Consider the following 53143-nt stretch of genomic DNA (forward strand, 5'->3'; position numbering starts at 1 on the left):
TCGATCGGCCGGTATTACCACGACGAGTTCGGGCTGTCGGTCGCCTGTGTTCGTATCGGGAACCTTACGGAGGGGCATCCGCCGATCGATTACGAGCGCGGGCAGGCGATGTGGTTGTCCTACCGCGATTGTGCGCACCTGTTCGACCGCTGTATCCGCGCCGACTACGAGTTCGAAATCGTCTACGGCATTTCGGATAACGACCGCAAGTACTACTCGATCGAGCGGGCGAAGGAGGCCCTGGGGTACGAGCCCCAGGATAATTCTGCACGACACGACTGACGGGCTTGCGGGCCAACGGGCTGACTGACGCGCCGCCGACGGCCGGTCGCGGTTCTACGCACACAAGTATCGTTGCGGCCGGGTTTCGACAGCAATCTCAGAAGAGCCCTTCCACGTCCGACTCGCGTGTTTCTCGTCGCTCGACGTGGCTCGTCAGTCGCTGGTAGACGATACCGCGAGCGTCGTCTTCGCGAACGAAGTCGAACAGCAACGCGATGAATCGGCTGTCGTCTGCACCCGCCTCGAGATCGCTCTCCGCGTACTCGCGGGCTTGCTCGATCGGTGCCGTCTCGTAGCCCATTGCCTCGGCGAGGACGGGCGCTGCGATCAGCGTCGAATCGAGATCGAGCGTCGCAAGCGATGGGACTGTCCCGTCGTGCTCGATTCGAACCGGCGATCGTCGTTCGACGAGTTCGGGATCGGCGGCGAGCGACGTGAGAAACGACCGTACCGGCTGAAGCTCGATGGTGCGATACGTCGGCGGCAGCTCGCGGAGATAGCCGTGTGCACGCTCGGCCAGCCCGACGGCTCCCTCCCAGTTGCGGCTGTGGGCGTGGTGAACTGCCGCGCTCGTCTGGATCAGGCCGTGAAGCAACTGCTCGTCGTCGGTTCCGGTTTCGAGGTCGAGCCACGTGGGCTCCCAGGCATCGTGGGCGGCGTGATAGAACCCGGCGTTGTAGATGGCGATGCCGGCCCGAAGCTGATCGCGCATGGTCGGGGTTGGCGGTCGAGCGTCGAGGGTTTGTCGGTCGGCCGTCGATGGCTGGCCGGACAACGACCGGTTTATTGATAGCTGACTGACGACGAACTGCGATGGGAGCTACAGAAATAGGGGAAGTGGGGAACGGAAATGGGGAATGCCGGATACGTGCCGCCTCCGGCGGGGCGGGCAGACAACTGTCGAACGGAGAGTGCGAACCATGACGGAAACTGGACGCCGGGCGCACTCTCAACCGGTTACTCGCCGCCACCGGCGGGGCGGTACTCGATCCGAGTACGCGGGTCCGTATTAGTATGCAGTGGGTTCCGTTGCGCTGTGAGGCCAGTCTCGCTCTCCCGACCGTACTACGGCTAGCTTACGTCCAGTACGCCGGCCCTGTCCCGAATTTGGCCGCGCTTACTCCGCGTCCGAATCACCCTCCCAGCGGAATCGGCCGTTTTGCTGGACGACCTCGCCGTCGATTTCGAGCCGAGAGTTCTCGCTCACGTCGGTGATCATGTCGACGTGGACGGCGGAGTCGTTGCCCGACTCGCCCGCCGGCAGGCACGCGTCGTAGGCCCGTCCGAGCGCGAGGTGGACGGTATCGCCCATCTTCTCGTCGAACAGGATATTGTCCGTATAGCGGTCGATACCGCGATTCATCCCGATACCGAGTTCACCTAGGCGACGAGCGCCGTCGTCGGCGTCGAGAATGTCGCCGATCACGGACGCACCCTGGTCGGCATCGTAGTCGACGACGTCGCCGTCCGCGAACTCGAGGCGGACGTTTCGGACGGTCTCGCCGCGGAGCGTCATCGGGACGTCGAACGTGACCTCGCCCTCGGTTCCGGCGGGAGCGGTGAACACCTCGCCGCTTGGAAGGTTGTGCGAGTCGTAGGCGACCGAGGCGGCGCTGTTGACCGCGGTCCGCCCGTCGATCCGCATCGTCAGGTCGGTTCCCTCCGAGACGAGTCGGACCGCCGAGCCGTCGTCGAGCAACTCCTTCATGCGCGCCATTTCGTCCGCCAGCGACTCCCAGTCCCGAAGTATCGCGTCGTAGGCGAAGTCCTGATATTCCGCGTAGGCCATGTCGGCCTGCTGGGCGAGCGCGCGCGTCGGGTGCGCTGTCGACACCCAGCGCGTGTCATAGCGCGCCTCGCGGATCTCGCTTCGGGCGCGGCGATAGCCGCTCCGAACGTCGCCCGGCACGTCCGCCGTCGCACTCGTATTCCGATCGCCACCCAGCGAGAGATAGACGTCCGTCTCCTCGAGCAAGGCGCGTTCGTGACTCGGATCCTCGCTGAACTCGCGGTCCTGGGCGTCGTGTGCATGGAGATAGGCGCGCGTAATCTCGCCGGAGCCGTAGGTGGCGAGGAGGTTGGCCCCGCGCTCACCGAGGCGCTCGGCGACGGCGACGGCGAGTTCGTGCGCGTCGGGCCCGACGGAGAGGACGACGTTGTCGCCGGCCTCGACGCGGGCGCTCCAGTCGACCAGTACGGTTGCGTGTTCGCGAATGCGGTCGTCCATACGGGGACGTGTGGACGGGTCTATAAAATCGTCATCGTCTGTGGCGCTGGCTCGCAATTCGCAACTCGTGAGCCGTGAGCCATGAGTCGGCGATAGCAACTACGACGGCGTCTCGGCCGTCCCAACCCCATCCCGCGAGCGGACGATCGACACGACGGCGTAGACGACGGGCGTGTCGAGCACGGCGATCAGGAGTTTCAGCAAGTACTGGCCAACGATCAGCGTGAGTAGTGCACTCCCGCCGCTGACGGTGCCGATGCCGAGGATAGCGGGCGCGATCGCGAAGGCCACGGAGACGAAGATGACCGTGTCGATCGCCTGGCTACTCGCCGTGGAGGCGATATTGCGCAGCCAGAGTTTCTCTCGGCCGGTGTGGGCTCGAATGCGGTGGAACACGATCACGTCCCAGTTCTGGCTGACGACGTACGCGAGTAAGCTTCCGAGGACGACGTTCGTTGACGCCCCGAGCACCGTTGCGAACTCCGCTGCGACGGTCGGGTCGGCGGCCGGTGCCGCGATGGTTGACCAGACGAGCGCGAGCACGACGAAATTGAGCGCGAATCCGACGTTGACGACGATCTGCGTGGCTTTCCGACCGTACAACTCCGCGTAACAGTCGCTGGCGAGAAAGGTCACCGCGTACGCGAGCGCCGCCCCGGGGAGGGCGAGTTCCGCGCCGATGATCGGGAGTGAAAACGGGAGCGAGAACGCGAGGATCTTCGAAGCCGTCACCTGCGCCGTGACGAGCGCCGTGACGAACAGGCCGATCAGTGCGACCTGGGCGACCGTTGGCGTGGCACGCTGGTGGTTCATATCCGCCGCCTCTCGGCCCGACGTACCTAAACGATACTATCCGGAGCCGCTATGCGATGGATTACGCGGTCACAAGGCCGCGCTAATCTTGCCATTCGATAGCAAGGGATCCCGTATACTCGAGTCAAATTCGCGGATGCCATCCGGATGCCGCCCTCGGGACGCCTCGCTCGCATCACGTTCGTGCGCTCGAGTTCCGTGTGGCCGTTGCTTCGAGTAGTACCTCCAAACGCGCAGTAGTCCGTCAGAAACCGCGTTCTCGGGCCAGATACGCGATAGATAACAAATAGTCAGTGTCGTGGTGTAATCATATGGGTGAAACATGGACGATCTGACCGGGTTCCAGCGGGACCTCCTGTACGTCATCGCAGGAGCGGACCAGCCATCCGGCCAAGACGTAAAGGACGAGATCGAGACCTACTACAGCGCCGAGATCAACCACGGACGGTTGTACCCCAACCTCGACACCCTTGTCAATAAGGAACTCGTCGAGAAAGGTGAACTCGATCGACGAACGAACTACTATGCGATCAGCGACGATGGTCGACGAGCGATCGAAGACCGCCGGCAGTGGGAGCGCCAGTACGTCGAACCCTGACCGCGTCTCCTATGGCAACATCCTGCCGACTCGTTCGCTGAGCTGCCTCGTCCTCGCTACCGAGTACACCTCCGTCCTGCTCTCCGCTCGGTACTATTAAGACGTTGACACGACACTGGCAAGTCACTCGCGAACAGTCACTTTCTCGTTCGTCCCCGCTGCTCCCGCTGGTGTCTCCAGCGGTCGGTCGAGGTCACCGCTGTCACCGTCCAGAGCCGGAGCTTGTCGAGTCGAGAACGGCATCGAGACCGTGTGCCCGGGTGGTCGGTAGGTGGTTGTGGTGGTAGGTGGTTGCCAACCCGGACACGATCCGTTTCGTCCTCAGGAGTCATTAAACCAGCCATCTCCAGTTGATAATGACACAAATCAATCCGATGGTGTGACTGACCGGTGTTAACCCTCGTCGTGACCCGCGTTGTGTGATTCTGTGGCACAACCTTATTGATGGGTGCGAACGTACCCCAGTCCATGCGGTTCGTGATTATCGGTGCTGGCCGTGTTGGCCTTCGGACGGCGCGTGTCCTGCGCGAGGAAGACCACAACGTGACGATCATCGAGCGCGATGAGGCGATGATCAGGCGCGCCCGGACGCAGGAGTTCACCGTCGTCGAGGGTGACGGGTCGCGCGAGGACGTTCTCGACGAGGCCGGCATCGCGCAAGCGGATGTCCTCGGTGCCCTGACCGGCGATCTGAACGTCAACTTCACGGCCTGTATGATCGCCAAGTACCACGGCTGTCGGACGGTCATGCGCATCGACGAAGCCTATCGAGAGGGTATCTACCGCAAGTACGCGGATGCGGTCGACGAGGTGATCTACCCCGAGCGACTGGGTGCGATCGGCGCGAAGAACGCCCTTCTCGGCGGGACGATTCGCGCGATCGCGGATATCGCCCCGCACCTGCAGATCGTCGAGTTAACGATCACCGAGGCGGCACCAGTCAACGGGTATACGATCAGCGAACTGGAACTCCCGGCCGACGCGACGGTTCTCGCCTTCGGCAAGCACGAGCAGCCGCTCGGAATTCCGTCCGAAGACGAGTCGCTCGCGGTCGGGGATCGGCTTATCGTCCTGGCTGATTTCGCGGTGTTGAGCGAGGTTCGCCAGTTGCTGGTCGGCGAAGATCCGAAGCAAGCGACCGCTAACGCAGACGCCGATTCCGGCATCGACGCTGATACTGGAGGGATCCACTGATGGTTACAGCATTCGTTATGGTCAAAGCGAACACGGGTGAGGCGGATCGACTGCGAAACGAAATGACGGCGATCGACGGCGTCCAGTCGGCACACATCGTCGCCGGCGATGTCGATATTATCGCCAAGGCGCGCGTCGAGACGCCCGCCGCGGTCAAGGAAATCGCAGCGACACAGATACAAGGCATCGACGGCGTCGAAGACACGCAAACGTACATCGCGATGGACTAACGCGGCACCGACCGGTCACATCGGCGTATCACTGTTTTGCGGTTGCTGGCCGCGGTCCTGTGCACTCTCGAGGAGCGTCGCCGCCGGGCCACCGTACTCGTAGCCGGGTACGATCCCCTGTGCAAACGTCCCCTCGATGAACTCGATGAGTGCCTTGGCATCCTCGACGCCGTCCCGCGCATCCCAGGCGGTGAACTCGAGGACGACGGTCACAGTATCGGCGTCGCGGTCGATCTGCGGTTCGTCGTGGGTATCCGTCTGGGCGACGGTAAACGCGTCCTCGAGTCGCCGCTCCAGGGTTTCGAACCAGCCGTCCTCGACGACTGGCGCGACGGTTTCCCCCGCGACGGCGGCGTCGAGCATCGGCAGGGTTACCGTGATCGTCACCCGCCCGTCGCGTTTTCCTGTTGCATCCGCTGCTGTGACGATCGCGTCGAACACCGTCGTCGTGAGCGCGTAGCGATCGTCGTCGACCGCCTCGAAATCCTCGTGTGCCGCGAGTTCACGATCGATAGAATCGGGGAGTGTCGTCATGAGAGTGGATAAGAAAACGCGTCTCGTCGGAAAGGATGTTACGTTCGCCGCGCGCTCGGTTCTCGTTTCGGAGGCAGCGTTCTTCGACTTCCGCGCCTGTTCCCGACGTAGCCGTCTCCGGTGTGATTGTCACTGGTCCACTCCCGGGGAGGTCATAAAACCGGTCTTACATCTACTATGTGGGCACTCAGATTCGATAAGTACAGGCGAAGGAGCTACCGAAGCAGCTATCGGTCTATCCGAGATCTGCCAAAAATCACCTGCTGAATATTGAGGATGAGTTCAGCGCGGCGGCTTCGTTTATTCACTTGGTAGCCAATGACCCAGCTACTCGGTATGATTTGCGGACATACCGCTGAGTTACCTTGGCAAAAACACCCACATCCGAGTGTTTATACTGTGTTAAACGCGCATAGAACACATGACCGGGAGTGGCACTGTCGAACGGATTTTTATCGCACCTGAAGCCAAAGCGGAGATGGAAGAACAGACCGACGTTGAAGCAGTTGCCGGAAAGGGACTCCGAGGTGATCGCTACTTTAGCGAGATTGAGACGGGAACCTTCGTCAAGTGGGAGCCAGATGAGGAACGCCACGATGGGTACGACCTCACGTTGATCGAGCAAGAGGCTGTAACAGCAATCGAACGTGAAGCGGGAATCGAACTCGCACCGGGAGAACACCGACGAAACATCGAAACCCGTGATGTCGCACTCAATCATCTCGTTGGACAACGATTCCGAGTCGGTGACGCCATCTGTCGAGGTGATCGGCTGTGTGAACCCTGCAACCATCTTCAGCGCATCACTCAGGACGGCGTCTTGCAGGCACTCACCCACCGAGGTGGGCTCCGAGTGGATATTCTCGAGGATGGGATGATTCGCCCCGGAGACATAATCGAACCACTCGAATAATCTGCACTCTCTTGTTTTGAGACAGTTCAGCTTCCCGCTTGTGGCTGTCACATCCGGTGGACAAGTGACCCACTTGCGGATCGGGACGGTCGGGAGGAACGGGGAACGTGCGCTACGGGAGCGCCGTCCGGAGGTCCTCGCAGAGGTCATCGGCGTCTTCAAGGCCAACGGATACCCGGACCAACGTCTCGGGAATCTCCGCTGACTCCTCACTCCGACTGAACTCATCAGGGATCATTAGTGACGGGACCTCAACAAGGCTCTCGACCCCACCGAGACTGGCTCCCGGCGTGAATACCTCAAGTCCCTCGACGAACGCCTCAAGTTCGATGAGCGTACCATCGAACTCGAAGGACAGCATCCCGCTGTACCCCGACATCTGCTCGCTCGCAAGATCGTGTTGCGGGTGGCTCTCAAGACCCGGATAGTGGACACGAGCGACCCGATCGTGGCTTTCGAGGAACCGGGCAACTGCCATCGCATTCTGCTCGTGATGTTCCATCCGAGCGGGCAGCGTCTTGATGCCTCGCGCAACGAGGTAGCAGTCGAACGGCGAAAGCATATTCCCAAGCCCAACTCGCTGCGCGAACGCCAATTGCTCGTAAACTCCCTCATCGTCGGTGATAACGGCACCACCGATCGAGTCGGAGTGCCCGTTGAGATACTTGGTAGTGCTGTGGACAGCGATGTCGGCACCCAGTTCGAGTGGGGCTTGGCAGTACGGACTCGCAAAGGTACTGTCCACGCCGAACAGGGCATCGTGGTCATCGGCGATGTCGGCTATCGTTTGGATATCGCACAACCTCATCAAGGGGTTCGACGGTGTTTCTGCCCAGATCAAGTCAGTGTCGGCATTGACTGCATCGGCGACGTTGTCGGGGTCACGGGCGTCAACAAAGTCGATGTCAACGCCGAGATGTTCGGCCATGTGTTCCGTGAGCAGTTTTTCGGTTCCGCTATAGATGGTGTCCGAGGAGACGACGTGGCCTCCTGGGGGGACCAGCGACAGCATCGTCGTCGATGTGGCGGCCATTCCGGAGGCGAACGCCAATCCATGCTCGCCGCCTTCGAGGCGGACTAACTGCTCTTCAAGGGCCGCCCGCGTCGGATTGCTCTCGCGCGAATAGTCGTGTTCATTGGCGTCCTCCCCGCTAGCCCACTCGAACGTAGTCGAAAGATGGATCGGCGGGACGATGTCGTTCGTTCCATCTCTATGAGGGTGCGTCTCGGTTTCAGCTGCGCCGACTGCGATGGTTGCGAATCGATTCCTGTCGGATTGGCTATTGTGTCGTGTCATCAGATACTCTCCACGGCACCCACTTAGACCCGATTTAGAGGGGTGTTCACAGGAATGTTCTCAGTTGCGAAGGATAGGTGTGAAGTTCCCGGCGAGGGTGGCCAGAACCCCAAACCCGATTTGGACGTGGGTCAGCGAGTCGTTGGTTGCTACCCGTTGTATGCTCCGAGGGAAAGCGTCTTGTTCGCATGGACAAGTGAATCGTCCTGATGTATTTGGTAACGTTCCGCCTCGCTCCGGGTGAGTACGATACGGAGTTTCATGAGTTGAATGACGCGATACAAGCGGCTGCTGAGGACACAGAAGGATATCTGGGCAAGCAGACGTGGCATGCACCGGATAGTGAGGAGGTTCTTGTCATCTACTATTGGAAGTCGTTGGACGCACTCGAGTTGTTTGGAGCGGATGCGGACCACAAACGCGCGAAACAGCGGTGGACAGAGTGGTACGATGCGTATGAGGTCACCGTTACGGAAGTCGTTGAGAGATATGGGAATGGGTTCGGTGACGATTCGAGCCCACTCGTGTAGGGAGATTACCAACTGGTTTGATTAGTGAAGTCCGTAAGTGGATAACGAGTATCTCCCTGTATCGGCCAATTCAATAGCCCGATCGAAATTTCCTGTTCTGGAAGATACGCGCCCTGTATTCAGTTCGACCTACAAACCTCATTCATGCCTGATAGAACGCTTACTGGTCAATACGCACATGTAGTAAGCGGATATTTCACGATAAAAAACTCTGAAAATAGTCCGTCAACAGAGACAACCGGAACTGACCGATATCAGATGAGATTGAGCAGCGGCACGATGGCGAACCAGACCAGAAAGCTCAGCGACGCAACCATCAGCCCGTCGATGCGTGCGGGGGTCGTCCGGTTCCCCAATCGAGTTCGAAGGAGCCAGACAAGTGCGAGCGCGTGGGGCACGCTGAGGGCGACCAGCGGCCCATAGAGGCCGCCGCCGATCCCGACTGCCGCCCAGACGACCCCCGTCAGGCTGGCAAGCAGCGCAGTCGCCGCCGCGACGGTCGCAGCACCGTCGATCCCGAAGCGGACGGCGATCGTCTCTTTGTCGGCGCTCCGGTCGGCGGCGCGGTCTGGAACGCCCGCCAGCGTGATCGACGGGAGCACGGCCAGCAGAAACGGGATCGAAAGCAGCCACGGCAGCGGATCGGCCGCTGCACCGCCCTGGACGACGTACCCGCACAGCAAGACGCCGGTGCTGTGGGTGATGGCCACGTCGAGTTCACCGAGCGTTCGGTAGGAGAACTCGAGGGGCGGAAGCGTGTAGCCGAGCGCCAGCGCGCCGAGGGCGATCATGACGGCCGCTGTGAGGAGGGTCGAGCCGGAGCTGACGGCGAGGGCGGCCCCGCCGGCACCGACGGCGAACAGGAGCGCGACTCCGATTCCGCGGCGCAGCGCCGCGAAGTCGAGTTCACCGTCGACGAGCACCCCCGAACCGCCGGTGAAGGGGCCGGCGAACGTATTTTCGCGGTCGGATGGATAGTCGATGAACTCGTTGGAAAGCACCGTCGCCGCCTCGAGAAAGAACAGGAAGGTGAAGCCGAGCCAGTACGGGAGCGACGAGACGGCGTCGCTCGAACCCGCTGCCGCCAGTGCGCCGATCGTGTACGCCGCCCACGCCATCGGGTAGAACTGCAGTCGAAGGGCTTTCAGCCACGCCGTTGTCCGGCGGCGAACGCGCGTCGAGCGGGAGTCGGGGCCGTCGGCGAGGGTCCGTCCCAGTCGGGTTGCTTTTTCGAGCCACGCCTCGCGTTCGTCTAGTGTGGACGCTTCGACCGGACCCAGGTTCGTGATTCGAGTGGTGCGGATGCCGGCGTAGCCGAGCGTCGCGCGTTTGACGGCGTTGGTTCCCGGCTGGCGGTAGATCCAGCGGTAGACCCACGGGGGCATGTCCATCGTGACGAGCAATTCGGCGGTCGTGTCGTCCAGTAGCCCTTCGTGGCCCGCGCCCTCCCCCTCGTCGTATTCGACGAACGCGAAGCCGGGCGTGAAGACGCGGTCGAAGAAGCCCTTGAGCCGCGCCGGCATCGTCCCCCACCAGTTCGGGTAGACGAAGACGAGGTGGTCCGCCCAGCGGATCGACTCCTGGGCCTCGCGGAGGTCGGGTTCCAGTCGCTGGTCGCTGGGAGAGACCTCGTGGACGTCCGGATCGAACGCGAGTTCAGCGACGGCGAGTTCGCGAACGTCGACGCCGGCCTCGAGCGCCCCGTCGCGGTATGCGGCGGCCAGCGACCCGCACAGGCTGTCGGTCCGGGGGTGACCGAGGACGAGCAGGACGTTCATCGTCGCTGTGATCGTCCCACCGTGGGACGCGGCCATCCTAAAAGACGGTGCTTGATGGTCTCAGTACGAAGTGCTCCCGAGTGCACAATAGATATCATATCAACGTTTAATACTATTTCGGGTCCGGGTGGGGGTAGAGAGACCGTCATGGCAACGTCCGATACTGCACCCGAGACCGAGGCCGTCGTCGAGGAGTACGTGCTTGGCGTTCGGATCGTCACGACCGATGCCGGCGAGCGCTATCGCTTCGAGGCCCCCGAACATACCGAAATCGTTTTCGACAGTCCGGAAGACGCGCGCCGCTACGCCGACGTCTACTTCGATGTGAACGGTTTCGTCGAGGAGGGAACCGGCGAGCGCGGCGTCCCGCCGGAGGTCGTGCAGGCCGGAAAGGATACTCTCGCGACCTACCTCGTGACGCTCCCCTGGGCCGACGTTAACTGGGTCGCCTCCTTCTACGGCGCGACGCCGACCGAAATCGAGCGGTATCTCTCGTGGGTCCGCGACCGGGCGACGGAGATCCGCACGCAGGTCGCAGACCGAGACGTTGAGTAGGCCGGCTGTGAGTTCCGTTCGCTTTGGAACTCGAACGCGGTCGTTTTTACTGGCGAATCAGCGATTCAGTTTCCATCCGGGACAGTGCGTAGCCCGGGTGCAGGCGCTGTGCGCGTCTGGATCGACGCGTATCGGTGACCGAAACCGTGACAGTGTGTGCTCGTTCGAGGAGACCGAGTGTAGCTACACAAATCGGCCAGAAGCTATATATGGTGCAATAGGAGACAGAGCCCTCGGTGCCGGTCCGGATCAGGATATAATGCACTAGTCACCTATTATAAAATTTCACGTCATTCTCGCTTCCTGAACCGAGTGCATGGTCGAATACACCAGGCGGACGCTGATGGCATCGTCGACGGCGGCGGCGCTCGGGGCGGGATTACTCGGGACGGCCCACGCGGCCGAGGGGGAGGACGAACACGACACGAAGACGGCACCGTACGTCAACGGGAACATCAAGCGATTCTCGACGACAGCACAGGGAGCGGAGGTTACGGGTCCGTTCGTCTTCGAGACGGGCGAGTTGCTCTACAGTCTCCAGCATCCGAGCGAGGACAACCCTGCGCCGTTCGACCGCGGCGGCGTCGGCGTCGTCGACGATTTCCAGTTCACGTTCGACGGGACGAGCGACGAGTTCGACGAGCTGGACGCGCCGCGGACCAACGCGGAACAGGCCGAAGTGCAGTCCGCCGCCGGCCAGTATCGGCTCCTCGTTCAGGCGGGAGACGAGATCAACGGCGGGACCGAGCGCTTCGGCCACCCGCAGACGCCGGCCGGCGAGGACCTCGGCGACATCGTCGAGGAGAATTACGAGGGCATCGGCGAGCAGGCCGACATGAACTTCTTCGTCGCGGCGAACGACGACGGGACGGAGGGCTACCTCTTTACCAACAACGAGACGCGACCGGGGGCGATTTCGCGGACGCCGCTGTACCGCGACGCGGACGGCTACTGGCAAGCCGACCTCGAGAACGCGATGGAACTCGAAAACACCGACGCGTTCCGCGCGATCGGCGGCACGAAGATCAACTGCTACGGCGATCTCAGCCCGTGGGAGACGCCACTGTCGGCCGAGGAGGAGTACGGTCACGCGCGGATTAACGGTCTCGCGACGGTCGGCGACATCGTCGAGCAGGGAAGCGGCGTCGGCCTGCGCGGGGGAAGCGAGTTCTGGAACCGACCGAACATCCTGGACGTCGAGAACTCGCTCGAGGAGATCTTCGGCGCGGACAGCTGGTACCCGATGGGGCTGAGCAACAACAGGGGGACCGAGAAGATCGCCTACCACCTCGGCGCCGAGCCGGTCGACATCGCCGACGGCGAGAACACGCCCCAGCCCATCGAGGACGAGGTGTTCCCCAACCGCTACCGCTACGGGAAGATCGTCGAGATTACCGAGCCGACCGCCGACGAACCGACGCCCGTCAAACACCACGTCTTCGGTCGGTCCGCCTGGGAGTGCCCCGAAGTACTGCCCGACGAGCGCACCGTCTACCTCGCTTCCGACGGCGGCGCGAAGGGGATCTACAAGTTCGTGGCCGACGAGCCGATTCCGGCGTACGACGACCCGATGGACGTCCGCGGCACGCTGTACGCGATCAAGGCGAGCGAGATCGGCGAGGGCACGGTCGGCGAAACCGACCTCGCCGTCGAGTGGCTCGAACTCGGCACCGCCAGCAACGCCGAGGTCGAGTCCTGGATCGCCGAGTACGACGGCGTGACGCAGGTCGACTACCTCGAAACCCACGCCGAGACCGACTGGGAGGAAGACCTCGAGACGGCGCTCGCCGAGGCCGACGAGGAAGTCGCCATCAACGGCAACCAGGATTACATCACTGACGAGGAAATCGTCGAGTGGGCCGCCCAGTACGAAGCGGACGGTCCCGACGGCGTCGACGAAGACCTCCGTCGCGTCCCCTTCCTCGAAACCCGCGCGGCCGCCAAGGAGATCGGTGCCAGCATCGAGTTCAACAAGGCCGAGGGGATCGACTCGCACGACGAGGCCGCACCCGGCGATTTCATCTACTTCGGCATCTCCTCACTCGGCGGCTCCATGACCGACGACGAGGGAGAGCTGCGGTTTGACGAGGTCGACACCGGCGTCGTCTACCGCGCCGAACTCGAGTCGGAGTACAACGTCTCGCGGCTCGAACCGGTCGTCGTCGGCCCGAACGCGAGCGATTCGGAGTCGCTGCAGGACGCCTCGCTCATCAACGTCGACAACGTCATGGTGATGGACGACGGGCGGGTGCTGCTCTGTGAAGACAAGGGAAGCTTCGGTCGTTCTTACCCCAACGACGCCATGTGGGTGTACGAACCCCCGGCGGTGATCCGCGTCGACTCGCTGGCGGTCAGCCAGGAGGCGACCGGCGAGATCGACCTGACGCTGTCGTCGCTGCCGAACGGCATCGCAGGCGGTCGCGTCACCGTGACACTCGATCACACCGGTGTCGCGTCGATTACGGACGCCACCTACGGCGACGGGTTCGAACTCACCGCAGCGCCGGAGATCAGCGAGGACGGCTCCGCGGTCGAGTTCAGGTTCGCGGACATCGAGAACGAGATCGAGCCGGGGACGACGGAGACGACGCTGGCGACGATCGAACTCGAGGGCGTCGGCGCGGGAGCGACGGACGCAACGGTCGAAGTCCACGATCTGGACGACGATTCGGGGATGCCGGTCGAACCGCAGCGCCGACCGGGCGTCGTCGTCACCGGCCCGCCGCCGATCGGTGGTGTCCCGGGCGGCGGTTCGCCGACCGACCCTGACGGCGACGGCAAGTTCGAGGACGTCAACGGCAACGGCCGGGTCGACTACGACGACGTGGTCGTGCTGTTCGAGAACATCGACGACGACGCGGTCCAGTTGAACGAGGACGCGTTCGACTTCAACGAGAACGGCCAGATCGACTACGACGACACCGTCGCCCTCTACGACGAGCTGTAAGTCGATGTATCGCCACGATAGCGAGCCGATTTCCGAGACGCGAGATCAGTCGCGGACTCAAAGTCGGAGCCGAATCGCGGACGCAGACTGGTCGCGCCGACTCTCCCGCGCGGTCGTCGCCGCCCTCGCGATCGGGATCGTCCTCGGACTCGGCGTCGTCGCCCCGGTCAGCGGTGCCGGCTCGACCGCTGGCGTCGCCTCGTCCGGAATCGCCACCGCGGAAGCATCGACTTCAGCCTCCGTCGCCGCAGACGAACCCGAACTCGTCGTCTCCAACGGGACGATCGCTCCCGGCGACACCGGCACGCACCGCATCGCGCTGACCGACGCGCCGGATGGACTCGCGGGCTACAAACTCGAACTCGAGTTCAGTTCGGAGGGTGCAGCGAGGGTCGCAAACGCCAGCTATCCCGAGCGGTTCGGGCTGACGACCGATCCTATCGTCAGCGCGGACGGCCAGTCGCTCGCCGTGGAAGCCGCGGATCTGGACGACGAGATCGCGGCCGGTGCGACGAACGTCACGCTGGCGCGGATCGAGGTCGACGGCGTTGAGGCGGGAACGACCGACCTGCAGGTCGCGGCGATGCAGGTCGACGCCGACGGTGGGAGCCCTGTCGAACCCGCGGTCGAGGCGGGAACCGTGACCGTCGGTGATGGTGGGACCGAGGCAGGACACAACCGATCCGCTGACGGCGACGCGGAATCCGACGGGAGTGGAACCGACAGCGGCCTCCTCACCGACACCCCCGCCGAGTCGCTGCCCGGCTTTACGGGGACACTCGCGCTCGTCGCAGTTGTGGCGGCGATCGCAGTCGGGACGGCCGCTCGCCGGGATTGACGCCATCTAGTGGCTTTACGCGCTTCGGCCCTGAACCGTGGTGGCATGGGAGACGACCCCACTGACCACCGGTTCGCCACGAACAGCATCCACGCCGGACAAACGGCCGATCCGACGACGGGGGCGCGCGCACCGCCGCTGTACCAGACGACCTCCTACGAGTTCGACAACACGGATCACGCCGCCGCCCTGTTCGGCTTGGAGGAGTTCGGCAACATCTACTCGCGGATCATGAACCCGACGAACGCGATGTTAGAGGAGCGCATCGCCGAACTCGAGGGCGGCGTCGGCGCGCTCGCCACCGCGTCGGGAATGGCCGCGTTCGATCTCGCGACGTTCATTCTCGCGGATGTGGGCGACAACATCGTGTCGGCATCCTCGCTGTACGGCGGCACGTACACGTACCTTACCCACACCGTCGCAAAGCGCGGTATCGAAACGAAATTCGTCGACACGCTCGACTACGAGGCCTACGCGGACGCAATCGACGACGACACCGCCTTCGTCCACCTGGAAACGATCGGCAACCCCGCGCTCGTCACGCCCGACATCGAGCGCGTCGCCGACATTGCCCACGAGCGCGACGTGCCGCTGTTCGTCGACAACACCTTCGCGACGCCGTACCTGTGTCGACCCCTCGATCACGGTGCCGATCTCGTCTGGAACTCGACGACCAAGTGGCTCCACGGGGCCGGCTCGACCGTCGGCGGCGTGCTCGTCGACGGCGGCTCGTTCCCCTGGGAGGAGGGCGACTATCCCGAGCTAACGGAGCCGAACCCGGCCTATCACGGGATCAATTTCTACGAGACCTTCGGCGAGCAAGCCTTCGCCCTCGCCGCCCGCACGCGCGGCCTGCGCGACCTGGGCAATCAACAGTCGCCGTTCGACGCCTGGGTAACGCTGCAGAAACTCGAATCGCTGCCGCTACGGATGGAAAAACACAGCGAGAACGCGATGGCCGTCGCCGAGTACCTCGCGGACCACCCGGCAATCTCGTGGGTCAACTATCCCGGCTTGGAGAGCCACGAAACCCACGAGAACGCCCGGAAGTACCTCGATGGCGGTGAGACGAGCGAAGCGAGCCGATCCTCGGCGGACGGGACGTCCACCGTCGGCTACGGCGGCATGATCACCTTCGGTCTCGAGGGCGGGTACGACGCCGCCGAAACCGTCTGCAACGAGGTTGAACTCGCCAGCCTGCTCGCGAACGTCGGCGACGCGAAGACGCTCATCATCCACCCCGCGAGCACGACCCACCAGCAACTCACCGAGGATGAGAAACTGGCGAGCGGCACCACGGACGACCTCGTCCGGCTCTCGGTCGGAATCGAGGACGTCGACGACATCATCGCCGATCTCGACCGGGCGATCGAACAGATCTGAACCATCAGGGGCTGAGAGACGAGCAACGAGATAGGGACCGAGGTACAAGAGACGAGAGATTAAGGGCTCCGCGTCCAACGACCCACTATGGCCACAAGCCTTCTGACCCCGGGAGCCACGGACAAAATCATTACAACCTGTCGAACCGCCATCGGCGATAGTCTCCGCTCTGTCACCTACTTCACCCGCGACGACTACGAACAGCTCTACCTCCGCGACGACCTCGAACGCGACGCCGACCTCTCGACGTTCATCGGTCACGAGTGGCGCGGCTTCAAAACCGTCCAAACCGCCTACGAACGCTCCGAACTCGGCGAGTACAACTATACCATCCGCGTCTTCGACAACGGATTCTTGCTCCGCGTGACGACCGACAGCGACGGCGTCATCATCACCACCGACGGGCTCACGCTCAAGGACTTCGAAGAAGTCGCGACCGCGTTGAACTCGGTGCTTCCCGAACTCGGGGCGTAGACTTACACGCCATACCCCACACTCCGAGTTCAGTTTGTGATCGAACGCGCGAGGTGGTAGAGAGCAGTGGACGATCGGATGGGAGTCGAAAAGCAGTTAGCGTGGCGAATACCCGCGGTGAACGGCTGTTAGTCCTCTTGTTTCGTTCCGGATGTCGGCGCTTCCCGTGCTGGGGTCGAAGCCGCGTGATGGGTGGTTGCATCCGGATCCAAATCCGAATTCGACTTGGGATCGGACCCCAGACTGGAGGGAGACTCGGACGTGCGCCCAGGATGCCGACGCGAACCAGCGCCGATCGGCAGCCCGGAACCGGGATCACCATCAGTGCCGAGCAATCGCGCGAACCGGCGGCGTTCAGCGGCGTGTCTATCGAGATCCATGCCAACGGAACACGTCGATATCGGTTGTAGTTATGCACGCCATTTACCCCGGAAACCAGGGACTTCGATCGTGAAACGATCCCGCCTTCCGCTGGCGATTACGTGCTGTAACAGTTCCCAACAGACGACACTCACCGCGAGGAATCGCTCCGGAAACACGCGAGGGTAGAAGGGCGTCATAGATGCCTTCTCCCGGAGTTTATTCTATCCACTTCTGCGGTGAACCATCCGATAAGTGGGTATGCGGATTGATCAAATCGGTGTTTGAGCTTCCCGAAGACATATAGAGACTCACATCAAATATTTGACTATGGAGCGACGGAAATTCCTTGCTGTCGGTGGTCTCGGTCTTGGAATGGGGTATGCATGGAACAGGTCTCGATCTCCGTTAATCTCCAGTGGTATGACTGTAGATACGCTATACTACGAAGGGAATATTTTCGATGCGCGTGATGTATTTGGGCCAAGAGAAAAGTCACACACGCTCATAACAGACGAAGAAACCACTGCCAGCGAATTTAGAAATATTGAACAATTGTCTCATTTTACCGAAGGAACTGATTTTGATGAATAATATCTTCTTGTTGTTCAAAATGGAATGCGATCAGAAGACGATCTCGAATTGGATTCGATTGAACGCATTGGCGATGGCCTTCGGGTTGCTATTTCTATAGATAAGCCACTAATCCCCGATCATGACGACCTTATTACACATACTCTCCTTATCAGGATTACTGATGAGAAAAGCGTCTCCGATTCAGTAGATGTCAATATTGAAGGCTATTGATGATGGGATTATTTTGACAAAATTCGATACCCTGTGTTGTGTGGATCACCTGTATTGAGCGCAGAGCGTACTGAATCTATCTCCACCCGAGTTCAACAGGGCCGCATCGCTCGAGATGGCGAGTCGGCTACTCCAGCAGCGACTCGCCGGTCATCTCCGGCGGCTGGTCGATGCCGAGCAGTTCGAGCATCGTCGGCGCGATGTCGGCGAGCGTGCCGCCCTCGCGGACCGTTCGCCCGCCGTCGGTGCCGTCGGGTGCCAGGTAGACCAGCGGCACGTCGTTGTACGTGTGTGCCGTGTGCGGATTCTCCGGGGTTCCCATGTCATCCGCGTTGCCGTGGTCCGCGGTGATGAGGACGTTCGACCCGGCCGCCTCGAGTTCGGCGACGAGTCGCCCGAGTTGTGCGTCGACGGTTTCGACGGCCTCGATCGCGGCCTCGTAGTCGCCGGTATGACCGACCATGTCCGGGTTGGCGTAGTTGAGCACGAGCACGTTCGGATCGTCGCTCTCTATCACGTCGATCGCGGTGTCCGTCACCGCGGGCGCGCTCATCTCCGGTTGCAGGTCGTAGGTCGGCACGTCCGGGCTCTCGATAATCTCGCGTATCTCGCCGTCGAACTCGACCTCGCGGCCGCCGTTCAAGAAGTAGGTGACGTGGGCGTACTTCTCCGATTCGGCGATCCGAAGCTGCGTCCGCCCCTCGTCGGCGAGCACCTCTCCCAGCACGTTCTCGGGCTGGTTCGGCGGGTACGCCACCGGCAGGTCGAACGTCTTGTCGTACTGGGTCATCATCACGACCTCGGCGTCCGGCGGACTGATGCTGAACTCGTCGGACCAGTCTTCCGGACGGATGTCGGCCAGCATGCGCGTCAACTGACGAGCGCGGTCCGAGCGGAAGTTAAACCAGACGACCGCATCGCCGTCCTCGAGCGCCGGCCCGCCCTGCTCGCGGCGTCGCCGTTCGCTCTCCGAGGCGCGTAGCGCCTCGCTCTCGATCAGCGTCGGCTCGACGAACTCGTCGGTGTCGCCGCGGTCGTAGGATTCCTCGACCGCTGCGACCGCCGAGGCAGCCTCGTGGTCGGCCTCGCGCTCGACGATCGCGTCGTACGCTCGTTTCGTCCGCTCCCAGTTCTGGTCGCGGTCCATCGCGTAGTACCGACCCGAGACCGTCGCGACATGGCCCGTGCCGTGCTCCTCGACGACGTCCTCGAGCGTTTCCAGGTACTCTCGGCCGCCGGTCGGCGAGGTGTCTCGTCCGTCGGTGATCGCGTGCGTGACGGCCTCGACCTCGCGATCCGCGGCGAGTTCGATGAGCGCGTGCAGGTGATCCTGGTCAGAGTGGACGCCACCGTCGCTGACGAGGCCGACGAAGTGAACGCGACCGTCGTTGCCCCGCGCGTTCTCGAATGCGGTGTTGATCGCGTCGTTCTCCCGGAAGGAACCGTCCGCGATGGAGTCGGCGATTCGGGTGTACTCCTGGTAGACGACGCGGCCGGCACCGATGTTCAGGTGACCGACCTCGCTGTTTCCCATCTGGCCGTCCGGCAGGCCGACCCGCCGGCCCGAGACCTCGAGTTCACCGGTGGCACCGTGCTCTGCGAACCGATCGAAGTTGGGGGTGTCGGCCGCGGCGACAGCGTCTCGTCCGTCGTCAGTGCCGAGTCCCCAGCCGTCGAGTACGATCAACGCGGCGTCCATGTCAGGGCGATATCCGGCCTGGCGTAACTAGCTGTCGCTGTCGGCGACATGCCACTACTGCCGAAAATATAAGAATCTGAGAATATATGGGGTTATGCCTCTGACTCGTGATCGAACGCCGTCCCGCAATCGCCACAGATCGTCCCATTGCCAGGCGTGCATCGCTGTGCGAGGGTCGCGCCGCACTCGGGACAGACCATATAGAGTCGATGTTCCGGGGCGACGCCGGCTTCGAATGTTGCCCGAATCCAGGCGTCAGGATTGTCGGGTTCGTAGAGCGTCACCTCGCCGTTTGTCTGTCGCCAGTTGACCGTGTGTTCATCGCGCTCGTCGGTCTCCATACCTCGGTTGGACATCGGGACACTGACAGCCATGCGACCCTCTCATATAATTTTTCTGATGATAATTTACCCACTCACGAGTTAACCCCCTGATCGTCATTTGTTTTGACCTTCCACGCGCATCGGTCCCTGCCCACCGCCATCGACCACTGGCTTTTTGCGAGTTCGGCGGGAGCCAACTGGCATGACACTCGATCCGGTCCACTTCGACGGCATCGCGCAACTCGCGAGGCGGATCGATCACGGTGCCGACGAACGCGACCGCCGCGAGTTCGCCGAGACCGTCTGGGAGTCGTTCCTCGACCCTCTGCGCGACGACGGGCGGACGATCCTCGAGCCGGTCGACGAGCGGTCCCGGCGGCTGGTCGACTGCGAGGCTGTCGCCCTGCGAGAGCGGGAGTTTCCGACCCGGTACGGCCTCGACGCGGGGACGATCAACCCGACGACGTTCAAGAACGGGCTCGTCATCGACATCGCCCAGGCGGCCATGAGCACGACGCCGAGTGAACTCGATCTCCACCGTTCGCGGACGACGGTGATGACAGTCCACTCGAACGACGAGACGATGACCGTCGACGAGGAGTGGGGCAAGTTCGACGCAGGCTACAGCCGCAGTCGGGCCGTGAAGATCCCCCCGCTGCCCCGCTTTGCGGAGGGCGTCGTCCACGCGCTCGCGCTCTACCTCGCCGAGAGCAAGCACGCGCTGGCACACGCCGAGGACGTGTCTGACCTGCTCGTCTTAGACGGCCCGCTCTATCCGCGCGGGCTGCTCCGCTGGGCCGACCAGCACCCCGATCTGGCCGACTTCCTGCTCGAGGACCCGCGGCCGACCACGGTCCTCGAGAACTACGTGCGACTGGTCGAGTCGTTCGTCGACCGTGGCGTTCCCCTCGTCGGATTCGTCAAGAACCCCGCCACACGGGTCGTCACACGGACGCTGAAAGGTAAACGCGATGTCGACGTGAGCGTCCCCTGGGCCGACGACACCGCGCTGTTCACCCAACTGCTCGAGCGCGGCGAGTTCGTCGAGGATGTCGAGGGCACGCGCTGGGAGCGAGATACCGACGCGCTCACCTACACGAACTGGTTTCGCTCGCGGGGCGGCGTCGACCGGCCCCTCTCGGCCGAGGGCGACGCGCTCGGCGTCGAGCGCCGTCTCGACCGCGAGCAGTACGAGGTCACGTTCTTCGTCGTCTACGACCCGCGCGAGGATCTCCTCTTTCGGATCGAAGCCCCCTACGCCTTCACGCGCGATCCGGACACCCGCGAGCAGTTGACGATGCAACTCCTGCAGGACGTGGCGATCGCCCGCGGTCCCCCGACCATCGTCGAGAAGGCGGACGAACTCGCGCGGATCAGCGCGCCGGAGAAGCAATCGCTTCGAGAGACGCTCGAGACGCAGTTCGACACGTCCCGCAAGCGGACGTACGACGATCACCGCTGGGACGAAGAATACTGAGCGGCTACTGACACTGCCTCAATTGTTATGTGTCCTATGATCGGCTGCGTTTCGCCCGCCGCCGTGGGCTTTGCCCCCCGAACGCCTGAACCTACGATCCCGTCGGCGGAAGCCGTGCTACAGGTCCGTATCCAACTCTACTTTCTCGATGTTGAATTCGACCGTCGACGGATCGACACCGATCCTGGCGAACTGCGTTCGGACGTGCTCGCGGGCGTTCTCGACCGCCTGATCCCGCGTATCGAAGCCACGCGGCATCGGCGACTCGAACGCAAGGTGGACCTCTCTGCCGTCGACCTGTTGGCTGGTTCCGCCGCTATCAACCTCGTAGAACTCGTCGCAGACCCAAACGTATGCAGCGTCCTCGTTCGGCGCGCCCTCGAAGGACGGAGCGCGCTCGCCGCGTTCGTACAGCGTCCCGGTAAGTTCGGTGTCTCCTGCACACCCGCATACCATGAGCATACGTCCAACTATGTTCCGTAGCCGCAAAAATATCGTGCACGATCCGAGAACCAAAAAACTTGATTCGCAACTGGACCGGGACCGGCTATCCACACCCCATAACACGATACTACGGCGCTACCGGTAATCTCAGTACGCTATTAATACGTTCTTCCCAAATCCACAATCAACCATTCTTGAAAGTCACTCCTCTCTATTCAGCCGTTCTTTGTCCGACTCTCAACTATCTGGTCGGAGAACGAGCCCATCTGCCGAATACCATCAGATATCGAGACCAAATCGTTTTGGAAACGGCCTTATCCCCGCTCTGGCAGTTGTGTTCGGTAATGGGTTCGGATGTTCATCTCGGAGATATAGGGGATCGGAATCCGGTAGTGACCGTTCCTATCGAACGCTACGACGTACTTCGACACCCTCGTCGTCTCCGTGTTCTCTCTGTTCTCATGGACGAACACTTCCTCTCGCTGTCCGAGCTGACGACGGAACTCTTACAACGGGAAGACACATCTGTCTCGGACGGCCAGGCCCGCCACGAGGTTCGTCTCAGCCTCGTTCACGCTCACCTGCCGCGACTCGCTGATCACGGACTGGTCGAACTCGACAGGGAGCCCGCCACTACCGCTACAAGCGACACTGACGCTGATACCGACACCGACACCGATACCGAGCCGACAGCACTCACCGTCTCACTCATCGACGAACCGCCCCTTTCCCCCGCAATCCTCTCCCTGCTCCTCGAGACCGACGCCGACGCCGGTGCCACCTTACTCGACCGGCTCGTCCACCCCGTCCGACTCCGCCTACTCGAGTTCATCGAGACGCAGGACGAACCGGTTTCGGTCGATGAACTCGCGACGGTGCTTGCGACGCAGATGGAGGTCGGTCCCACGGAGCGGTGCGAGGCGACGATCGAACTGCACCACAACCATCTGCCCGCGCTCGCCGACATCGACGCGATCGCGTACGATCGACGAGCAAGCCAAGTTTCGCAGTCGACGGAGATGGAGTCGTTTCTATAGACTGGTTTCCGATTACCGCGTTCGCTTCCCCTGATTCGACCGCTCCCGAGAATCATATACGAATGGCCCACGAACGGTGCCGACGAGACGCATGTCCGTGACCCCTCCAGGCCGACACGCACGACGACTGGGAACCGCCATATTCGTCGTTGTGCTGGTCGGCGCACTGACGCTCGGCGGGATTGGATCCGTCGCTGCCGGCGACCGCGTCGCGATCATCTCGTCTGACCCCGCGACGATTACGGCCCAACCCGGCGACGAGTTCACCGTCGACGTCGTCCTCTACGGCGAGGGGAGCCACGACGGCAGCGGCGCTTCCAGCGTTACCCTCGCCGCGCAGTACCATCCCGAGTATCTCGAGATCACCGACGTCGAACGCGGGCCGTGGCTCGAACAGGACGAGGAGACCGACGTGTATGCGACCCAGACGCTCGCTCATGAGCAGGGGACGGCACTTTCGACGCAGTGGCGCGACCCGGTTGCCGGCGGCGCGACGGGAATGGCGCGGATCGCGACGCTGACCGTCTCGGTCGCGCCGGACGCCCCGCCCGGCGAAACCGCGATCGCGTTCGGCGAGAGCGAGGTCGAACTCGCGACCGACTGGCCCATGCCGGTCGTCGGCGAGTCGGCGACCGTCGTGATCGACGGCGGCGAGACTGAACTCGAGTCGTTCGATCATCCGGACGTGGATTCGCTGTCGGCGGATGCCAACGCGACGACTGTGGACGAGAATTCGGATGCGGACACGACCACCGGTCCGCTCGATGCGCTCTCGAATTCCGTCCCTGAACTCGGCGTCGGCTTCGTCATCGCATTTGGACTCGTCGTTCTCGCTGTTCGAACCGTGCGGTCGGACTGACAGTCACCCGAGGAGGGAAACGCGTTTTAGGAACCGGTCAGATGGGATGAGTATGACCGATCTGGGAGATTTCGGCGAGTTCAGCGCCGATGGCGACGGCGATTCCGGGGTGTCGGACGGCGGTACGGCCGACATAGCGGGGGCAGACCGAGCGCGTGCGAGCGAGTCTGCGGGCGACGCGGAGGCCGGAACCGAGACTGCTGAGGACTCCTTCGAGTCGACTGCCGTCGAACCGCGCGGCGAGGATGTCGGCATCGGAGCGATCTGTGTCTCCCAGGGACTGCGAATCGCCGAGGATAGCGACGATACGACGCTCCGGGCCTATATCACTCGCGGCAACCGATCGTCGATCCGCATCGGGAGCTACCTGCTCGCCCCGTATCCGGACGGCGGCCGCGGAGCGTCGACCGGCGAGACGCTGTTCTGTCGCATTACGGGCCTGGAGTACGCCCAGCAGTACCACGCCGACGACGCGACGGAGATCCACGCGCGGCGGGCGATGCGCACGGACGACATCGAGGAGGCCGATTACAAGTTCGTCGCGAACCTCGAACCGGTGGCCATCCTCTACGATGATGATGGCGAACTCAAGCGCCGGATGACCGACCGCGTCCCCAAACCCCAGACGGTGATCCGGGAGGCAGACGACACCGAGGCGATCAAGACCGGACTCAAGATGCCCGACGACGGCGTCTTCCTCGGCCACCTCTCGGTCGGCGGCGAGAAGGTTCGAACCGCCGCCTCGCCGCCGACGATCGATTACCGGCTGAAAGACGATTACGAGGCCGGCGACCCACTCGTCTTCCGACACACGCTCGTCGCCGGCGGCACCGGGTCGGGGAAGACCCACGGCGCGAAGAACGTCCTCCGGCAGTACCTCGCCGACGAGCGGCGGTATCCGATGGCAGACGGCCGCAAGGTCGGTCCCGCCGTCGTCCAGTTCGACCCGCAGGACGAGTACGCGCAGATGCACGACGACAACCCCGACTTGGACGACGAGTTCGCCCGCCGACTCGAGCGGGAGGGGGTCGCCTACGGCGGGGGAGATGATACGACGGCGTTCATCCCCAAGGTGGGCTCGTCATCGTACGCGGCGGGCCACCACCGCGCGGAGCAAGTCGAGTTCACGATCCCGTTTTCGATGGTTCACGAGAACCCGTGGCTGGTCGCGGGCAGCGGGTTGAACGACAACCAGTACGGAGCGCTGGTCAGCGTGCTCTTGCAGCGTTTTCGGGAGCAGTACGGGGCCGACGCGACCTACGACGAGTTCACGCGCTTTCTCGACGATCCTGCGCTGCGCGAGGAGCTAGACGAGTCGGGGCGAGTCCACGAGGCGACCTTCGACGCGGTTCGGCGGCGCGTGCTCGGCTTCGGGCATATCTTCGACCAGGACGCGCGGCCGATCACCGAACTGGTGCACGAGTTCGTCCGCCCCGGCGGGTTGACCGTGGTGCCGACCTACCACATCAACGATACGCGGGCGACGGAGACGATCGTGCTGGCGCTCTCGTCGCTGCTGATCGACCAGAAGCTCTCGAACGACCCGACCTACGACCGGATCAAGGAGACGCCGCTCGTGCTCGGGATGGACGAGGCGCACAACTTCCTCACCGACGCGGATTCGGTGCAGGCGGGGAAGGTCATCAAAAAGTTCACCGAGGCCGCCAAACAGGGGCGTAAGGAGCGACTCGGACTCTTTCTCATCACGCAGGACCCCCAGGACATCCACGACGCGGTCTTCAAGCAGATCAACACGACCATCGTCCTGAACCTGGGCGACGAGGACGCGATCAAGAGCGTGAACATTCCGAGCAACCTCGAATCCAAGGTGCCCTACATGGAGAAGGGACAGATGGTCGTCTACTCGCCCGATAACTCGGAGCCGGTCGAACTGATCGGCCTGCCGAAGTGTCTGACCCGGCACGGCCGCGACTGAGTCTATACGGACTCTTGTAGTCCGCCGATGGTTGTTTTTCACTTCCGCATCGTGTGACTCCATCAAAATAGCCATTTAGAACGGATTCTTTAAGACGAATTTTTATATTTATTAATTACATATAATTCATCTTCTTTCCGAATATTTTCTAACCGCTGAACGAAAGACAAGAACAAATGCCCATAATAAAATAATTATTGAAATTATAACAAAACTAAACATGGAGTCTTGTTTAATTGGCGAGTTAACAAGAAGGACTGCTATTATAATACAAGATGAAATAAAGAATAAGCCTATCCCAAGCCATAAATCAGAGACAGTCAAGCCAGAGACTGGTTTGGCATACAACCACCAGATAACCAGAAGATAGACCATGCTAATGCCGACGATTTGTCCTACTCCACGCACACTAATTGGATTATTAATGGCTTGAACAGCTAGCGCGATGATTATTATACTACATAGAATTAATCCAAGTGCTTCGGTTTTGTCAGGTAGGGATCGTCTGGTATCTTTCCCCATATTGATTATGATTACTGAGGAAATAGAAAAAACTGCAGATATCGTATATAATGGAGTGCCTATCGCAATTGGATATTTCTGTCTCCGCGGTTTACTCCCCCGACTGGGGCTGATAGTACTGCTTCAACTACGTCGCCAGCCCCTCGAGGTCGGGGAACAGAGTTCGGTGGTTGACGTTCATCTGATCCAGTTTGTCGCGAAACTCGAGTTTGCGCTCGCCCGGGATGACGATCTTCCGGTAGCAATCGGGGTGGTCTTCGAGCCACCGATCGAGGAGCAGTTGCGGATCGGACTGGAACGAGAAGACGGCCGACTGGTTGGCGATCCGGTCGTCGATCGCCGGCGGCCGGAAGAAGACGACGTACTCGTCTTCGGAGCCCTCGTCGGGTGCCCACAACTCCTGCCAGAGTTCGTCGATGCGGGTGACGTCGAGGGTTCGAGTCAGGCCGGACCCGGCGTCGTCGGGGCCGGACTCGCGCGGTTCGTCGTCCAGCGTCACGTTCGAGAGGAGATGCGTGTCGAGCATGTGGGTCTCCGTCATCTCGAGGACCGACTGGTAGGAGTCGGGCAGGTCGGCGTGTAGCTGTCGGTAGTCGACGGCCCAGATCGCTCCGTCGTGGTCGGTGTCACCGATTCGCGTCGCGAAGTAGGCCGCGACGAGTGGCGAGAACGACCAGTCGAGCAGCCGCGTCGGCAGCCCGTAGTGTTGGGCGATCGAGAGCAGGTGCTAGATCGACTGCGACTCGTCGATCTCGTCGGCCGCGTACTGGGCGAAATTCCGGAGCAAGAGCGGCTCGAGGTTCCACTTTCCGGACTCGACGACGAAGCGGTTGATCGATGTCTCGAGGGTGTGATCGACGTGAGGGACTCCCCGGAAGACGTACGGCGAGCGGTGCCGGGAGATGTCGGGCATCCACATCTCCGCGGTGACCAGGTCCTGTAGCTCCGTCCACGATTCGGCGCGGACGATCGACTGGGCATCCGTGTCGTCGGTCATCGGTCGCTGTGAGCGGTCCGATGGGACTCCTCGAGAGACCGGTTCAGCATACTCGACCCTAGCGCCGCCGCGGAAATAACGGCGCTGCAAGAATATCGAACGCCCGGCGCGCAGCGCGCCCCCATTGTCGATCGGTTCGCAGCGACCCTCCGTTCCGCTTCGAGCTGTTCGGCCGTCTCGAGCTACTGTGACCCCGACTCGAGCAGTTCGCCCTCGAAGAACCCCGCGGCCGCCTCGGCGATGGCCTCGCGTTTCCCGAGGAAGAAGTGGTCTGCCGGCAGCGCGGTGACCTCGTCGCCGCGCTCGCGAGCGCGTTCGACCACCGGCTCCCAGTCGACGGTCGTGTCCCGTTCCCCGTAGAGAATGCGGACGGGCGTCTCACTCGGGAGAGACCTGAGCGCCGCAGCCGCGTCGAGGTCGTCCGCGAGCCGCGCTGCGGGGGCAAGAACGGCGACGGCGTCGGGAGCGGGATCGACATCGGCAGCCGTGAGCAGGCTCAGACTCGCGCCGAAACTGTAGCCGAAGAGGCCGACGCGGTCGTAGCGCTCCGTAGCCCACCGAATCGCGTTTCGCACGTCCTCGCGCTCGCCGTATCCCTCGTCCCATTCCCCGTAGTCAAAGCGCAGGCAGGCGACCCCGTTTTCGCGGAGTCGATCCGCGACGGCGACGAGTCGGCTATCGCTTCGCGAGCCACCCTGCTGGGGGTGGGGCGGGCAAGCAACGACAATGGCGTCCGTCTCAGCATCCGGTTCCGTAAGCGTGGCGCGTACGTCGCGACCGCCCGGAACGAGTACGTCGGTCATACCCATCCGTTTGGACTGGGACGTAATCAAAACGGCGAGCAACACCGATCGTCCGTCGATTCTCACGTCGTCTGTCGTTGATGTGATGTTTTTAAGGGTGACGAGCGTTAGGTACGAGTATGGGCATCCTCTCTCGGACCTCCTACGTCATCCGGTCGAAGATCAACTCTCTGCTCAACCGTACAGAGGACCCGACTGAAACCCTCGATTACTCCTACGAGCAGATGCGCGACCAGCTGCAGGAGGTCAAACGCGGTATCGCCGATCTTACCACCCAGAAAAAGCGCCTCGAGATGCAAAAGCGCCGACTCGAGGAAAACGTCGAGAAACACAACGACCAGGCTCGCACGGCGGTCCGACAGGACCGAGAGGACCTGGCTCGACGCGCACTCGAGAAGAAGAAGACGAAGATGAACCAGATCGAGGATCTGGAACGGCAAGTCTCGGAGCTCCAGAGCCAACAGGACAGCCTGATCGACCAGAAGAACGAACTCCAGACCCGTATCGAGGAGTTCCGCACCAAGAAGGAGACCATGAAGGCCCGATACGAGGCCGCCGAGGCGAGTTCGACCGTCTCCGAGGCGATGACCGCAACCGGCGAGGAGTTCGAGGATGTCGGCCGCGCCATCGAGCGCGCCGAGGAGCAGACCGAAGACATGGAGGCCCGTTCAGCCGCCCTCGACGAACTCCACGAAACGGGTGCGTTTGACGACGTGCTATCCGATAAGGACCAGATCGACCGCGAACTCGAGGACCTCTCGACAGGCAGCGGTGTCGAGGCTGAACTCGATACGCTCAAGTCCGAGATGGGCGAGAGCGAGGGTGCGAGTGCAACCGAGACGGAGGCTGCAACTGAATCCGAATCCGAGACTGACGCCGCGGCCGGTAGCGAACCCGAACCCGAACCCGAGCCCGAGCCCGCGAACGACGCTGATGTCGACTCGGATATCGACGACGCCGAAATCGACTCCGAACTCGCGGAGCTACAGGACGAGGAAAACGCCTGATTCCAACGGTTTACACCACTACGCAACTACACTACCACATACCGCACCGAACCGCCGCCCGCACAGCGCCACCTACGACGGCGTTCCGAGCACCGTAATATCGTATTCGTCGAGGACGGACGGCGACTTGAGGATGACCACCGTAAACGCCCACACGTCACCGCTGTCGAGATCACCGTTCGTCGACAGATAGCGCCCCAGTTGCTCTCCCATCTCGTTGTACACCCGAACGCGCACCTCCGCACGCCGAACCCGCTCCGACCCCGTATTCTCGATCGTTCCCTGAATCGTCGACCCCTTGAATCCGCTTTCGAACGTGAACTCGTGGGTCGTTATCTCGAGGCGGTTGAGCGGTGTGACACCCTCCTGTGTTTCCTGTTCTGCGAGGGCTGCTGCGGCGGTCAGCTGTTCAGCCGACCGGTTTCCGGCGTCGCTAGGCGGGTCGATCTGTCCCCGTTCGTAGCTCGGCCCGGTTTCGACGCCGACGTCGGTTCCGATGCTGGTGCAACCGGCGAGTGCTGCGGTGGCTCCGAGGCCCAGTGACGCAAGAAAGCGTCGACGGTACCGTCCGTCTCGACGAGTTCCGTCCGGCCGCGCGGAGCGGGACGACCCGTGAGACGAGTTCGGTGGTCGGGTCATCGAGTTGTGGTCCTCCGTGTGTTCCTCCGTCGAAACCGGTGGTTTGCCAGCTGTTCGTCGTGACCGTGCCCGGGCATGTATGGTTCCGATATCACCGCCGATATATTTCAGTGTGGGCCCTGAACCGTCGCTGCTGCTGGTTCGTGATGGGTGTGAACTCGTTTCTGTGTTCCTGTGATCTTGTCTTTTGCTCGGAATCTCTCGGTGTCTTGTAGTGTCTAGCTACCCTGTACCCGTTCCGTACCCGTTCGGCGTCTCGAACGAAGCACGCGCCCGTCAGTAGTGGGACAGCAACGGGATATGCAACGTGAGCGCTTATTGTCATATCCGTCGAGCGATGTGGTATGGCAGCTCCGGAGGCGAACGAGACGGTCGAGTCGTACCGGTCCGATACGGATCAGCAGCCGAACTCGCTGATGCGAGTGCTGGAGTGGCTGGTAGTTGAGGGGGATCGGCTGGCGGTGGCTGCGCTCATCTCCGGCGGTGTCTTCGTGCTGTTCGTAGGGTTGTACGAGGTGGGGCTGATTTCGTTTACGAACGCCAATTCGGTGACGCGGGTCGCAAGCGGAATGATCGCGGGGACGTTTTCGCTCGTTACGCTCGTCGTCTCGATCAACCAGTTGATCCTGTCACAGGAGTTCGTCTCGGCGGCGAGCGCGCACGATCAACTCGAGGGCGTCCTCTCGTTTCGCGACGAGATTGCGGAGACCGCTGCCGTCCCGGCTGCTCCGGCGTCGCCGACGCGGTTGCTCGAGTTGCTCGCGGAGTCGATTCACGGGAGCGCAGTTGCGCTTGCCGAGGCCGTTGATCCGGAGTCGGGCGTTGACGGGGGGCAAGCCGGCGGTCAGGGAGACGTGGAGACGCGTTTGATCACCCAGTTTGCAACCGACACCTCCGAGAGCAGCCAACGGATGGACGAGACGCTGGAACGATCCCAGCTCGATACCTTCGGGGCGCTCTCGGCGGCGATTGAGTACGATGCTCCCTGGCAACTATACGTCGCGCGCCAGATACGCGGGCGCTACGGCGACTCGTTGCCGGCGGAAGGCAGCGATGCGCTCGATTCGCTGATCGATGATCTGGTGTTGTTTTCGACCGTCCGGGAGCATTTCAAGACGACATACCTGCAGCGTGAGTTGACGCGATTTTCACAGTTGACGATCCTTACCGGCGTTCCGGCGATTCTATCGTCGCTGCTGATCGGGTTTCTCTATGCGGATATCACCGGCGCGAACGTGACGATCGCTGTCTTGCCGTACATCGTCTGTGTGCTCGTAACGATCGCCCTCTCGCCGCTCGCGCTGTTGGCATCGTATATCCTCCGGACGGCGGCCGTCACGCGCCGGACCGCATCGGTCGGTCCGATGATGCCACAGAAGGATCCTGATGAGGGTCCATTTACGAGTTCAGGAAACGATACGCTGGAGTAGGGACCATTGGAGCCGTCCAGTTGATCAATCCGGCCCGGAGTTTATGTGACCGATTGTGATTACCCACAACCGATGGGGTTCTGGAGCAAGCTTCGTGTTACCACCAGTGAATCGATCAACGTCCGCGACGACCTGAGTGCCGGCACCAACGTCACGCTTCACTTTCTCTTTCTCGGCGCGATCGCATGGGTCTCCGGCCAGCCGTTTCTCTTTCCGAGTCTCGGCCCCTCGGCGTACCTTCTCGCAACTGGCGAGAAAGACCGCGCAGAAGGGGCGTATCACGTTATCGGCGGCCACGCCGTCGCCGCCGTCTGCGGGTTGATCGCCTACGTTCTGTTCGCAAACGGCGTCGTCGTCGTCGACGCCTTCCAACAGGCCCAGCCCTTCTCGCCCGAGGTCGGTCGACTCGTCATTAGCGGTATTGTCTCGATGGCGCTCACGACGGTCGGCATGCTCTGGTCGAACACGAACCACCCGGCCGCCTGTGCGACGGCCTTGATCGTCGCTCTCGGACTCATGTCGACCGTACTCGAGGTCGTCGTTATCGTCCTCGCAGTTGCACTCCTGGTCGGCTTCCACAATACCATCGTCGATCGCGTGCAGGATCTCTACGGGGTCGAACCGGAAGCCCCTCGTTGACAGAAACGGCACCACCGATCACTAGTTCCCGGCCACCAGTCGCTACCGATCGTCTGTCGTCCACCCATCGGAACCAACCATCACCCGTCGTCTTCCAACCAATGGCTTTTATCCACCCGCGTGGTCGCTCCACCACAGTCGATGCACACCGCGAGTTCGGATGCGACAGATGAGGCCTCGGGTGATTCCTCGGTTACCGACGAGAACGGGGGTAACAGACTCGGCGGACTCCGGATGTGGCTTTTACTTCGAGTCGACCGACTCGCCCTGGCCGGCGTGATTCTCGCACTCATTTTCGTCATCCTGATCGGCACCAGTCAGCTCGGCTTCTCTCCCCACCGATGGATCGTCGATACGCAGGGCAGTATCGCCTTCATCTTCTCGTCGTTCATCGGTGCGATCATCACCGGCACGTCCATCGTCGTTACGATCAACCAACTCGTGCTCTCACAGGAACTCGGTGCGATCGGCAGCCAGCGCAGCCGAATGGAGGAAGCGACTTCCTTCCGCGCGGATACCGAAGACACCATCAGCGAAGACATCAGCCCGCCGGAACCCGGTTCCTTTCTCTACGAACTCGTCGACGGCGTGCAAGAACGCGCCGGTGAACTCGAGTCGGCCGTCTCGGAGAGCCGGGATGAGGAGCTGCGGTCGACCATCGAGGAGTACACGGACGACATTCGACAGAACGCCGAGACCGTCAAGGACAATCTCGAAGACGCTCAGTTCGGCACGTTCGAGGTGCTCTGGGGCGCACTGCAGTATAATTATTCGCGAAAGATCTACGACGCTCGCTCGATTCAGGTCGACCACGCGGACTCGCTCTCGGACGAGGCGGAGGAGAACCTCGAAGACGTGATTTCGACGCTGCGACTCTTTGCCCCGGCCCGGGAGCACTTCAAGACGCTTTACTTCCAGTGGGAACTGATCAACCTCTCGCGGGTACTCCTCTATGTCGCAATTTCGGCGCTCACAGTCATGGGGGTCCTGCTTATGTACGTCGACGCGAGTTCATTTCCCGGAGTGACACTCGGCGTCGACAACCTCGTCTGGGTCTCTAGCGTGGGGTTCGTCGTCGGGGTCTCGCCGTTCGTGTTGTTTACGACGTACATCCTCCGGATCGTAACGGTCGCGAAGCGAACGCTCGCGATGGGACCGTTCATCCTGCGCGAAAGCGAGCGGGACGAGGATCTCGGCTAGGGTCGACACCGCGCGGCCGTCGTCAGCCCCCCTCAGACGGACTGCTGTCGGACAGTGCCGGCGCAGCCGCGACCGGCTCTGCGAGTGCGCCGGAAATCAGTACAGCAGACCGTCTCACTTCGACAGATTACAGCGGTGCACCGACCAGCACGAGCTTCGCCCGCTCGTCGCCGCGATTGAAAACCTTCCGGCGCTCGTCCGGGTCGAGCCGCACGAGTTCGTCCGTCTCGAGCGTGAGCGTCTCGTCTTCCAATTCAACCTCGACGGTTCCGGAGACGACGTAGTAGATCTCCTCCTGGCCCGTCTCGGATTCGTCGTGTGCTTTCCCCTCCGCGCCGGGTTCGAGTTCGAGGACCGAGAACCCGAGGTGGTCGGTCCCGAGTTCGTCCTTGAGGAACCACATGCCGCCGTACTCTTCGGGAATGATCGATTCCGGATCGGTCTTCGTTGCCGTATCGTAGCTCATGCATGTGTCTTTGCGTTCGCAGTTCCTAAATCGATAGGGGAAGCGAGTGTGTAGACGATCACTTGACTGTATACGGGGAAGATTATATTATCTGACAGTACTTGGATATGGGTATACGTGATAGAATGCTGAGGATACGAAAAGCAACCGCTGTAGATTCAGAGGATATGATTCGAATACAGCGTGACTCGCTACAGTTGCAAGCAGTGAATGAATACTCTCCAGAGCAGTTAGCGTATATGACGGCAGTCGATGACGACCGTTCGTTGATCCCTCCAGATAAAATAAAGGCAGATAATTATAGATACATTGTCGCTGAGCAAGATGGACTATCCGTGGGATATGGTAGTCTAGATATTGACAAGGGATTATTGGCAGCAACGTTCGTTGATCCTTCTGTGGCTCGACAAGGGATCGGACGGACGATAGCTGAAGAATTACAATCGATTGCACAAGATAATGGCATACATCTGCTGAAAACATATGCTTCACTCAACGCAGCAGGATTTTATGAGCAATTGGGGTTTCAAAAACAGGATTGCGTGGATGTAGGTGGAGAGAGTGGACCTGATATTCCAAGTGTGCTAATGGAGAAGCAGCTTTGATCTACCCTATCTGGATGTGCTAAGCCACTTTCCGCGCTTTTAATCCACTCGACGCCAGCGTGCAGATGTTTGATGAAGTCGATGATGGCAGAACATCAGCGATGAGTGCCACCACCTATATACTCCACACGGCCGCTCCTAGAACTGCCACCCGTGATCGTCGTCATCTGCGGCCCACCCGGTGCCGGCAAAACGACTCTCGCTACCCGACTCCGGGAAACGCTCGCCGCCCGCGGGCAGCCGACTGAACTCGTTCACTCGGACGACTACTCGCGGCGCACCTACGACCGACTCTACGAGCGCGTTCGCGACGTGCCGGCGGGCACGATTGCGATCGTCGACGGAACCTTCTACCGGCGGTCGTGGCAGACGCAGTTTCGTACCCTCTCGACTGTGCGGTTCGTCCACGTCACCGCGAGCCTCGAGACGTGTCTCGAACGGAATCGCGAGCGCGACGACCCGATCGATGAGCAGGGGGTTCACGTCGTCTACCGCGAGTTCAGCGAGCCGGAGGCGGACGTTCGGATCGATACGGACGAGTGTCTAGCGGACGAGGCGGTCGCCCGGATTCTGGCCGCGATGCGGTCGTGGGAGTGGTTCGAGGGTCGAGAGGGGTGACGCGTAGACGCGACCGGTACAGCGACCGGCGCTCCAGCGATCGGGGTCAGAGTCAGTTCAACAGGGGAATCTCGTCCGGGAGGCGGTCGGGGGTTACCGCGTCCGGGAGGACCTCCCAGCCGAGTTCGTCCGCCCCGGGATCGGCGTCGGTCTCGAACCCGGCGTCGGCTGCGGACTCCCGGTCGCGGGCCGAGGCGGGCGGAGCGTCGTGGGCGTAGACGCCCTCGGGATGGTCGACGGCCCAGACGTGGAGCATACAGGGCGTTCGACACGGCAGGCTGAACTCGATGTCATCGGTCCCCTCGTAAACGTGCCGGTAGTACCACCAGGCGAAGCGCCCGGGAAGTCCGGTGTGGGCGTGCCAGGGCGAGCAGCGGCCCTCACTGCTGTCGTACACCGCCATCGGTTCGACAGCCTCGCCGTTCCGCGTCGCGATGAACATGACCCCAATCGCGCGCCAGGACCTGGTATCGACCAGCACCGATTCCGGTCGCTCGGGGTCCAGTACGGTTTCGTCGCCGATGAACTCCGGGGAGAGCCAGTGCGCGTAGCCGTTTTCCTCGGTCACGTCGAGCGTGTCGAAGTACGGCTTGAATCCCGCGTCGAGCAACGCGCCGACGGTCGGATACGTTTCCGCGAGCGTTTCCCGGACCGCCGACTGGAGTTCGGTCGTTGCCGGATGGTCGTCGGCACACCCTTCCATGGTCGTCCCCTCGCAGTGGGTCATACTCGGCTCGACGGTCGCGTCGGGACAATCGCCGGGCAGTGCCGGCGACGGCGCGGGGGCTGCGGTTTCGTCCGCGCTCGCTCGGTTCGTGCCGAGGACCGGCACTGCAGCCGCAGTCCCCGACGCTCGCAGTACCGTTCGTCGAGAGATTCCTGTCCGCTCACCGTCGGTCATGCCAGTGTGTGCCACGGCGACCGCCGTTGTAAACGATGGTGGCGATTCGAGAGACTGTGTTTCGGAGTAAAAGCACGCGTCAACAACGAAGCAAACGACTCGTAGCCGTGGATAAGCGAGAGCGGTTGGAGGCAGTGTTATTCGAGTCGTGCACCCGTTCCCGGCCGCTCGAGTTCAGCGAGCGCCAGCCGACCGTTCGGCATCGGGACGCCGTCGTAGGGGTCCGCATCGAGCAGGAGCGAGCCGTCGAGATCGACGTAATCGAGCAGTGGCGCGAGGTGGCAGGCGGCCGCGATCGAGGCGTTGGACTCGTTCATGCAGCCACACATCACCTGCAGTCCGTGAGCGCGGGCGGCGTGGATGATCCGTTTGGCCTCCCGGAGGCCGCCGCACTTCATGAGTTTCAGGTTCGCGATGTCATAGCGGTCCGCGATCCGCGGAACGTCCGCGACCGTGATACAGGATTCGTCGGCCGCGATCGGCAGCGCCGCGTTCTCGTAGACGAACCGTTGGCCCGCCGAGTTCTCGGCGGGGATCGGCTGCTCGACGAACGCGAGGTCGAACTCGGCGAGCCGGTCAATCTTCGAGACCGCCTCGCGGGGCGTCCAGGCCTCATTGGCATCGACGAAGAGTCGAACGTCGGGTGCGACCTCCCGGATCGTCCGAATAATCTTGATATCACGGTCCGTGCCGAGTTTGACCTTTAACGTGTCGTAGCCGCGTTCGAGGGCGGTTTCGGTCTTCTCGCGCATCGTCTCGACGTCGTCGATGCCGATCGTGTAGGAGGTTTCGAGGGTCTCCCGCGGATCGAGTCCCCAGTAGCGATACAGCGGCACGTCGAGTTGCGTCGCCGCGAGGTCGTGCACCGCGATGCTGACCGCACAGCGGGCGGCCGGGTTGCGCTCGACGGTTTCGCGCAGCCGGCGCTCGATGCGGGCGAGCTGGTGGGGGTCGTCCACGTCCTCGACGACTGCGAGCAGATCGGGCAGGACCGCTTCGACCGTCGCGGCGGTCTCGCCGTAGTGAGACGATGGGCCGGCACCGCCGATGCCGACGTTCCCCTCGTCGTCCTCGATGTGGACCGTCACGACCTCGGTCTCGGTCGTCGTCCCCCGCGAGATCGTAAACGGGAACTCGAGCGGCAGCGTTCGCCGCTGAAACGAGGTCTCGAGCGTCATAGCAGGCGCTCGAGTACGTCGTCGGTGTCCTCCCGGATCACGTCCGTCGCCGGGGCACCGAGTTCAGTTGCGAACTCGTCGATCGCCTGCGCCGCGGCGTCGTCCTCGAGTCCGGCCGTGTTGAGCGCGCCGGCGACGACATCAGCGTCGGAGACAGGCGCGGCGAGGCTTTCGTAGAGGTCGACGTATGTCTGAATCGAGGGCAGTGAGAACGACTCGTAGCCGTGGATAACCTCTTTGCCGGCGGTGTGACAGAGGACGAGTTCGTCTGGCATCGAGCCGTGCAGGATGCCGCAGGTGACCGCCGAGTAGGCGGGGTGGACGATGCTCCCCTGGCCCTCGACGAAGAGGTAGTCGTGCTCGTCACCAATCTCCATGATCATCTCCTCGACCGCGCCGGCGGTGAAGTCCGAGACGACCCGGTCAATCGGGTTCCCCCAGCCCTCGATCATGATCCCGGTCTGGCCTGTCGGAATCACGGCGGCGTCGTAGCCGGCCGCGCGGGCGTCGCGGGCGAGTTCCATCGTCGTCGTCATCTTCCCGACCGAGCAGTCGGTGCCGACGGTCAGGATGACCTCGGCGTCGACCTCGCCGGCGATGCCCTCGCTCACCGTCAGGTCTTCGGGCGGCTTGCGAACGTCCCGCAGGTCGCCGCCGTGTTCGGCCGCCAGCCGACTGAACTCGTCGTCGTCTTCGAGGAAGTGGTGCAGACCCGAGATCACGTCACAGTCGCGTTCGAGGGCGGCGCGGATGTCCTCGCGCCAACTGTCTTCGAGTCCGCCGCCGATAGGGGCGATGCCGATGATCAGGGCGTCGAGGTCGTCGTCGGCGAGAGCGTCCATGCCGGCGACGATGGGGGCGTCCTGAACGTCGGGGACGTAATCATTGACCTGCCCGCCTGCGGTCTCCCGGTCGAGAACGGCGGCGACGTCGTAATCGGCGTACCGGAGGATGCCGAGTGCGGTTTTGGCGCGGTCGGGAAACTGCTCGTGTGCGAGGATTGCGACGCGCATATCGAGGAATGGCCGTGGGGATACTTAATGATAGAGTTCGGTGAGGGGAGTACCAGTCCGGCTACAGGACGAACAGTGTCGTCGTCCAGAAGGTGCCGTAGGCGTTCTCAAGAGCTGATTTCGGATCGCCGGTCGCATCAACCGCTGCAGTTGCCGCCGGCTCGACGGCCGTCTCCTCGGCGAGCGTCTCGATGACGCCGCGTTGCCCGGTGAGAAAGAGGCGATCTATCTCGGTGTCGTCGTACACGTTAGCCAGTGTTTCCTGACACCGTTCGAGGTGAGCGTCGATCTGATCGTCGCGAATCCGCTCGAAGCGCGCCTGCGAAAACCCACCCTTGGAGTGGCTGCCCTTCACGTCGCTCTCGAAGCCCCGGTATTCGATGCGATCGTCGGCTTCGTAGACGCCGACTGCAAACAGGTCGGCCCTGACGACCGCGAGCGCGTAGCGTCCCGTCGGCAGGAACCACTCGAGATCGAGCGCGAACCGGTCCGTCCATCCCGCGGGCACGTCGCCCTCGTCGGGGAGAACCGGCGGATCGAGCGCGACGGAGACGAGGCCAGCGTCGTCGACACAGAGCAGGCAGGGCGCAGCGGCGTCGACGAGGACCGTCCGGTCGCCGAGCACGGCCGCGAGTTCGTCGTCCGGAGCGAACTCGTCGGACCCGGATTCTACGGCCGTTGTCACCGCTCCCTCCGGTCCCGTCCGAACCGACCGGAGCCTGTCGAGCACGTCGGCGAGGCGGCCACCGCAAAGCGTCTCGCGTCGCCTGAACGCGAGCGAGTCGTCCTCGTCGGCGTCGACGCGCTCGAGTTCGCCTTCGAGTTGGGCGATTCGGTCCTCGAGCCGGTTGACTCGCTCCTCGGCGTCCTGTCTGGCGGTCGTGGCTTCGGCTCGGCGGTCGGTTTCGGCCTCGTAGCGCGCCCGTAGCCGCTCGGTTTCGTCCTCGAGTTCGGCGATGCGCTCCTTGAGCGACGCGCGTCCGAGCAACTCATCGAGCATCTGACCGAACAGGTGCGACGAATGTACTTCTAGCTCCCGGTCTCCGTTCGCGTTGGGACCGTCAGCGGCTCCGATCGCGAGCGCTCACATGCCCGCGTTCCTGAACTCGTCATCGCCAGCGGGGCGATCGGTGTCGTCGCCATCGGTAGCCCGTGCCCAGGATACGGACGGGTCCCAGCCGTCGACGAACGAGAGTAACTGCGAGGCACACTCGCGACGGGCGAGTAGGACCTCGCGCAGGGATGGCGGGTTTCGAACATCCATGCCGTCGAGGAGCGTTTCGGGCAGCGCGAGCGTGTTCGTCGGGACGGCGCTGTCGCCGTGGACCGAGAAGTGCTGCGAGTCGAGTTTCATCACGAGCGGCGTTTCGAGCGATTCGATCCCCTCTCCGGTCGCGTACACCGCCTCGTTGATCCGCTCGTGTTGTTCGCTGTCCATTAGCGCGCGGTCGGCATCGGTTGGAGTCACGTAGAGTCGGCCGAGGTAGTAGCTTCGGGAGAACTCCTCGAACATGCTAGTTATACCCATGTTCCAGAGTACCATAACTATTGGCGAACACCCTTATACCGCACCGCAATCACGGACGATGTCGATCGCAAGCGGGTGGGTATCCGCCGCCGTATCGACGGAGGGTGGAACCTATTACCTATTTGGCCGTAGCCGATGACCGTCCCTCATGTCCGTAGACGACGAGCACAAAGCGATCGCAAAGCGGTATGTCGATGTCGTCTGGAACGACGGGGACATCGATGCGATGGATGACGTGCTTACCGACCAGCAGGTGTACCACGATCCGACAGGGTCCGGAGAGGAACCGCTCTCCGAGTTCAAGTCGTTCATTTCGAACTACCACGAGACGTTTCCGGACCTGCACTTCGAGGTCGAACACTACATGCGGGACGGGGACTACGTCGCGTTCTGGGGGCGGATAACGGGGACCCACGAAGGGCCGTTCATGGGTATCGAACCGACGGGCGAATCCGTCGAGATCATGGGCATCCACGTCGTTCGTATCGCGGACGGAAAAATCGCGGAACGGTGGGCGAACGTGGACCTCTTCGGGCTCCTCCAACAGATCGGACACGATCCGCTGGCCTGAGACGATCTGCTGCACCGAGTTCCCGGCACGCTCGTAGACGGTCGCGGGTGCGCCGGCACTGCCCGACAGCAGTTCGACTGAGAGAGTACGTGACGGCCGTTGCTGCGTTCCGACCGTGAACTCGTCCGGGTTGTATCCGCGGAATCAATACTCCTTTGCCGGTCGCTTCCCAAGCGGGCGTATGGTTGAGCGACTGTTCCCCGAAATCGCAACCGCGGGTCTCGTTCTCATTACGGTCGTCTGTCTCATCGGGCTGCTGTACCTCCTCGCGAAGCAGTAATTACACACCGCTCGCACGACGGCTGTGCGATCAGGTGTGCACTGACTTTCAGCGGCACCTCTCGCCGACGAGTTCGGCGAGCGTCGCTTCGAGTGCGTCCGCCGCGGCTTCGATGTCCGGGAGGCGGACGTACTCGCGCTCGGCGTGGGCGACAGCCCCCTCCTCGTCGGCGAGCACGCCCGGTCCGAAGACGACCGTCGGCGCGTCGGCCGCGAAGAAGCCGGCCTCGGTGGCCGCGCCGAACGGCCGGACCGCGCCGCCGCTTGCCGCCGCCAGGGCGCCGACCAGATCGGCGTCCTCGTCGGTCACGAACGCCTGCGGGAACGGCGTGTCGGGTCGGATGAGTTCGACCGAAATCTCGACATCGAATTCCGCTTGCACCCGGTCCGCGAGACACTCGGCCAGGTCATCGCGGAACGATGAACTCGTCTCCGGCGGGACGCTGCGCCGGTCGAACGTGAGTCGGCAGCGCTCGGGGACGCGGTTCGAGGCATCGCCGCCCTCAAGGGCGGTCGGCGTCAGTTTCGGTTCCCCGAGCACCGCGTCCTCGCCCGGTCCCGCCACCTCGTCGTAGTCTCGAAGCGCGTCGAGCACGTGCGAGAGCGCGGCGATCGGATTACGGTCAGCTGGTACGCTCGCGGCGTGGCCGCTCTCGCCCGTGATCGTCACAGTGCCCTCGCACTGCCCGCGGGCGGCGATGCAGACGTCGAGGCCCGTCGGTTCGCCGACGATGTACCCGTCCGCCGAGAGCCGCTCCTGGAGGCCCTCGGCACCGGTCATCAGCGTTTCCTCGTCGGTCGTGATCGCCAGCGTGAGCGTTCCAGTGGTCGGCTCGACGCGCAGGAACGCCGCGAGCAGCGCGGCGAGCGGTCCCTTGGCGTCGCAGGCTCCGCGGCCCCGGATCACGTCGCCGTCGCGCTCGTAGGGGACGTGCGGCGGTACCGTATCGATGTGCGTGTTGAGGACGATGTGGGGCCCATTGCCGGCGGCGTCACGCTCGCCGCCTCGCGTCGCGAGCACGTTCCCGAGGTCGTCAACCGTCGGCTCGTGACCGGCCTCCCGCAGCGTTTCGAGCATGAACTCGCGCATCTTGTCGACGTCCTCATGGGACGGAATCCGGACCGCGTCGGCGTGGAACGAGGCGATATCGAAGCCCATGTTACTCCCGTTCGACGCGGGTCACGTCGTCGAGGGTCTCCCGTCGGCGCACGACGCGGGCCTCGCCGTCCTCGAGTGCGACCTCCGCCGGCCGGGGCTGGGAGTGGAACTGGCTCGCCAGTTCGTAGCCGTAGGAACCCGCATTCCCGATGGCGATAACGTCCTCGCGCTCCGGGCGAGCGATCGGCCGGTCGTGGGCGAACACGTCCGCGCTGGTACAGACCGGGCCGCCGACGGTCACCGGTTCGGACTCGCGCTCGGGAGCGCTGACGTTCAGCATCGGGTGGTAGGAGCCGAACATCGCCGGGCGGATCAACGTCGCCAGGCTGGCGTCGACGCCGACGACCGTCGTCTCCGGTGCCTCCTTGATCGTGTTCACCTCGCTCAGGATGAGCGACGCGTCGGCGACGATGTACCGACCCGGTTCGAGTTTGAGCGTGGCGTCGAGTTCACCGACGGCGTCGCGGATCAGCTCCGACGTTTTTTCGAGGTCCAGCGGCTCGTCGTCCTCCCGGTAGGGAACGCCGTAGCCGCCGCCGACGTCGACGAATTCCAGGCTTTCGTCGCCGACGCGGCGGGCCATCTCGCCGACGCGCTCGATGGCCCGACAGTGCTCTTCGAGGCCCTCAGTCAGGACGCCGCTGCCCGCGTGGGCATGGAGGCCGACGAGGTCGAACTCGTCGCGGACGCGGTCGGCGACATCGGGGACGCGCTCGTAGGGGATGCCGAACTTCGCGTCCGCGCCGGTGGCGACCTTCTCGTGGTGGCCCGTGCCGATCCCGGGGTTGATGCGGATGGCGATGCGGCCGTCGTAGCCGCGCGCTTGCAGCCGGTCCAGCGTGTCCATCGCGCCGATGGTGATCGTCAGCCCCGGCGCGTCCTCGGCCAGGTCGGTCGCGTAATCGAGGTCGTGATCCGGCGGGTTGACGGCGGTGTACTGGAGCGTGTTCGGGTCTGCGCCGGCGTCGATCGAGCGCTTTAGTTCGCCCCAGGCCGCACACTCGATGTCGCCACCGGCCTCGAGGACGGCTTCGAGAACGGACTTGCCCGTGTGAGCCTTCGCGGCGTACATGACGTGGGCGTCGGGAAACGCCGACGAGAAACGGGCGTAGTTCTCCGTGACGCGGTCGAGATCGGTCACGTAAAGCGGCGTGTCGTACTCCTCGGCGAGGGACTCGAGTCGATCGTGGTCCCAGTCTGCGAGCCGGCGGACGGCCGGCGAATCCGCATGGGTGGTCATTGATCACCACAAGTGACCGGGAGGAGTCAAGGGTTTGGGTTTCGTGCCCGCGTCTCGCACGCCGGTTTCCGGGTGTCGGTTACTCTCGGCCACCACACGCCGGCATCAGTCAGTCCGTTCGTGATCCGCGTGCGTCCACGCGACGACGAGGCCGACGCCCATCACGCTGGCGGCGATCGGTTCGATCCACGGGGCGAGAATCGAGGGGATAGGTACGAGTTCATCGAGAAACAGTCCGGCGGCCGCACCCGCCAAAAAGACGCTGACACCGATCGTGCGGCGGACGGGCCAGCCTTCCCTCCGCGATCGGACGGCGGCGAGGCCGCAGGCGACGGCGAACAGTCCGAACACGACGGCCGATTCCCAGTTCACGTCACCTGATTGACCACACGGCGACTTGAACGCTCGGCTCGAGTTCGTCCGCGCGATTCCCGTTGCGATCGGGAATCACTCCGGAAAGAGTTCGTCGGTCCGCTCGATCGCGTCGATGCGCTCGCGTTCGGCCGGGTCGAGTTCGAGATCTTGGGCGTCGAGATTCGCCCGGAGATGCGCGGCGCTGCTGGCTTTCGGAATCGTCACGACGCCCTCCTTCGCGGCCAGCCAGGCGAGACAGACCGCTTCGGGCGTCGCGTTGTGATTTTCGGCGATATCGACGACCGCGTCGATCTCCCGCGCGCGACCGTTCGCGAGCGGCGAGTAGGCCACGAGCGGATAGCCGTGCTCGCGGGCGTGGGCGAGCAGGTCGTCTGGCTGAAACAGCGGGTGGAACTCGACCTGGTGAGCCGCGATCGGCGCGTCGAGAACGGCCTGCGCGGTCTCGAGTTCAGCACGGGAGAAGTTGCTGACGCCGACGGCGCGGATGGTGCCGGCGTCGCGACGGTCGTCGAAGGCCGGCAGCGTCTCGTCGGGGTCGTAGGTTTCGACGGGGCGGTGGACGTACAGCAGGTCAACCGACTCGAGCCCCAGGCGGTCGAGACTTTCCGCCGTCGTCCGGCGGACGTCGTCCGGCGCGAGGCTGTCGGCCCAGACTTTCGTCGCGATCGTCACGTCCTCGCGCGGGACGGCACTCCGGGCCAGACCCTCGCCGACGACGTCCTCGGTCCCGTATATCTGGGCCGTATCGAGGTGCCTGTAGCCGAGGTCGAGCGCCGTCGCGATCACGTCGGGGTCGTCGATCCCCATCGTCCCCAGACCGACGGGCGGGAGATCCAGCGGCGAAGCCATACCGAGTTCACGGACCGACAGTACATAAGTGAACTCGTCTCGCGGGCGGTGCGGATCACGGTCGAGTTCGGTCAGAAGAGTCCCGGGAGCTTATTCCCGCAGCGCGTCCTCGCGCTCGGTCGCCTCGAGCGTCTCCGTCTCCAGGTCGGTGGCGACGACGGCGGGCTTGTACGCGCCGCCCTCGAAGAGGTCGTGATCGCTGACCGAGGATTCGACGAATCGCGTGAACGCGCGCCGGTCCGCGGGTAGTTCGCCGTAGATGACCTCCTCCTCGACGAGGTCGTAGACCGGGATGCGCGGCGTCAGAAGGGTGTTCTCGCCGACGACGCTGTTCTCGCCGACGACGAACCCGCTCGTGACGCGACAGCCGGCCCCGAGCGAGACGTCGTCCTCGATGATGACGGGCGCGTTTTCGACCGGTTCCAGCACTCCCCCGATAAGGGTGTTCGCGCCGAGTTTGACGTTCGCGCCGATCTGAGCACAGGAGCCTACCGTATCGCAGGAGTCGACGAGCGTCCCGTCGCCGACGTGTGCGCCGATGTTGACGAACGCGGGGCTCATCAGGATGCAGTCGAAGCCGATGTGCGCGCCGCGGCGGACGACGGTGCCGTCGGGCGTGTTGCGGCTGCCGCGCGCGGCGTAGTCGCTCGAGTTCGCAAGCGGGAGCACGTCGTTGTACGTGACGCCGCCGTACTCGCGGGGTTCGGTCGCTCGCAGGCCGAAGTTAAGCAGGATGCCCTGCTTGACCCAGGCGTTTGCTTCCCACTTGCCGTTCCCGGTCGATCGCTTTTCGGCCGCGCGGATCTCGCCCTCCTCGAGCGCGTCGAGAAACGCATCGAGCGTCGCGACGGCATCCTCGCCGGCGCTGTCGGCGTCGAGTTCATCGTTGTCGTACTGTGTCCACAGGTCGTCGATTTCGGTTTCGAGTGCACTCATTCGTCGATCACATCCGCAAAGTCGTAGCTTCCCGCCTTCTGTCCGGCGATCCAGGCCGCCGCGTCGACTGCGCCGGCGGCGAAGACGCCCCGATCCTCGGCGCGGTGGGTCAGGCGAACCTCCTCGTGATTCCCCGCAAGCAGGATCTCGTGCTCGCCAGTGATGTCGCCCGCACGGAGCGCATGGACGCCGATCTCGCCCGCCTCGCGAGGGGCCTCCCCCTCGCGACCGTGCGCGCGCCCACTGAACTCGCCGTTGGCCTCGATTTCGGAAAGGAGCCGATTGGCGGTCCCGCTCGGGGCGTCCCGCTTCGCGTTGTGGTGAGTCTCGACGAGTTCAACGTCGTAGCCCGGCAGGCTCTTGACGGCGTCGCCGATGACGTTCACGAGCGCCTGAACGCCCCGAGCGAAGTTCGGCGCGCGGAGGACCGGAATCTCGCCGGCCGCGTCTTCGAGCGCAGCGAGCTGGTCGTCGTCGAAGCCGGTCGTGCCGGTGACGAACGCGACTTTGGCGTCCGCGCAGGCTCGGACGTACTCGGTCGCCGATTCGGGGCCGGTGAAGTCGATCACCGCCTGCGGTTCGTGTGCGGCCAGCAGCGACCCGAACTCGGACGCGGGGTCGACCGCGATGCCGTCGACTGTCTCGCCATCGGGCTCCCGGTTGACCGCGAACGCCACCTCGCAGTCGTCGCGATCTGCGACCGCGGCAATCACTTCACGGCCCATCCGGCCGGTCGCGCCGGTGACGCCGATTCGAGTCGTGGCCGTCATCGATCGCCTCCCGGTTCCGATTCCGACTCTGACTCCGACTCCGACTCCGACTCCGGTTCCGATTCCGCGTCGGCCACCGTCGTCTCGCGCTCGAGTTCGGCGAGCACCGCTTCGAGTTCGTCGCGGTGCTCCTCAGAGAGTCGGGACAGCGGCGGGCGCATCCGTGCGGGGCCGTACCCGCGAATCTGCATCGCCTCCTTGACCGGAATCGGGTTCGTCTCGACGAACAGGTCGCGGAACAGCGGCCCGAGTTCGTGGTGGATCTCTCGTGCGCGTGTGTAGTCGCCGTCAAGCGCCGCGCCGACCATCGCGCAGGTCCGTTCGGGCTCGATATTCGCGGCGACGCTGATCGTCCCGGTGCCGCCGACCGAGAGGGTCGGAAGGGTCAGCGCGTCGTCGCCCGAGAGCACGCTGAACTCGTCTTCGCGCGTGCGCTCTGCTATTTCGCCGATCTGTCCGAGGTCGCCGCTCGCAGCCTTGTAGCCGGCGATATTGTCGTGGCTCGCGAGGGAGACGGCGGTGTCGGGGTCGATCGATCGACCCGTCCGCGAGGGGACGTTGTAGACGATCTGCGGAAGGTCGACCGCGTCGGCGATCGTGCGGTAGTGCTCGATCAGGCCGCGCTGTTCGGGCTTGTTGTAGTACGGCGAGATAAGGAGCAAGCCGTCCGCACCGGCGTCGGCCGAGCGTTCGGAGAGTTCGAGCGCCTCGCGGGTGTTGTTCGACCCGGAGCCCGCGATGACGGGCACGTCGTCGACGGCCTCGATGACGGCTTCGACAACGCGGACGTGTTCCTCGTGGGTCAGCGTCGCGGATTCGCCGGTCGACCCGACGGGAACGAGACCGTCGACGCCCGCGGCCTCGAGTCGCTGTGCGTCCTGCTGGAGCGTTTCGAAATCGATTCGTTCGTCTTCGTCGAACGGCGTACACATTGCCGGGAAGACGCCGGAAAGGTTGAACTGTGTTGACATGGGTTCGGTGTGTGCTGTGAGGTGTCGCTGTGTCGTCTCTTTCTGTGTGTCGAGTCGTCGCCTCGAATCACTGCGGTAACCGATCGCACTCCGTCTCGATCACCGGGTTCGCGATCCGTCGCGTGCCGTCGAACCGTGCCCGAGACGGGATGCCACGCCGCCACGAGCACACTCACACGCGTTTCGGTTTCGATTTCGACAAGGTCGAAAAACGAGCGTTGCCGTCGCTCACGGCAGCTGCGACAGCCGGGCGAGCGACGAGACGCATACACGACTGACTGGCCTGCGACACCTTATCGATTGTGTTCACGACCCTATTAGCCGCGATAGATCCCTGCTACCGATGGACATACTTTTTCGCGAAACTTATCCCGTCGCATTACTTACAGGCGACCATGACAGACTTCGGTCTGAAGGTGCGGATGGCGATCGTCGGCTCGATCCTGTTCGCCTTTTACATGGTCGTCGGCCTCTTCGGCCTGGCGATGTTTGGGACGAAGGCGTGGCCGCTCGTTCTGCTCGGCCTGCTCGTCCTCCCGTTCATTCAGTACAAGATCGGCACCTGGTCGGCGACCAGAGGTGCCGAGGAGATGCCCGAGGAAGGCCAGTATCAGGAGATCCATCGGATGACCGAATCCCTCAGCCGGGATATGGGCATTGAGAAACCCACGCTGATGGTCCAGCAGATGGGCGTCCCCAACGCCTTCGCAACCGGCCGCAAGGGCAACGGCACCGTCGTCGTCTCGGCCGAACTCATGAGCCTCCTCCGGCGCGACGAACTCGAGGGCGTCATCGCACACGAACTCGCCCACATCAAGAACCGCGACGTCGTGACGATGGTCGTCGGGCAGTCGATCGGGATGATGGTCGGCTGGGTCGCCTATATGGTCTACATGATGGGCGATGACCGTAGCATCGGGAGCATCTTCGTCGGGATGATTATCTCGAACATCGCACAGATGTTCGTCATGGTCTTCGTTCTCGCCATCTCGCGGTACCGCGAGTACGTCGCCGACGAGGACGCCCGGCAGTACATCGGTAGCGGCGAACCGCTCGCCCGCGCGCTCGAAAAGATTTCCTCGGGTGCAGAGGGCCGCGAGTCGACGCTCGACGACAGCGTGAGCGCGCTGTGTATCTTCAACGCGGACCGCGGATTGCTCGAACGGCTGTTTGCGACGCATCCGCCGATGGAAAAGCGCCTCGAGAAACTCCGACAGTAGCGATCAGGCACACTGTTCGGTATCTCCGTCGCACTTACTCGTCTGCTGGCCCACGAACGACGCGATTTTTTAGGCTGCACGGCCCACCAGTAGTTGTGACCGATATCCATCCCGACCAGCGCGTCGCCGTTCTCGTCGACGCCCAGAACCTCTATCACTCCGCACAGAGCCTCCACAGCCGCAATATCGACTACTCTGCGCTCCTCTCGAAGGCCATCCAGGATCGACAGCTCACCCGTGCGATCGCTTACGTCATCCGTGCGGACGCACCGGAGGAGGAGAGTTTCTTCGATGCCCTCGTCGATATCGGCTTCGAGACGAAAATCAAGGACATCAAGACGTTCTCCGACGGCACGAAAAAGGCCGACTGGGACGTCGGGATGAGCCTCGACGCCGTAACGCTCGCCAACCACGTCGACACGATGGTGCTGTGTACCGGTGACGGTGACTTCTCACGACTCTGCTCGCACCTTGGTCACGAGGGCGTCCGCGTCGAAGTCATGGCGTTCGAATCCTCCACGGCTGACGAACTGATCGACGCATCCGATACGTTCCTCGATTTGGGCGACCGCCACGAGACGTTCCTGCTCTGACCGGCACGCTATCTCCGCCTCTGTGACTCCGTGGCTCTTGTGCTATGTGGATCCGTTTTCCCGGCACCCGCGCCACGAACGTGCCACGCAATCGTTACGACGGCGTTGCCGTCCGCGCGAAATCGATAGCAACCGCAACCGCTCCAAGCACCAGCGCCAGCCCCGATACAAAGAGAGCCACGGGATACCCGCCGGCGCTCGTCTGCAGGATCGACGGGCCGGCAAGAACCAACCCGCTGACCGCGAGGAGGACGGTTCCGAGAACGATCTGTACGACGTCCATTCACGGCCTACTACCAAACCGATGTATATAATAGCCCTGATTACCGTCAGGACACCTTTCACCTCGGCCCGACAGCGACGATCGAAGGGCTTTCGACTCGACACACGAAACCCCCTCCAATGAGCGAGCCAGCCGACGGGAACGCGGGCCTCTCGACGCTTCGGACCATCGCGGACTACCAGTTCGGCGCGGGCGCAGGCACGGCGCTCTTTCCACCCGCCGACTCACTCACCGTCAAACGAACCTCCTCCGGCCGACCACAGCAAGTCCACACCGAAGCCGGTCGTATCGTCTCCTTCGGAATTGACGGCCGCTTCACCNCCCGCCGACTCACTCACCGTCAAACGAACCTCCTCCGGCCGACCACAGCAAGTCCACACCGAAGCCGGTCGTATCGTCTCCTTCGGAATTGACGGCCGCTTCACCCTCGGTCTTGAGGGCGGTCGACGACTGGATGGCGCACTCGAACACCCCGCCTATCGCGTCGTCGTCGACGACGAGAGCGAACCGTTCGTCCGCGACGAAAAGAACGTCTTCGCCAAGTTCGTCCGCGAGACTGGCCCGGACATTCGACCCGGCGACGAAGTCCTCGTCGTCCACGAACGCGGCGAGGTCCTCGCCGTCGGCCGCGCCGAACTCGACGCCGCCGCCATCGAGGACTTCGAAACCGGAATGGCCGTGAACGTCCGAGAGGGCGCACCGGCCGCGGAATAACCGTCGTCCTCGAAACGACGACGGGCACAATCATACGAACAGCACACGATCACACGAGTTCTTCTGTCTCTCTGTCTCGTTCCGAACCTGACCCGAACAGCCACGCTACTGCTCTGACTGTCACGTCGCACGCTCCCACCCCTCCCTCTCTCTTTCTCGCTATCGCTATCGCTCTCGAACTCGAGCGACCGCTCGCACGACGTGCGATTCGAACTCCCCACGACGTGTGACGAGTTCGTCGCGGTGCCGACTCGCCGACACCAAAAGGACCATGTATTAACTAAACGTTCAGTCATATAATGGAAGCAGAGTTCACGAACGAGACTGCGATCGTCACCGGTGCTGGGTCCGGCATCGGCCGGGCATCCGCAGAACGGCTCGCAACGGCAGGTGCAGCAGTCGTCGTCGCCGACATTGACGCTGCTGGCGGCCACGAGACGGTCGACCGAATCGAAGATAGAGGCGGCGACGCCGTCTTTGTCGACGTTGACGTCACCGACGAAGACGATGTCGAACGGATGGTTGAGATTGCCATCAACGAGTTTGGGAGCCTCGATATCGCACACAACAACGCCGGCATCGAAGGGGAGACGGCCCCACTCACTGAACTCGAGTCGGCGCAGTGGCACCACGTGCTGGATATCAATCTCACCGGGGTCTGGCTGGGATTGAAACACGAGATTCCGGCGCTCATCGAGAGCGGCGGCGGAAGTATCGTGAACACGTCGTCGATCGCCGGACTCGTCGCGGACGGAACCGCACCGTACGTCGCGAGCAAGCACGCCGTCGTCGGATTGAGCAAGTCGGCCGCGATCCAGTACGCTGACGATGGCGTTCGCGTGAACGCGATCTGTCCCGGCGTGGTCAAAACGCCGATGGTCGAGCGAAGTCTCGAGGAGCACCCTGGCGCGATCGACCAGTTGACCGCTGACCAACCGCTCGGCCGAATGGCGACGCCGGCGGAAGTCGCAGACGCCGTCGCCTGGTTGGCATCGGACGAGGCGTCGTTTATCAACGGCCACTCGCTGCCGATCGACGGCGGACTGCTCGCGACGTAACTCCGACACCGTTTCGCCGTCGGACGGCGGGGCGTGTCCGGTCACGAACGCAATATGGGTCGAACACAGCCAGCGAATCGCACCGCTACCGCTCTCGAGAACTGCCGGTGTTTCGTGTTGTAATCCGAGCGGGGTGCCTTTTGCTTGGTCTCGACGACGCGGCCCCACTGCGCTTCATCGAGTTCAGTAATCGGTGCGGTGGCGTTGCCGGTGACGACGTTGTCGGCGGTGAACTCGAGTCGCCCGTCGTCCCGTAAGCGCGCCGGATTATTTTTATATTGAACGAATTTTCAAACCGGTGTCGATCGGTGTCCCGAACTCGAGTCGTAGAAGGCTCCTCGATAACAGCTAATGGTCCGCAACCGGAGGGTAATATAGAACGGTTCACATACCTTCTCCGCGACTCCCCGCCGGGCGATAAGTACAGGGCACTCAGATACCAGACACTGCGGAGAGAACAGTTCCGAGAAGACTCAGACAGGCGGCACCAACTAACGCAAAGAGGGCGGCAACAGAGATTTTAAACTCGTCAGGGTCGGTTTGGAGTGATTCGTAGCCAGCACTGACAATCATCCCACACCCACCGACTGCCATAAGCAGTATCGGTATACTCTGGTCGCCAGAAATGAGCGATCGCACTGCTGGGAACCCAAGAGACAGTCCAATTACTGCAAGAGCGCTGTTATAGATGTACAACCGTTCCATAGGCGTTTTATCAAACCTTGCTCACTAATAGCTGAGGGAAATCGTGTTCTTCCGTTTTGTTCGCATCTGTAGTGAACTATTAATTCAGTTCAGATAGGGGTAAAAACACTATGCGAATCGTTCTATGACATCCTTCTGGTCCACGCCCGATCAAGTCGGTCATCAACGATTCGTTGGCACGCTCGAGTTCAGGTCCCGTCGCTGTCGGGAGTCGCTGCCGTCGGCGATGCCGGCGCAGCATCGTCCACTTTCAACCGGCGTATCTGAGTCAACAGCGCGGCGCGAGCCGTCTCGATCGAGAACTCGTCGTTCGCCGTGAGTCGGCGCGTTCGAGTGCCAGTAAGCAACGAGAGGAAGAGTTCAGCCTCGAGATCGGGATCAACGGGCACGAACTCGCCGGACGTGATGCCGCGCTCGATGATCGACCGGAGTAGCGCTTTCAGTTCGCGGTCGGCTTTCAGGTACTGGGTTCGGGCGTCAGCGTCGTGTGGTGCGTTCACGCGGAGTTCGAACATCGCGAGTTGCACCCGATAGGGGTTGTCCGGCAGCGTTTCTGGAACGAGCGTGTCGATGAGCGTCCGGAGTTGCTCGTCCGGGGCGTCGTCGCTGACCTGAATCTCGGTGAGGAACTGTCCGAGTGCGTAGTCCAGAAAGTCAAGCAGTAACTCGTCTTTGCCGTCGTAGTGGTAGTACAGCAGCGATTTGCTGTTGTCGAACTCGTCGGCGATAGTCTGTATCGTGAGATCACCGTAGCCGTGGGTGCTAAGCGCCCGGTAGGTCGCCTCCATGATCTCTCGCTTGACCGGATCGAGGTCGTCTCCGATTCCCGTTTGCTCTCCGCTGTCGTCGGTAGTGTTTCGCTGTCGTGTCATTGTATTTCCGCCTGCCGCAGATCCGGCGGTCTCCCGCCGCCACGATCGTATTCGGACCATCCGCCGCCGGGTCGAGTAATCCCTTTCGTTCGGTTGTGGGCCCCTTCGACCCGTCAGAGCTGGCACTCCCGCCCGATCTCTCGTTCGTATCGCTCTTTGATCGCCTCGAACAACGATTCGCCGATCGGCGTCCGCAGTCGCGGCGCGGCCGTCGCGAAGAACTCGTCGAGATCGTCGAACTCGTTGAACTCGTCGGTCGGATCGCTTCCGTCGTATCGATTCGCGCGCTCGTACGTGAGCGCCTGGAGGCAGTTATCTACCAGGTCCATGTCCTTGACGAACCGAGAGACCGGCGTCTCGCGTTCTTCGTACTCCTCCCACAGGTGACACGGCTCGTCGTCCTGAAACGGGTCGAGAAGGTCGCCGATTGCATCCCGTTCTATCGTTTCTTTCGTCTCTGCGGTGATTCGTTGGTCGTCCGCCGTCGCTCTGGTTGCAACGTCGCCCGTTCGCGCCTCCGCGGCGTCGTGGACGACGGCCATCGCAACCGCTCGCTCGCGGTCGACCGCCTCACCCGCACGGTCGGCGTACAGCAGGCACAGCATCGCCGTGCCCCACGTGTGCGCTGCGACCGACTCCGGCGATTCGACGCCGCGAAGGTCCCATCCCGTCCGTGTCTCGTCTTTCAACTCGAGCAGTTCGAGCAGGGAGCCGAGTTCAGCGTCCATGGGGTCCCTGATGGGACCCTGGTGATTGAACGTATCGCTCTGGTGGAGGCGAACTGGCGGTCGGTATCGATACTGGCATCGATCGTCGGCACTGTCGGTGCGCGAGCGGGCGCAGTGACGGGAACGGACGGTTCGCAGGTGGAACGACAAAGTAAAAGGTCGCGGGTGGCGACGTGTCGGGTATGTTCGGAGGAGGCGGCGGACTCAATCCGCGCAAGATGGAACAGATGATGCAGCAGATGGGGATCGACGCCGAGGATGTCGACGCCGAGGAGGTAATCATTCGCACCGACGAGTACGATCTCGTCTTCAACGACGCCGAAGTCACCAAGATCGATGCTCGCGGCCAGGAGACCTACCAGATCATCGGCTCGCCGGAACAGGTCGAGTCCGGCTCGGCCGGCGGTGCCGGCGGCGACGCCGACGCCGACACCGACGGCGATGGCTCGTCCATCCCAGACGACGACGTCGAGATCGTCGCGATGCGAGCCGATGTCAGCGAGGACGAGGCTCGAACCGCACTCGAGGAGAACGACGGCGACCTCGCCGCGGCGGTCGAGGACCTCGAGTGAGCCGACCCGTGCAGCGAGGGGAATACGCGTGAGCGATTCTCCCAGCGGGACGGCTGCGCCGTCCGATCGGTCGCCGGTTCTCCTCGTGCGCGGCGACCGCGAGTTCCTCGTCCAGCCCGGCGAGGAGATGGGAACCGACCTCGGCATCATTGCTCAGATCGGAAGAG

Annotated in this window: 59 protein-coding genes and 2 pseudogenes (1 of these 61 running past the window's edge); 28 read left to right on the forward strand and 33 right to left on the reverse strand. The window is 62.8% G+C overall.

Annotated features, from left to right (window positions below):
• A protein-coding gene (azf, locus tag C484_RS12690; RefSeq protein ID WP_006826322.1) for an NAD-dependent glucose-6-phosphate dehydrogenase Azf crosses the window boundary here: on the forward strand, positions 1–282 show its 3' end. The gene continues 462 nt to the left of window position 1, outside the view; only the last 282 of its 744 coding nucleotides appear in the window; its start codon lies off the left edge, out of view; the stop codon is at positions 280–282.
• 97 nt (positions 283–379) lie between these two features.
• Here the strand turns inward: azf and C484_RS12695 are convergent, their stop codons facing one another.
• The 3 genes from C484_RS12695 to C484_RS12705 form a co-directional block, all read right to left on the reverse strand.
• The gene (locus C484_RS12695; RefSeq protein WP_006826323.1) at positions 380–994 is read right to left on the reverse strand and encodes a DUF309 domain-containing protein; all 615 of its coding nucleotides are present in this window, start codon (positions 992–994) and stop codon (positions 380–382) included.
• A 405-nt stretch (positions 995–1399) separates the two neighbouring features.
• A complete protein-coding gene (locus C484_RS12700; RefSeq protein WP_006826324.1) occupies positions 1400–2509 on the reverse strand; it encodes an aminopeptidase in 1110 nt (369 codons plus the stop codon).
• A 99-nt stretch (positions 2510–2608) separates the two neighbouring features.
• Positions 2609–3322 (reverse strand): queuosine precursor transporter, encoded by a 714-nt coding sequence (locus tag C484_RS12705; RefSeq protein WP_006826325.1) that lies wholly within the window; start codon positions 3320–3322, stop codon positions 2609–2611.
• A gap of 322 nt (positions 3323–3644) precedes the next feature.
• Between C484_RS12705 and C484_RS12710 the strand changes: the two genes are divergently transcribed.
• The 3 genes from C484_RS12710 (at position 3645) to C484_RS12720 (ending at position 5344) form a co-directional block, all read left to right on the forward strand.
• The gene (locus C484_RS12710; RefSeq protein WP_006664912.1) at positions 3645–3920 is read left to right on the forward strand and encodes a PadR family transcriptional regulator; all 276 of its coding nucleotides are present in this window, start codon (positions 3645–3647) and stop codon (positions 3918–3920) included.
• A gap of 468 nt (positions 3921–4388) precedes the next feature.
• Complete coding sequence (locus C484_RS12715) at positions 4389–5114, forward strand: potassium channel family protein (RefSeq protein WP_006826326.1); 726 nt, start codon at positions 4389–4391, stop codon at positions 5112–5114.
• Positions 5114–5344 carry an Lrp/AsnC family transcriptional regulator gene (locus C484_RS12720; RefSeq protein WP_006110508.1) on the forward strand — a complete coding sequence of 77 codons (231 nt, stop codon included), beginning with the start codon at positions 5114–5116 and terminating at the stop codon, positions 5342–5344. The genes C484_RS12715 and C484_RS12720 overlap by 1 nt, the downstream gene beginning before the upstream one ends.
• A gap of 15 nt (positions 5345–5359) precedes the next feature.
• Here the strand turns inward: C484_RS12720 and C484_RS12725 are convergent, their stop codons facing one another.
• A complete protein-coding gene (locus C484_RS12725; protein ID WP_006826327.1) occupies positions 5360–5878 on the reverse strand; it encodes a DUF5813 family protein in 519 nt (172 codons plus the stop codon).
• Between the two features lie 421 nt (positions 5879–6299).
• Here C484_RS12725 and C484_RS12730 point away from each other — a divergent pair, with 421 nt between their 5' ends.
• Positions 6300–6791 (forward strand): MOSC domain-containing protein, encoded by a 492-nt coding sequence (locus tag C484_RS12730; protein WP_006826328.1) that lies wholly within the window; start codon positions 6300–6302, stop codon positions 6789–6791.
• 112 nt (positions 6792–6903) lie between these two features.
• Here the strand turns inward: C484_RS12730 and C484_RS12735 are convergent, their stop codons facing one another.
• Positions 6904–8088: a trans-sulfuration enzyme family protein gene (locus C484_RS12735; RefSeq protein ID WP_006826329.1), complete on the reverse strand. Its 1185-nt coding sequence runs from the start codon at positions 8086–8088 to the stop codon at positions 6904–6906.
• Positions 8089–8297: 209 nt separating this feature from the next.
• Here C484_RS12735 and C484_RS12740 point away from each other — a divergent pair, with 209 nt between their 5' ends.
• A complete protein-coding gene (locus C484_RS12740; protein WP_006826330.1) occupies positions 8298–8618 on the forward strand; it encodes an antibiotic biosynthesis monooxygenase family protein in 321 nt (106 codons plus the stop codon).
• Between the two features lie 254 nt (positions 8619–8872).
• On the opposite strand, the gene C484_RS12745 is transcribed toward C484_RS12740, so the two are convergent.
• Entirely contained in the window at positions 8873–10396 is a 1524-nt protein-coding gene (locus C484_RS12745) for an NAD(P)H-dependent oxidoreductase (protein ID WP_049915445.1), read from the reverse strand.
• A gap of 147 nt (positions 10397–10543) precedes the next feature.
• Here C484_RS12745 and C484_RS12750 point away from each other — a divergent pair, with 147 nt between their 5' ends.
• The 5 genes from C484_RS12750 (at position 10544) to C484_RS12770 (ending at position 16593) form a co-directional block, all read left to right on the forward strand.
• Positions 10544–10951 carry a hypothetical protein gene (locus C484_RS12750; RefSeq protein WP_006826332.1) on the forward strand — a complete coding sequence of 136 codons (408 nt, stop codon included), beginning with the start codon at positions 10544–10546 and terminating at the stop codon, positions 10949–10951.
• Between the two features lie 316 nt (positions 10952–11267).
• On the forward strand, positions 11268–13898 hold the full coding sequence (locus C484_RS12755; protein WP_006826333.1) for an alkaline phosphatase PhoX: 2631 nt from the start codon (positions 11268–11270) through the stop codon (positions 13896–13898).
• 4 nt (positions 13899–13902) lie between these two features.
• Complete coding sequence (locus tag C484_RS12760; protein WP_006826334.1) at positions 13903–14736, forward strand: hypothetical protein; 834 nt, start codon at positions 13903–13905, stop codon at positions 14734–14736.
• A 45-nt stretch (positions 14737–14781) separates the two neighbouring features.
• Entirely contained in the window at positions 14782–16119 is a 1338-nt protein-coding gene (locus tag C484_RS12765) for an O-acetylhomoserine aminocarboxypropyltransferase/cysteine synthase family protein (protein WP_006826335.1), read from the forward strand.
• Positions 16120–16206: 87 nt separating this feature from the next.
• Positions 16207–16593 carry a DUF7522 family protein gene (locus C484_RS12770; RefSeq protein WP_006664901.1) on the forward strand — a complete coding sequence of 129 codons (387 nt, stop codon included), beginning with the start codon at positions 16207–16209 and terminating at the stop codon, positions 16591–16593.
• Between the two features lie 128 nt (positions 16594–16721).
• Here C484_RS12770 and C484_RS22365 read toward each other — a convergent pair whose 3' ends face one another.
• Positions 16722–16973, reverse strand: coding sequence for a hypothetical protein (locus C484_RS22365; RefSeq protein ID WP_083867339.1), 252 nt, complete (start codon positions 16971–16973; stop codon positions 16722–16724).
• A gap of 310 nt (positions 16974–17283) precedes the next feature.
• On the opposite strand from C484_RS22365, the gene C484_RS24365 reads away from it, so the two are divergent.
• Positions 17284–17547 (forward strand): hypothetical protein, encoded by a 264-nt coding sequence (locus tag C484_RS24365; RefSeq protein ID WP_239640980.1) that lies wholly within the window; start codon positions 17284–17286, stop codon positions 17545–17547.
• A 340-nt stretch (positions 17548–17887) separates the two neighbouring features.
• Here C484_RS24365 and gpmI read toward each other — a convergent pair whose 3' ends face one another.
• Together gpmI and C484_RS12780 are read right to left on the reverse strand one after the other, a co-directional pair.
• Positions 17888–19459 (reverse strand): 2,3-bisphosphoglycerate-independent phosphoglycerate mutase, encoded by a 1572-nt coding sequence (gpmI, locus tag C484_RS12775; protein WP_006826337.1) that lies wholly within the window; start codon positions 19457–19459, stop codon positions 17888–17890.
• Positions 19460–19551: 92 nt separating this feature from the next.
• Complete coding sequence (locus tag C484_RS12780) at positions 19552–19815, reverse strand: hypothetical protein (RefSeq protein ID WP_239640981.1); 264 nt, start codon at positions 19813–19815, stop codon at positions 19552–19554.
• A 169-nt stretch (positions 19816–19984) separates the two neighbouring features.
• Here C484_RS12780 and C484_RS12785 point away from each other — a divergent pair, with 169 nt between their 5' ends.
• Positions 19985–21259 carry a DNA double-strand break repair nuclease NurA gene (locus C484_RS12785; protein WP_006826339.1) on the forward strand — a complete coding sequence of 425 codons (1275 nt, stop codon included), beginning with the start codon at positions 19985–19987 and terminating at the stop codon, positions 21257–21259.
• Positions 21260–21376: 117 nt separating this feature from the next.
• Here the strand turns inward: C484_RS12785 and C484_RS12790 are convergent, their stop codons facing one another.
• A complete protein-coding gene (locus tag C484_RS12790; RefSeq protein ID WP_006826340.1) occupies positions 21377–21721 on the reverse strand; it encodes a DUF7113 family protein in 345 nt (114 codons plus the stop codon).
• A 326-nt stretch (positions 21722–22047) separates the two neighbouring features.
• On the opposite strand from C484_RS12790, the gene C484_RS12795 reads away from it, so the two are divergent.
• The 3 genes from C484_RS12795 to C484_RS12805 all read left to right on the forward strand — a co-directional run bounded on the left by C484_RS12795 (position 22048) and on the right by C484_RS12805 (position 25535).
• Positions 22048–22740: a DUF7344 domain-containing protein gene (locus C484_RS12795; protein WP_049915426.1), complete on the forward strand. Its 693-nt coding sequence runs from the start codon at positions 22048–22050 to the stop codon at positions 22738–22740.
• Between the two features lie 91 nt (positions 22741–22831).
• Positions 22832–23599 carry a hypothetical protein gene (locus tag C484_RS12800; RefSeq protein ID WP_394295311.1) on the forward strand — a complete coding sequence of 256 codons (768 nt, stop codon included), beginning with the start codon at positions 22832–22834 and terminating at the stop codon, positions 23597–23599.
• A gap of 52 nt (positions 23600–23651) precedes the next feature.
• Positions 23652–25535, forward strand: a complete 1884-nt coding sequence (locus tag C484_RS12805) for an ATP-binding protein (protein ID WP_006826343.1) — start codon at positions 23652–23654, stop codon at positions 25533–25535.
• Between the two features lie 126 nt (positions 25536–25661).
• Here the strand turns inward: C484_RS12805 and C484_RS23060 are convergent, their stop codons facing one another.
• The 5 genes and pseudogenes from C484_RS23060 to C484_RS12815 form a co-directional block, all read right to left on the reverse strand.
• Positions 25662–26057 carry a hypothetical protein gene (locus tag C484_RS23060; protein ID WP_152422709.1) on the reverse strand — a complete coding sequence of 132 codons (396 nt, stop codon included), beginning with the start codon at positions 26055–26057 and terminating at the stop codon, positions 25662–25664.
• A 127-nt stretch (positions 26058–26184) separates the two neighbouring features.
• Positions 26185–26583 carry a hypothetical protein gene (locus C484_RS24370; protein WP_239640983.1) on the reverse strand — a complete coding sequence of 133 codons (399 nt, stop codon included), beginning with the start codon at positions 26581–26583 and terminating at the stop codon, positions 26185–26187.
• 120 nt (positions 26584–26703) lie between these two features.
• Positions 26704–26781, reverse strand: a pseudogene (locus C484_RS24640) (FRG domain-containing protein); the annotation flags it as partial.
• A 3-nt stretch (positions 26782–26784) separates the two neighbouring features.
• Positions 26785–27054, reverse strand: a complete 270-nt coding sequence (locus C484_RS24375; protein ID WP_239640984.1) for a hypothetical protein — start codon at positions 27052–27054, stop codon at positions 26785–26787.
• Between the two features lie 182 nt (positions 27055–27236).
• Positions 27237–27857, reverse strand: a complete 621-nt coding sequence (locus tag C484_RS12815; protein ID WP_006826344.1) for an alpha/beta hydrolase — start codon at positions 27855–27857, stop codon at positions 27237–27239.
• 119 nt (positions 27858–27976) lie between these two features.
• Here C484_RS12815 and C484_RS12820 point away from each other — a divergent pair, with 119 nt between their 5' ends.
• Positions 27977–28864, forward strand: a complete 888-nt coding sequence (locus C484_RS12820) for a PspA/IM30 family protein (RefSeq protein ID WP_006826345.1) — start codon at positions 27977–27979, stop codon at positions 28862–28864.
• Positions 28865–28936: 72 nt separating this feature from the next.
• Here C484_RS12820 and C484_RS12825 read toward each other — a convergent pair whose 3' ends face one another.
• Positions 28937–29503 carry an FxLYD domain-containing protein gene (locus C484_RS12825; RefSeq protein WP_006826346.1) on the reverse strand — a complete coding sequence of 189 codons (567 nt, stop codon included), beginning with the start codon at positions 29501–29503 and terminating at the stop codon, positions 28937–28939.
• Between the two features lie 344 nt (positions 29504–29847).
• Here C484_RS12825 and C484_RS12830 point away from each other — a divergent pair, with 344 nt between their 5' ends.
• The 3 genes from C484_RS12830 to C484_RS12840 all read left to right on the forward strand — a co-directional run bounded on the left by C484_RS12830 (position 29848) and on the right by C484_RS12840 (position 32772).
• Positions 29848–30933, forward strand: a complete 1086-nt coding sequence (locus C484_RS12830) for a hypothetical protein (RefSeq protein ID WP_006826347.1) — start codon at positions 29848–29850, stop codon at positions 30931–30933.
• A 72-nt stretch (positions 30934–31005) separates the two neighbouring features.
• On the forward strand, positions 31006–31572 hold the full coding sequence (locus tag C484_RS12835) for an HPP family protein (protein WP_006826348.1): 567 nt from the start codon (positions 31006–31008) through the stop codon (positions 31570–31572).
• A gap of 141 nt (positions 31573–31713) precedes the next feature.
• Positions 31714–32772, forward strand: coding sequence for a hypothetical protein (locus C484_RS12840; RefSeq protein WP_006826349.1), 1059 nt, complete (start codon positions 31714–31716; stop codon positions 32770–32772).
• 127 nt (positions 32773–32899) lie between these two features.
• Here C484_RS12840 and C484_RS12845 read toward each other — a convergent pair whose 3' ends face one another.
• Positions 32900–33238: a cupin domain-containing protein gene (locus C484_RS12845; protein WP_006826350.1), complete on the reverse strand. Its 339-nt coding sequence runs from the start codon at positions 33236–33238 to the stop codon at positions 32900–32902.
• Positions 33239–33363: 125 nt separating this feature from the next.
• Between C484_RS12845 and C484_RS22375 the strand changes: the two genes are divergently transcribed.
• Positions 33364–33843, forward strand: a complete 480-nt coding sequence (locus C484_RS22375) for a GNAT family N-acetyltransferase (protein WP_204366382.1) — start codon at positions 33364–33366, stop codon at positions 33841–33843.
• Between the two features lie 153 nt (positions 33844–33996).
• Entirely contained in the window at positions 33997–34461 is a 465-nt protein-coding gene (locus tag C484_RS12850; protein ID WP_006826352.1) for an ATP-binding protein, read from the forward strand.
• A gap of 52 nt (positions 34462–34513) precedes the next feature.
• Here the strand turns inward: C484_RS12850 and C484_RS12855 are convergent, their stop codons facing one another.
• From C484_RS12855 to C484_RS12875, 5 genes are all read right to left on the reverse strand, one after another.
• Positions 34514–35362, reverse strand: a complete 849-nt coding sequence (locus C484_RS12855; RefSeq protein ID WP_006826353.1) for a hypothetical protein — start codon at positions 35360–35362, stop codon at positions 34514–34516.
• A 137-nt stretch (positions 35363–35499) separates the two neighbouring features.
• Positions 35500–36540: a dipeptide epimerase gene (locus C484_RS12860; protein ID WP_006826354.1), complete on the reverse strand. Its 1041-nt coding sequence runs from the start codon at positions 36538–36540 to the stop codon at positions 35500–35502.
• Entirely contained in the window at positions 36537–37553 is a 1017-nt protein-coding gene (locus tag C484_RS12865) for a DUF1611 domain-containing protein (RefSeq protein WP_006826355.1), read from the reverse strand. The genes C484_RS12860 and C484_RS12865 overlap by 4 nt, the downstream gene beginning before the upstream one ends.
• A 61-nt stretch (positions 37554–37614) precedes the next feature.
• Entirely contained in the window at positions 37615–38553 is a 939-nt protein-coding gene (locus C484_RS12870) for a Vms1/Ankzf1 family peptidyl-tRNA hydrolase (protein ID WP_006826356.1), read from the reverse strand.
• Positions 38554–38637: 84 nt separating this feature from the next.
• On the reverse strand, positions 38638–39066 hold the full coding sequence (locus C484_RS12875; protein WP_006826357.1) for a DUF5802 family protein: 429 nt from the start codon (positions 39064–39066) through the stop codon (positions 38638–38640).
• Positions 39067–39229: 163 nt separating this feature from the next.
• On the opposite strand from C484_RS12875, the gene C484_RS12880 reads away from it, so the two are divergent.
• On the forward strand, positions 39230–39652 hold the full coding sequence (locus C484_RS12880; RefSeq protein ID WP_006826359.1) for an ester cyclase: 423 nt from the start codon (positions 39230–39232) through the stop codon (positions 39650–39652).
• A 328-nt stretch (positions 39653–39980) separates the two neighbouring features.
• On the opposite strand, the gene C484_RS12885 is transcribed toward C484_RS12880, so the two are convergent.
• The 7 genes from C484_RS12885 to dapA all read right to left on the reverse strand — a co-directional run bounded on the left by C484_RS12885 (position 39981) and on the right by dapA (position 46231).
• On the reverse strand, positions 39981–41090 hold the full coding sequence (locus C484_RS12885; RefSeq protein WP_006826360.1) for a M20 family metallopeptidase: 1110 nt from the start codon (positions 41088–41090) through the stop codon (positions 39981–39983).
• Between the two features lies 1 nt (position 41091).
• Positions 41092–42330, reverse strand: a complete 1239-nt coding sequence (gene lysA, locus C484_RS12890) for a diaminopimelate decarboxylase (protein WP_006826361.1) — start codon at positions 42328–42330, stop codon at positions 41092–41094.
• 105 nt (positions 42331–42435) lie between these two features.
• Positions 42436–42702, reverse strand: coding sequence for a hypothetical protein (locus C484_RS12895; protein ID WP_006826362.1), 267 nt, complete (start codon positions 42700–42702; stop codon positions 42436–42438).
• 75 nt (positions 42703–42777) lie between these two features.
• Positions 42778–43554, reverse strand: a complete 777-nt coding sequence (locus C484_RS12900) for an aldo/keto reductase (protein ID WP_006826363.1) — start codon at positions 43552–43554, stop codon at positions 42778–42780.
• Positions 43555–43644: 90 nt separating this feature from the next.
• Positions 43645–44490, reverse strand: a complete 846-nt coding sequence (locus tag C484_RS12905) for a 2,3,4,5-tetrahydropyridine-2,6-dicarboxylate N-succinyltransferase (protein WP_006826364.1) — start codon at positions 44488–44490, stop codon at positions 43645–43647.
• The gene (gene dapB, locus C484_RS12910) at positions 44487–45260 is read right to left on the reverse strand and encodes a 4-hydroxy-tetrahydrodipicolinate reductase (RefSeq protein ID WP_006826365.1); all 774 of its coding nucleotides are present in this window, start codon (positions 45258–45260) and stop codon (positions 44487–44489) included. The genes C484_RS12905 and dapB overlap by 4 nt, the downstream gene beginning before the upstream one ends.
• Positions 45257–46231, reverse strand: coding sequence for a 4-hydroxy-tetrahydrodipicolinate synthase (gene dapA / locus C484_RS12915; protein ID WP_006826366.1), 975 nt, complete (start codon positions 46229–46231; stop codon positions 45257–45259). Before dapA ends, dapB begins: the two co-directional genes overlap by 4 nt.
• Positions 46232–46626: 395 nt before the next feature.
• Here dapA and C484_RS12925 point away from each other — a divergent pair, with 395 nt between their 5' ends.
• Together C484_RS12925 and C484_RS12930 are read left to right on the forward strand one after the other, a co-directional pair.
• Positions 46627–47451, forward strand: a complete 825-nt coding sequence (locus C484_RS12925; protein ID WP_006826368.1) for a M48 family metallopeptidase — start codon at positions 46627–46629, stop codon at positions 47449–47451.
• A gap of 95 nt (positions 47452–47546) precedes the next feature.
• Positions 47547–48044 (forward strand): LabA-like NYN domain-containing protein, encoded by a 498-nt coding sequence (locus C484_RS12930; RefSeq protein WP_006826369.1) that lies wholly within the window; start codon positions 47547–47549, stop codon positions 48042–48044.
• Positions 48045–48138: 94 nt separating this feature from the next.
• Here C484_RS12930 and C484_RS12935 read toward each other — a convergent pair whose 3' ends face one another.
• Positions 48139–48327, reverse strand: a complete 189-nt coding sequence (locus C484_RS12935) for a hypothetical protein (RefSeq protein ID WP_006826370.1) — start codon at positions 48325–48327, stop codon at positions 48139–48141.
• Positions 48328–48446: 119 nt separating this feature from the next.
• On the opposite strand from C484_RS12935, the pseudogene C484_RS12940 reads away from it, so the two are divergent.
• Positions 48447–49041: pseudogene (locus C484_RS12940) on the forward strand (PUA domain-containing protein).
• A 299-nt stretch (positions 49042–49340) separates the two neighbouring features.
• Entirely contained in the window at positions 49341–50099 is a 759-nt protein-coding gene (locus C484_RS12945; RefSeq protein ID WP_006826371.1) for a glucose 1-dehydrogenase, read from the forward strand.
• A gap of 432 nt (positions 50100–50531) precedes the next feature.
• Here C484_RS12945 and C484_RS22385 read toward each other — a convergent pair whose 3' ends face one another.
• From C484_RS22385 to C484_RS12955, 3 genes are all read right to left on the reverse strand, one after another.
• Positions 50532–50804, reverse strand: a complete 273-nt coding sequence (locus C484_RS22385) for a hypothetical protein (RefSeq protein WP_083867342.1) — start codon at positions 50802–50804, stop codon at positions 50532–50534.
• 188 nt (positions 50805–50992) lie between these two features.
• Positions 50993–51676: a TetR/AcrR family transcriptional regulator gene (locus C484_RS12950; RefSeq protein ID WP_006826372.1), complete on the reverse strand. Its 684-nt coding sequence runs from the start codon at positions 51674–51676 to the stop codon at positions 50993–50995.
• 113 nt (positions 51677–51789) lie between these two features.
• On the reverse strand, positions 51790–52404 hold the full coding sequence (locus C484_RS12955) for an HD domain-containing protein (RefSeq protein WP_006826373.1): 615 nt from the start codon (positions 52402–52404) through the stop codon (positions 51790–51792).
• Between the two features lie 182 nt (positions 52405–52586).
• On the opposite strand from C484_RS12955, the gene C484_RS12960 reads away from it, so the two are divergent.
• Complete coding sequence (locus C484_RS12960; protein WP_006826374.1) at positions 52587–52976, forward strand: nascent polypeptide-associated complex protein; 390 nt, start codon at positions 52587–52589, stop codon at positions 52974–52976.
• The last annotated feature ends 167 nt before the right edge of the window (positions 52977–53143 follow it).

The organism is Natrialba taiwanensis DSM 12281, assembly GCF_000337595.1.
In the GTDB taxonomy this organism is placed as follows: domain Archaea; phylum Halobacteriota; class Halobacteria; order Halobacteriales; family Natrialbaceae; genus Natrialba; species Natrialba taiwanensis.

What these genes read in the sequence shown, in the direction of transcription:
- C484_RS12695 (WP_006826323.1), bottom strand. Translation starts at nt 994, where the DNA reads ATGCGCGATCAGCTTCGGGCCGGCATCGCCATCTACAACGCCGGGTTC.
- C484_RS12700 (WP_006826324.1), bottom strand. Translation starts at nt 2,509, where the DNA reads ATGGACGACCGCATTCGCGAACACGCAACCGTACTGGTCGACTGGAGC.
- C484_RS12705 (WP_006826325.1), bottom strand. Translation starts at nt 3,322, where the DNA reads ATGAACCACCAGCGTGCCACGCCAACGGTCGCCCAGGTCGCACTGATC.
- C484_RS12710 (WP_006664912.1), top strand. Translation starts at nt 3,645, where the DNA reads ATGGACGATCTGACCGGGTTCCAGCGGGACCTCCTGTACGTCATCGCA.
- C484_RS12715 (WP_006826326.1), top strand. Translation starts at nt 4,389, where the DNA reads ATGCGGTTCGTGATTATCGGTGCTGGCCGTGTTGGCCTTCGGACGGCG.
- C484_RS12720 (WP_006110508.1), top strand. Translation starts at nt 5,114, where the DNA reads ATGGTTACAGCATTCGTTATGGTCAAAGCGAACACGGGTGAGGCGGAT.
- C484_RS12725 (WP_006826327.1), bottom strand. Translation starts at nt 5,878, where the DNA reads ATGACGACACTCCCCGATTCTATCGATCGTGAACTCGCGGCACACGAG.
- C484_RS12730 (WP_006826328.1), top strand. Translation starts at nt 6,300, where the DNA reads ATGACCGGGAGTGGCACTGTCGAACGGATTTTTATCGCACCTGAAGCC.
- C484_RS12735 (WP_006826329.1), bottom strand. Translation starts at nt 8,088, where the DNA reads ATGACACGACACAATAGCCAATCCGACAGGAATCGATTCGCAACCATC.
- C484_RS12740 (WP_006826330.1), top strand. Translation starts at nt 8,298, where the DNA reads ATGTATTTGGTAACGTTCCGCCTCGCTCCGGGTGAGTACGATACGGAG.
- C484_RS12745 (WP_049915445.1), bottom strand. Translation starts at nt 10,396, where the DNA reads ATGAACGTCCTGCTCGTCCTCGGTCACCCCCGGACCGACAGCCTGTGC.
- C484_RS12750 (WP_006826332.1), top strand. Translation starts at nt 10,544, where the DNA reads ATGGCAACGTCCGATACTGCACCCGAGACCGAGGCCGTCGTCGAGGAG.
- C484_RS12755 (WP_006826333.1), top strand. Translation starts at nt 11,268, where the DNA reads ATGGTCGAATACACCAGGCGGACGCTGATGGCATCGTCGACGGCGGCG.
- C484_RS12760 (WP_006826334.1), top strand. Translation starts at nt 13,903, where the DNA reads ATGTATCGCCACGATAGCGAGCCGATTTCCGAGACGCGAGATCAGTCG.
- C484_RS12765 (WP_006826335.1), top strand. Translation starts at nt 14,782, where the DNA reads ATGGGAGACGACCCCACTGACCACCGGTTCGCCACGAACAGCATCCAC.
- C484_RS12770 (WP_006664901.1), top strand. Translation starts at nt 16,207, where the DNA reads ATGGCCACAAGCCTTCTGACCCCGGGAGCCACGGACAAAATCATTACA.
- C484_RS22365 (WP_083867339.1), bottom strand. Translation starts at nt 16,973, where the DNA reads ATGGATCTCGATAGACACGCCGCTGAACGCCGCCGGTTCGCGCGATTG.
- C484_RS24365 (WP_239640980.1), top strand. Translation starts at nt 17,284, where the DNA reads ATGGAGCGACGGAAATTCCTTGCTGTCGGTGGTCTCGGTCTTGGAATG.
- gpmI (WP_006826337.1), bottom strand. Translation starts at nt 19,459, where the DNA reads ATGGACGCCGCGTTGATCGTACTCGACGGCTGGGGACTCGGCACTGAC.
- C484_RS12780 (WP_239640981.1), bottom strand. Translation starts at nt 19,815, where the DNA reads ATGTCCAACCGAGGTATGGAGACCGACGAGCGCGATGAACACACGGTC.
- C484_RS12785 (WP_006826339.1), top strand. Translation starts at nt 19,985, where the DNA reads ATGACACTCGATCCGGTCCACTTCGACGGCATCGCGCAACTCGCGAGG.
- C484_RS12790 (WP_006826340.1), bottom strand. Translation starts at nt 21,721, where the DNA reads ATGCTCATGGTATGCGGGTGTGCAGGAGACACCGAACTTACCGGGACG.
- C484_RS12795 (WP_049915426.1), top strand. Translation starts at nt 22,048, where the DNA reads ATGGGTTCGGATGTTCATCTCGGAGATATAGGGGATCGGAATCCGGTA.
- C484_RS12800 (WP_394295311.1), top strand. Translation starts at nt 22,832, where the DNA reads ATGTCCGTGACCCCTCCAGGCCGACACGCACGACGACTGGGAACCGCC.
- C484_RS12805 (WP_006826343.1), top strand. Translation starts at nt 23,652, where the DNA reads ATGACCGATCTGGGAGATTTCGGCGAGTTCAGCGCCGATGGCGACGGC.
- C484_RS23060 (WP_152422709.1), bottom strand. Translation starts at nt 26,057, where the DNA reads ATGGGGAAAGATACCAGACGATCCCTACCTGACAAAACCGAAGCACTT.
- C484_RS24370 (WP_239640983.1), bottom strand. Translation starts at nt 26,583, where the DNA reads ATGCTCGACACGCATCTCCTCTCGAACGTGACGCTGGACGACGAACCG.
- C484_RS24375 (WP_239640984.1), bottom strand. Translation starts at nt 27,054, where the DNA reads ATGACCGACGACACGGATGCCCAGTCGATCGTCCGCGCCGAATCGTGG.
- C484_RS12815 (WP_006826344.1), bottom strand. Translation starts at nt 27,857, where the DNA reads ATGACCGACGTACTCGTTCCGGGCGGTCGCGACGTACGCGCCACGCTT.
- C484_RS12820 (WP_006826345.1), top strand. Translation starts at nt 27,977, where the DNA reads ATGGGCATCCTCTCTCGGACCTCCTACGTCATCCGGTCGAAGATCAAC.
- C484_RS12825 (WP_006826346.1), bottom strand. Translation starts at nt 29,503, where the DNA reads ATGACCCGACCACCGAACTCGTCTCACGGGTCGTCCCGCTCCGCGCGG.
- C484_RS12830 (WP_006826347.1), top strand. Translation starts at nt 29,848, where the DNA reads ATGGCAGCTCCGGAGGCGAACGAGACGGTCGAGTCGTACCGGTCCGAT.
- C484_RS12835 (WP_006826348.1), top strand. Translation starts at nt 31,006, where the DNA reads ATGGGGTTCTGGAGCAAGCTTCGTGTTACCACCAGTGAATCGATCAAC.
- C484_RS12840 (WP_006826349.1), top strand. Translation starts at nt 31,714, where the DNA reads ATGCACACCGCGAGTTCGGATGCGACAGATGAGGCCTCGGGTGATTCC.
- C484_RS12845 (WP_006826350.1), bottom strand. Translation starts at nt 33,238, where the DNA reads ATGAGCTACGATACGGCAACGAAGACCGATCCGGAATCGATCATTCCC.
- C484_RS22375 (WP_204366382.1), top strand. Translation starts at nt 33,364, where the DNA reads ATGCTGAGGATACGAAAAGCAACCGCTGTAGATTCAGAGGATATGATT.
- C484_RS12855 (WP_006826353.1), bottom strand. Translation starts at nt 35,362, where the DNA reads ATGACCGACGGTGAGCGGACAGGAATCTCTCGACGAACGGTACTGCGA.
- C484_RS12860 (WP_006826354.1), bottom strand. Translation starts at nt 36,540, where the DNA reads ATGACGCTCGAGACCTCGTTTCAGCGGCGAACGCTGCCGCTCGAGTTC.
- C484_RS12865 (WP_006826355.1), bottom strand. Translation starts at nt 37,553, where the DNA reads ATGCGCGTCGCAATCCTCGCACACGAGCAGTTTCCCGACCGCGCCAAA.
- C484_RS12870 (WP_006826356.1), bottom strand. Translation starts at nt 38,553, where the DNA reads ATGCTCGATGAGTTGCTCGGACGCGCGTCGCTCAAGGAGCGCATCGCC.
- C484_RS12875 (WP_006826357.1), bottom strand. Translation starts at nt 39,066, where the DNA reads ATGTTCGAGGAGTTCTCCCGAAGCTACTACCTCGGCCGACTCTACGTG.
- C484_RS12880 (WP_006826359.1), top strand. Translation starts at nt 39,230, where the DNA reads ATGTCCGTAGACGACGAGCACAAAGCGATCGCAAAGCGGTATGTCGAT.
- C484_RS12885 (WP_006826360.1), bottom strand. Translation starts at nt 41,090, where the DNA reads ATGGGCTTCGATATCGCCTCGTTCCACGCCGACGCGGTCCGGATTCCG.
- lysA (WP_006826361.1), bottom strand. Translation starts at nt 42,330, where the DNA reads ATGACCACCCATGCGGATTCGCCGGCCGTCCGCCGGCTCGCAGACTGG.
- C484_RS12900 (WP_006826363.1), bottom strand. Translation starts at nt 43,554, where the DNA reads ATGGCTTCGCCGCTGGATCTCCCGCCCGTCGGTCTGGGGACGATGGGG.
- C484_RS12905 (WP_006826364.1), bottom strand. Translation starts at nt 44,490, where the DNA reads ATGAGTGCACTCGAAACCGAAATCGACGACCTGTGGACACAGTACGAC.
- dapB (WP_006826365.1), bottom strand. Translation starts at nt 45,260, where the DNA reads ATGACGGCCACGACTCGAATCGGCGTCACCGGCGCGACCGGCCGGATG.
- dapA (WP_006826366.1), bottom strand. Translation starts at nt 46,231, where the DNA reads ATGTCAACACAGTTCAACCTTTCCGGCGTCTTCCCGGCAATGTGTACG.
- C484_RS12925 (WP_006826368.1), top strand. Translation starts at nt 46,627, where the DNA reads ATGACAGACTTCGGTCTGAAGGTGCGGATGGCGATCGTCGGCTCGATC.
- C484_RS12935 (WP_006826370.1), bottom strand. Translation starts at nt 48,327, where the DNA reads ATGGACGTCGTACAGATCGTTCTCGGAACCGTCCTCCTCGCGGTCAGC.
- C484_RS12945 (WP_006826371.1), top strand. Translation starts at nt 49,341, where the DNA reads ATGGAAGCAGAGTTCACGAACGAGACTGCGATCGTCACCGGTGCTGGG.
- C484_RS22385 (WP_083867342.1), bottom strand. Translation starts at nt 50,804, where the DNA reads ATGGAACGGTTGTACATCTATAACAGCGCTCTTGCAGTAATTGGACTG.
- C484_RS12950 (WP_006826372.1), bottom strand. Translation starts at nt 51,676, where the DNA reads ATGACACGACAGCGAAACACTACCGACGACAGCGGAGAGCAAACGGGA.
- C484_RS12955 (WP_006826373.1), bottom strand. Translation starts at nt 52,404, where the DNA reads ATGGACGCTGAACTCGGCTCCCTGCTCGAACTGCTCGAGTTGAAAGAC.
- C484_RS12960 (WP_006826374.1), top strand. Translation starts at nt 52,587, where the DNA reads ATGTTCGGAGGAGGCGGCGGACTCAATCCGCGCAAGATGGAACAGATG.